This is a genomic window from Lacrimispora brassicae, from assembly GCF_054772055.1.
The window spans coordinates 57,672-115,342 of sequence record NZ_BRYH01000053.1; the positions used below are offsets into that span (position 1 = coordinate 57,672).

Annotated in this window: 44 protein-coding genes and 1 pseudogene (2 of these 45 cut by a window edge); 35 read left to right on the forward strand and 10 right to left on the reverse strand. The window is 46.1% G+C overall.

Translation table 11 applies throughout. The annotated features are described in order from the left end of the window. Positions 1-294, forward strand: partial view of a hypothetical protein gene (locus ACYVD3_RS23915; RefSeq protein ID WP_460645008.1) — the 3' portion only. 87 nt of this gene lie to the left of the window's left edge; the window shows 294 of its 381 coding nt (coding positions 88-381); its start codon lies off the left edge, out of view; it ends in the stop codon at positions 292-294. Positions 295-492: 198 nt separating this feature from the next. Here the strand turns inward: ACYVD3_RS23915 and ACYVD3_RS23920 are convergent, their stop codons facing one another. Next, positions 493-1,653 (reverse strand): M20 family metallopeptidase, encoded by a 1,161-nt coding sequence (locus ACYVD3_RS23920; protein ID WP_460645009.1) that lies wholly within the window; start codon positions 1,651-1,653, stop codon positions 493-495. A gap of 164 nt (positions 1,654-1,817) precedes the next feature. Between ACYVD3_RS23920 and ACYVD3_RS23925 the strand changes: the two genes are divergently transcribed. From ACYVD3_RS23925 to ACYVD3_RS23975, 11 genes and pseudogenes are all read left to right on the forward strand, one after another. Next, positions 1,818-2,708 carry a S8 family peptidase gene (locus ACYVD3_RS23925; RefSeq protein WP_460645010.1) on the forward strand — a complete coding sequence of 297 codons (891 nt, stop codon included), beginning with the start codon at positions 1,818-1,820 and terminating at the stop codon, positions 2,706-2,708. 330 nt (positions 2,709-3,038) lie between these two features. Continuing rightward, complete coding sequence (gene recA / locus ACYVD3_RS23930) at positions 3,039-4,169, forward strand: recombinase RecA (protein ID WP_460645011.1); 1,131 nt, start codon at positions 3,039-3,041, stop codon at positions 4,167-4,169. Positions 4,170-4,234: 65 nt separating this feature from the next. After that, positions 4,235-4,843: a regulatory protein RecX gene (locus tag ACYVD3_RS23935; protein WP_460645012.1), complete on the forward strand. Its 609-nt coding sequence runs from the start codon at positions 4,235-4,237 to the stop codon at positions 4,841-4,843. Between the two features lie 124 nt (positions 4,844-4,967). Continuing rightward, positions 4,968-6,527 (forward strand): ribonuclease Y, encoded by a 1,560-nt coding sequence (rny, locus tag ACYVD3_RS23940; protein WP_460645013.1) that lies wholly within the window; start codon positions 4,968-4,970, stop codon positions 6,525-6,527. A 74-nt stretch (positions 6,528-6,601) separates the two neighbouring features. After that, positions 6,602-8,035, forward strand: coding sequence for a D-alanyl-D-alanine carboxypeptidase family protein (locus tag ACYVD3_RS23945; protein ID WP_460645014.1), 1,434 nt, complete (start codon positions 6,602-6,604; stop codon positions 8,033-8,035). A gap of 417 nt (positions 8,036-8,452) precedes the next feature. Further along, a pseudogene (locus ACYVD3_RS23950) lies at positions 8,453-8,557 on the forward strand (transaldolase family protein); the annotation flags it as partial. Positions 8,558-8,638: 81 nt separating this feature from the next. After that, complete coding sequence (gene arfA, locus ACYVD3_RS23955; protein WP_460645015.1) at positions 8,639-10,156, forward strand: arabinosylfuranosidase ArfA; 1,518 nt, start codon at positions 8,639-8,641, stop codon at positions 10,154-10,156. Positions 10,157-10,176: 20 nt separating this feature from the next. Further along, the gene (gene araA / locus ACYVD3_RS23960; protein ID WP_460645067.1) at positions 10,177-11,670 is read left to right on the forward strand and encodes an L-arabinose isomerase; all 1,494 of its coding nucleotides are present in this window, start codon (positions 10,177-10,179) and stop codon (positions 11,668-11,670) included. Positions 11,671-11,732: 62 nt separating this feature from the next. Next, positions 11,733-13,331, forward strand: coding sequence for a xylulokinase (locus ACYVD3_RS23965; protein ID WP_460645016.1), 1,599 nt, complete (start codon positions 11,733-11,735; stop codon positions 13,329-13,331). A gap of 28 nt (positions 13,332-13,359) precedes the next feature. After that, entirely contained in the window at positions 13,360-14,049 is a 690-nt protein-coding gene (locus tag ACYVD3_RS23970; RefSeq protein WP_460645017.1) for an L-ribulose-5-phosphate 4-epimerase, read from the forward strand. Between the two features lie 19 nt (positions 14,050-14,068). Next, positions 14,069-15,169: a substrate-binding domain-containing protein gene (locus ACYVD3_RS23975; protein WP_460645018.1), complete on the forward strand. Its 1,101-nt coding sequence runs from the start codon at positions 14,069-14,071 to the stop codon at positions 15,167-15,169. Here the strand turns inward: ACYVD3_RS23975 and ACYVD3_RS23980 are convergent. Beyond that, on the reverse strand, positions 15,166-16,479 hold the full coding sequence (locus tag ACYVD3_RS23980) for an MFS transporter (protein ID WP_460645019.1): 1,314 nt from the start codon (positions 16,477-16,479) through the stop codon (positions 15,166-15,168). The two genes, ACYVD3_RS23975 and ACYVD3_RS23980, sit on opposite strands and share 4 nt — an antisense overlap. 170 nt (positions 16,480-16,649) lie before the next feature. Here ACYVD3_RS23980 and ACYVD3_RS23985 point away from each other — a divergent pair, with 170 nt between their 5' ends. From ACYVD3_RS23985 to ACYVD3_RS24040, 12 genes are all read left to right on the forward strand, one after another. Continuing rightward, positions 16,650-17,465, forward strand: a complete 816-nt coding sequence (locus ACYVD3_RS23985) for a helix-turn-helix domain-containing protein (RefSeq protein WP_460645020.1) — start codon at positions 16,650-16,652, stop codon at positions 17,463-17,465. Between the two features lie 158 nt (positions 17,466-17,623). After that, on the forward strand, positions 17,624-19,561 hold the full coding sequence (locus ACYVD3_RS23990) for a fructose-1,6-bisphosphatase (protein WP_460645021.1): 1,938 nt from the start codon (positions 17,624-17,626) through the stop codon (positions 19,559-19,561). Between the two features lie 303 nt (positions 19,562-19,864). Continuing rightward, positions 19,865-20,338: a DUF1700 domain-containing protein gene (locus ACYVD3_RS23995; RefSeq protein WP_460645022.1), complete on the forward strand. Its 474-nt coding sequence runs from the start codon at positions 19,865-19,867 to the stop codon at positions 20,336-20,338. 195 nt (positions 20,339-20,533) lie between these two features. Further along, positions 20,534-21,226 (forward strand): C40 family peptidase, encoded by a 693-nt coding sequence (locus ACYVD3_RS24000; protein WP_460645023.1) that lies wholly within the window; start codon positions 20,534-20,536, stop codon positions 21,224-21,226. Positions 21,227-21,358: 132 nt separating this feature from the next. After that, positions 21,359-22,090, forward strand: a complete 732-nt coding sequence (locus ACYVD3_RS24005; RefSeq protein ID WP_460645024.1) for a C40 family peptidase — start codon at positions 21,359-21,361, stop codon at positions 22,088-22,090. Positions 22,091-22,395: 305 nt separating this feature from the next. Beyond that, the gene (locus ACYVD3_RS24010) at positions 22,396-22,677 is read left to right on the forward strand and encodes a hypothetical protein (protein WP_460645025.1); all 282 of its coding nucleotides are present in this window, start codon (positions 22,396-22,398) and stop codon (positions 22,675-22,677) included. Between the two features lie 153 nt (positions 22,678-22,830). Continuing rightward, complete coding sequence (locus ACYVD3_RS24015) at positions 22,831-23,139, forward strand: rhodanese-like domain-containing protein (RefSeq protein WP_460645026.1); 309 nt, start codon at positions 22,831-22,833, stop codon at positions 23,137-23,139. Between the two features lie 72 nt (positions 23,140-23,211). Continuing rightward, positions 23,212-23,760 (forward strand): phosphodiesterase, encoded by a 549-nt coding sequence (gene yfcE / locus ACYVD3_RS24020; RefSeq protein WP_460645027.1) that lies wholly within the window; start codon positions 23,212-23,214, stop codon positions 23,758-23,760. A gap of 1 nt (position 23,761) precedes the next feature. Beyond that, positions 23,762-24,931 carry a THUMP domain-containing class I SAM-dependent RNA methyltransferase gene (locus tag ACYVD3_RS24025; protein WP_460645028.1) on the forward strand — a complete coding sequence of 390 codons (1,170 nt, stop codon included), beginning with the start codon at positions 23,762-23,764 and terminating at the stop codon, positions 24,929-24,931. Next, positions 24,921-26,303 carry a lectin like domain-containing protein gene (locus ACYVD3_RS24030; RefSeq protein WP_460645029.1) on the forward strand — a complete coding sequence of 461 codons (1,383 nt, stop codon included), beginning with the start codon at positions 24,921-24,923 and terminating at the stop codon, positions 26,301-26,303. Before ACYVD3_RS24025 ends, ACYVD3_RS24030 begins: the two co-directional genes overlap by 11 nt. A gap of 25 nt (positions 26,304-26,328) precedes the next feature. After that, complete coding sequence (rdgB, locus tag ACYVD3_RS24035) at positions 26,329-26,964, forward strand: RdgB/HAM1 family non-canonical purine NTP pyrophosphatase (RefSeq protein WP_460645030.1); 636 nt, start codon at positions 26,329-26,331, stop codon at positions 26,962-26,964. Next, the gene (locus ACYVD3_RS24040) at positions 26,942-27,433 is read left to right on the forward strand and encodes a metallophosphoesterase family protein (protein ID WP_460645031.1); all 492 of its coding nucleotides are present in this window, start codon (positions 26,942-26,944) and stop codon (positions 27,431-27,433) included. Before rdgB ends, ACYVD3_RS24040 begins: the two co-directional genes overlap by 23 nt. A gap of 135 nt (positions 27,434-27,568) precedes the next feature. Here the strand turns inward: ACYVD3_RS24040 and ACYVD3_RS24045 are convergent, their stop codons facing one another. Next, positions 27,569-28,966, reverse strand: coding sequence for a family 4 glycosyl hydrolase (locus ACYVD3_RS24045; RefSeq protein WP_460645032.1), 1,398 nt, complete (start codon positions 28,964-28,966; stop codon positions 27,569-27,571). A gap of 245 nt (positions 28,967-29,211) precedes the next feature. Here ACYVD3_RS24045 and ACYVD3_RS24050 point away from each other — a divergent pair, with 245 nt between their 5' ends. Further along, on the forward strand, positions 29,212-30,072 hold the full coding sequence (locus tag ACYVD3_RS24050) for an AraC family transcriptional regulator (protein WP_460645033.1): 861 nt from the start codon (positions 29,212-29,214) through the stop codon (positions 30,070-30,072). 102 nt (positions 30,073-30,174) lie between these two features. Here ACYVD3_RS24050 and ACYVD3_RS24055 read toward each other — a convergent pair whose 3' ends face one another. From ACYVD3_RS24055 to ACYVD3_RS24065, 3 genes are all read right to left on the reverse strand, one after another. Beyond that, entirely contained in the window at positions 30,175-31,296 is a 1,122-nt protein-coding gene (locus ACYVD3_RS24055; protein WP_460645068.1) for a glycoside hydrolase family 88/105 protein, read from the reverse strand. A 28-nt stretch (positions 31,297-31,324) separates the two neighbouring features. Beyond that, entirely contained in the window at positions 31,325-32,839 is a 1,515-nt protein-coding gene (locus tag ACYVD3_RS24060; RefSeq protein ID WP_460645034.1) for a response regulator, read from the reverse strand. A 72-nt stretch (positions 32,840-32,911) separates the two neighbouring features. Continuing rightward, positions 32,912-34,729: a sensor histidine kinase gene (locus tag ACYVD3_RS24065; RefSeq protein ID WP_460645035.1), complete on the reverse strand. Its 1,818-nt coding sequence runs from the start codon at positions 34,727-34,729 to the stop codon at positions 32,912-32,914. Positions 34,730-34,915: 186 nt separating this feature from the next. Here ACYVD3_RS24065 and ACYVD3_RS24070 point away from each other — a divergent pair, with 186 nt between their 5' ends. The 4 genes from ACYVD3_RS24070 (at position 34,916) to ACYVD3_RS24085 (ending at position 42,456) form a co-directional block, all read left to right on the forward strand. Then, positions 34,916-36,265 carry an ABC transporter substrate-binding protein gene (locus ACYVD3_RS24070; protein ID WP_460645036.1) on the forward strand — a complete coding sequence of 450 codons (1,350 nt, stop codon included), beginning with the start codon at positions 34,916-34,918 and terminating at the stop codon, positions 36,263-36,265. A gap of 27 nt (positions 36,266-36,292) precedes the next feature. Further along, positions 36,293-37,222, forward strand: coding sequence for a carbohydrate ABC transporter permease (locus ACYVD3_RS24075; protein WP_460645037.1), 930 nt, complete (start codon positions 36,293-36,295; stop codon positions 37,220-37,222). Between the two features lie 6 nt (positions 37,223-37,228). Beyond that, positions 37,229-38,083 (forward strand): carbohydrate ABC transporter permease, encoded by an 855-nt coding sequence (locus tag ACYVD3_RS24080; protein ID WP_460645038.1) that lies wholly within the window; start codon positions 37,229-37,231, stop codon positions 38,081-38,083. Between the two features lie 179 nt (positions 38,084-38,262). Next, complete coding sequence (locus ACYVD3_RS24085; RefSeq protein WP_460645039.1) at positions 38,263-42,456, forward strand: hemoblobin-interacting domain-containing protein; 4,194 nt, start codon at positions 38,263-38,265, stop codon at positions 42,454-42,456. A 258-nt stretch (positions 42,457-42,714) separates the two neighbouring features. On the opposite strand, the gene ACYVD3_RS24090 is transcribed toward ACYVD3_RS24085, so the two are convergent. From ACYVD3_RS24090 to ACYVD3_RS24105, 4 genes are all read right to left on the reverse strand, one after another. Beyond that, positions 42,715-42,987, reverse strand: coding sequence for a PTS sugar transporter subunit IIB (locus ACYVD3_RS24090; protein WP_460645040.1), 273 nt, complete (start codon positions 42,985-42,987; stop codon positions 42,715-42,717). 24 nt (positions 42,988-43,011) lie between these two features. Then, complete coding sequence (locus ACYVD3_RS24095) at positions 43,012-43,728, reverse strand: GntR family transcriptional regulator (RefSeq protein ID WP_460645041.1); 717 nt, start codon at positions 43,726-43,728, stop codon at positions 43,012-43,014. Between the two features lie 117 nt (positions 43,729-43,845). Then, positions 43,846-45,156, reverse strand: a complete 1,311-nt coding sequence (locus ACYVD3_RS24100; protein WP_460645042.1) for a PTS sugar transporter subunit IIC — start codon at positions 45,154-45,156, stop codon at positions 43,846-43,848. A 49-nt stretch (positions 45,157-45,205) separates the two neighbouring features. Further along, positions 45,206-46,576, reverse strand: coding sequence for a glycoside hydrolase family 1 protein (locus ACYVD3_RS24105; protein ID WP_460645043.1), 1,371 nt, complete (start codon positions 46,574-46,576; stop codon positions 45,206-45,208). A 1,124-nt stretch (positions 46,577-47,700) separates the two neighbouring features. On the opposite strand from ACYVD3_RS24105, the gene lepB (ACYVD3_RS24110) reads away from it, so the two are divergent. From lepB (ACYVD3_RS24110) to ACYVD3_RS24135, 6 genes are all read left to right on the forward strand, one after another. Then, positions 47,701-48,243, forward strand: a complete 543-nt coding sequence (lepB, locus tag ACYVD3_RS24110; protein WP_460645044.1) for a signal peptidase I — start codon at positions 47,701-47,703, stop codon at positions 48,241-48,243. Positions 48,244-48,275: 32 nt separating this feature from the next. Next, complete coding sequence (locus ACYVD3_RS24115) at positions 48,276-53,666, forward strand: SdrD B-like domain-containing protein (protein ID WP_460645045.1); 5,391 nt, start codon at positions 48,276-48,278, stop codon at positions 53,664-53,666. Between the two features lies 1 nt (position 53,667). Continuing rightward, positions 53,668-54,225 carry a signal peptidase I gene (gene lepB / locus ACYVD3_RS24120; protein WP_460645046.1) on the forward strand — a complete coding sequence of 186 codons (558 nt, stop codon included), beginning with the start codon at positions 53,668-53,670 and terminating at the stop codon, positions 54,223-54,225. 123 nt (positions 54,226-54,348) lie between these two features. Then, complete coding sequence (locus tag ACYVD3_RS24125) at positions 54,349-55,644, forward strand: DUF7601 domain-containing protein (RefSeq protein WP_460645047.1); 1,296 nt, start codon at positions 54,349-54,351, stop codon at positions 55,642-55,644. A 67-nt stretch (positions 55,645-55,711) separates the two neighbouring features. Continuing rightward, positions 55,712-56,641: a class B sortase gene (gene srtB, locus ACYVD3_RS24130; protein ID WP_460645048.1), complete on the forward strand. Its 930-nt coding sequence runs from the start codon at positions 55,712-55,714 to the stop codon at positions 56,639-56,641. A 7-nt stretch (positions 56,642-56,648) separates the two neighbouring features. Then, positions 56,649-57,671, forward strand: partial view of a Spy0128 family protein gene (locus tag ACYVD3_RS24135; protein ID WP_460645049.1) — the 5' portion only. Its footprint extends 237 nt past the window's final position; only the first 1,023 of its 1,260 coding nucleotides appear in the window; its start codon is at positions 56,649-56,651; the stop codon falls past the right edge of the window.

A 57,671-nucleotide genomic window follows, 5' to 3' on the forward strand; every position in this document is an offset into this window, starting at 1 on the left:
CTTATCCATGACTTTAGCTCCAAGAACAGCGAATTTGTCAGCGCAACGTTAACATGCAGTATCACATATACGGTCAAGGGTTTCTGTATGTTTGTGAGGATTTTCCGTCATGCATTTTATGAACACTATTCACAGAAGAAGCGAATTGAAAGTCCTGAATCCAATGAAGCCTCGGCCATTCCGACAGCCGCAGCCGATCCGAACCAGACAACTGGCAACAGAGCCCTTCTCGTGATTACTATGGTGACTGGTGAAGGGAAAGAATATGAAATGACCCTGGAACTGGGGGTCTAATAGGAGCGGGTATCCGGTATTCCGGGCCCGCCCTTGATATTGTCAATAACTACATTTTAATAGCCTTACACAGGTCAAATCAAGTATTACATAATACTAAGAAATAATGAAAAATTAGTGCCACACCCGACCTTTAACACTATATGTCCGTTATTTGCCTATAAAGATTTTCGTAATATCATTTCAGCCAGGAACTTTCTAAAAGAGAATGGAGCGTGCCAGCCCGGTGAGTACCGTTTCACACCGTAAAATATCTTCACAGGGAACAAATTCATCTGGCTTATGGGCCAGCTCCAGATCACCGGGGCCGTAGGACATGCAGTTGGGATTGCGAAGCTTTCCTGCGATGACGGCGGTGTCCGTATAGCCTGGGAAAAAGGTGACAGGGGCGGTTTTTCCCGTGGCTTCCTCTGTGGCGGCCTTCAGGGCTTTCAGCAAAGAGGAGGTTTCATCCTTTTCGATATAGGGCCTGTCTCCTGTGATGGTATAGGAGGCAGTGATCCCAGGGACTGCCTGGGTGGCTTCCCTGATGGCCTGTTCCACTATGGAGACGGCAGCAGCCGTGTCTGTGGGCGGAACCAGGCGCATGTCGATCCAGACCTTGCAGCGGTCAGGAACCACATAAGGGCGGTATCCTCCCTCGATCTGGCCGAAGGTAACGGTAGATACGCCCAGGTCTTCGTGGGAGGGGCATTGTCCGATCCTGCGGCGTATGGAAGAAATGATCTCAGCCATGGCTGCAATGGCATCGGCCCCTTTCCAGGGAGTGCTTGCATGAGCGGTCACTCCGGTGACTGTGACCTCAAACCAGGTACGCCCTTTATGAGCCACCTGGATCTGCCCGTTGGTGGGCTCCGTATCCAGGACAAAGCTTTTTTCCGTTACCCATCCCTCGGTTATCACATCCTCCACACCCCGCATGAAATCCTCTTCATCCACGGTTCCGATGAAAACAAAGGAATGTTTGGGGATCTTCCCTGATGCCGCTTCTTCCGCCATGGCGGAAAAGGCGGAAAGGGCGCAGGCCAGTCCTGATTTCATGTCACAGGCTCCCCGTCCGTAGATTCTACCTTCCATGACCTCCGCCCCAAAAGGGTTTTTTGTCCAGCCTTCCCCAATGGTCACTGTATCCATGTGGCAGATGTAAACAAGGGCAGGGTCGTCGATTTCTCCCTGTATTTTTGCCATAATATTATAACGGCCGGGAAGGACCTCTTTTTTGATGACAGGGACGGACAGGGAAGAGAGCCGGTCCCAAATATAATCACCGATATTTTTTTCATATGCACCGGGATCCGTGCTGTCGATGCGGATCAGGGCCTGTGTCAGAAAAGTGGCATCGGATTGATGATTCTCCATGATGATGATCTCCTTACTTAATTATGTTACTTCCATTATAGAAACAGACTCACAGAAAGTAAATGGTATCCGGTTAAAAATCTTCTTCTGCATTTTAAGGGGGAAAAGAAACCACAGGAGCCAAACCGGAATATCCTAATAAAAAAGGAATCAGGTAATGGACTGTGAATCATGTAAGAGAAGAAGTACACTGTGAGGCGGCCCATGGCGTGGGCTATACAGGACGTGGAATTGGAGTAGCGGTTCTTGATACGGGGATTTATCTTCACGAGGACTTTGAACATAGAGTGGCAGCTTTTGTAGACATTGTGCAGCGTAGGAAGGACACCTATGACGATAACGGTCATGGGACCCATATTTCAGGAATCATCGGAGGGAGCGGCAGTGCTTCCGGGGGAATGTATATGGGCATTGCACCGGAATGTCATATTATTATGCTGAAAGTTCTGGATAAAAAGGGGAACGGCTATGCTTCCGATGTGCTGGCCGGGCTTAAGTGGATCCGTGACAACAGAGAACGGTATGGGATCAGGATCGTAAACATCTCCGTGGGTTCCTTTTCGAAAAAAGGAATGACAGAGAACTCTGTTCTGGTGCGGGGGGTAAATGCAGCCTGGGATGACGGGCTGGTGGTCTGCGTGGCGGCCGGAAACATGGGGCCGGGCATGAACACCATCACCACTCCTGGAATCAGCCGGAAGGTGATCACTGTGGGGTGTTCCGATGATTATAAAGAGGTCAATGTTATGGGAAACCGGATGATCGATTATTCCGGAAGAGGCCCCACCGGTGCATGTATCTGCAAGCCGGAAATCATTGCTCCGGGTGCAGGGATTATGAGCTGTGCCAACGAAACGGGGCAGTATCAAGCTAAAAGCGGGACTTCCATGTCAACGCCCCTGGTGTCAGGGGCCATTGCCCTTCTTCTTCAGAAATATCCCTTTATGAGCAACCGGGATGTAAAGCTGATGCTGAGGGAACGGGCGGTGGATCTGGGGCTTCCCATGAACCAGCAGGGCTGGGGAATGCTTGATGTGGAAAAACTGCTTTTATGAAAACGAAATAGGATCCTGTTTTGGGCCGCTGCCAGGCAGAAGCTGGGGCGGCCCGATCCGTGGGAAATAAGATCAGGCGGTTTTTAATGGAAGGGTTGCAGATGCCTCCTTTTTATGTTATAGTAAATCTGTACAGAAGGCAGTCCGCCTTCCTTTCCATTCAGGCGTTTCGCCGCTATTTCCCTATAGATAAGAAATTACTTTCAGCCGGACAGGCCAGGAGTGTGATGCATATTGGGCTTAAAAGTATAAAATTCCGGTTGACATTTGCCTGGAAATATACTATGATTATAAACAGAAAAAGAACATTTGTTCGCGTCGGAGGATAATATGAATAAAGATGATAAGCTAAAGGCGCTTGATGCCGCCATTATTCAGATAGAAAAGGCATATGGAAAAGGCTCTGTTATGAAACTGGGAGATTCAGGTACGAATATGAACGTGGAGACCGTACCTACAGGGGCATTGAGCCTTGATATCGCTCTTGGCCTGGGAGGAATCCCTAAGGGAAGGGTTGTAGAGATCTACGGACCGGAATCCAGTGGTAAGACCACCGTTGCCCTGCATATGATCGCAGAGGTCCAGAAGAGAGGCGGCATCGCAGGCTTTATTGATGCGGAGCATGCCCTTGATCCTGTTTATGCCAAGAACATTGGAGTGGATATTGATAACCTTTACATTTCCCAGCCGGATAATGGGGAGCAGGCATTGGAGATCACGGAAACCATGGTGCGTTCCGGGGCAGTGGACATTGTGATCGTGGACTCGGTTGCAGCCCTTGTGCCAAAGGCCGAGATCGAAGGAGATATGGGCGATTCCCATGTGGGTCTTCAGGCCCGCCTCATGTCCCAGGCCCTTAGAAAGCTGACAGCCATCATCAGCAAGTCCAATTGTACTGTTCTTTTCATCAACCAGCTTCGTGAGAAGGTGGGAGTGATGTTTGGAAGCCCTGAGACCACCACAGGAGGACGTGCCCTTAAATTCTACGCATCTGTCCGTCTGGATATCCGTAAGATTGAGACGTTAAAGCAGGGCGGAGAAATGGTAGGAAACCGGGCCCGGGTGAAGGTCGTGAAGAATAAGATCGCGCCGCCGTTTAAGGAGGCAGAATTTGACATCATGTTCGGCAGAGGAATTTCCAAGGAAGGAGATATCCTGGATCTGGCTGTAAAAGAGAATATCGTGGAAAAGAGCGGAGCCTGGTTTGCTTATAATAATGTCAAGATCGGCCAGGGACGGGAGAATGCCAAGATCTATTTTCAGGACAATCCAGCCGTCTGCCTGGAGGTTGAGAATAAGGTCCGGGTAAAGTACGGACTCCATGAGGAAGGCAGCATAGTACCGGAGAGCACCGGTGGAACAGCGGCAAAGGAAAGCAAGAGGATCAAGGCCGAGGAAAGCCGGGCTGAGGCACCGAAGGAGTCACCGAAGGAGTCGCCGAAGGAGTCGCCGAAGGAGTAATTCATAAGAGGATTTGGCCGGCAGGATTAAGAAGGCCGGGAAAATAGATAAGATAAGGGGCATATATGACAGTTGCAGAGATTGTGCCCTTCGATAAACGCAGGAGTAAAGTCATTCTGGAGAATGACTTTACTCTTGTCCTTTATCGTGGGGAAATGAAACGATTTGGAATTGAGGAAGGAAAAACGCTTTCAGAAGAAACCTACCAGGAGATCCTCCGGGAGGTTTTGTTTAAAAGGGCCAGAGAGAGAGTTCTCTTCCTTCTTAGATCCTCGGACAAGACGGAACAGGAGCTGCGGCGGAAGCTAAAGGACGGGGGATATCCCAAGGAGGCTGTTGATTACGCCATAGATTTTTTAAAGGAGCATAACTTTATCAATGACCAGAACTATGGCCGCAGATATGTGGAATTCAATTTGGAGCGGAAAAGCGAAAGGCAGATTCAGTATGAATTGCAGAAAAAGGGACTGGATAAAGAGGTGATCAAGGAGATCCTGAAAGAACAGCCTGTGGACGAGGAAACCCAGATACGGGCCTATGTGAAAAAGAAACGATTAAAGCCGGAAGACATGGATTTTAAGGAAAGCCGCAGGCTTATGGCTGCCTTGGGAAGAAGAGGGTTTTCATACGAGGCAGTAAGCCGTGTTTTAGGCAGCCTTTCTGATGAAGACTGACAACGGGAAAATGTGTATAAGTACACTGGAAACAGGGGCGAAATACTTGACATAATGTATAAAACAGTTTAAAATTGTAGTGTTGTATTGTTGTACAATGAAAATCTAATAAGGAGGTGCTCCTGTGTCAGTATCAGTATTCACGGCTGCATTGATTGCAATCGTCGCATCAGTAGTAGTTGCTTTTATTGCCTGGTCTGCTGCCATCACGTATCGTAAGAATGCTTACGAAAGCAAAATTGGCACTGCAGAAGAAAAATCCCGGGAAATAATAGATGAAGCATTAAAGACCGCTGAGACAAAGAAGCGTGAAGCTCTCCTTGAGGCAAAAGAAGAGTCTTTAAAGACTAAGAACGAACTGGAGAAGGAAACCAGGGAAAGAAGAGCTGAGCTTCAACGTTATGAAAGAAGAGTATTAAACAAGGAAGAAAACTTGGACAAGAAGTCCGAGGCTATGGAAAAACGAGAAGCAGGTCTGGCTGCTCGAGAGGACGCCCTGAATAAGAGAAATGCCGAAGTAGAATCTCTTTATGAGAAAGGCATTCAGGAACTGGAGAAAATTTCCGGACTTACCTCCGAACAAGCAAAAGAATATCTTTTAAAATCTGTTGAAGATGACGTAAAACATGACACTGCGAAATTAATTAAGGAACTTGACAACAAAGCAAAAGAAGAAGCCGAGAAAAAGGCAAGGGAATATGTGGTGACAGCCATCCAAAGATGTGCTGCGGACCATGTTGCAGAAACCACGGTTTCTGTCGTACAGCTTCCTAACGATGAGATGAAAGGCAGAATCATCGGAAGGGAAGGCCGTAACATCCGTACGTTAGAGACTCTTACGGGCGTGGAACTTATTATTGATGACACCCCGGAGGCAGTTGTTTTATCCGGATTTGATCCGGTTCGTAGAGAAGTAGCCAGAATCGCGTTGGAACGCCTTATTGTGGACGGCCGCATTCATCCGGCAAGAATTGAAGAGATGGTGGAAAAGGCACAAAAAGAGGTAGAAACCAATATGCGTGAAGAAGGAGAAGCCGCCGCCCTTGAAGTGGGCATACACGGGCTTCATCCGGAACTCATCAGATTGCTTGGCAAACTGAGATACAGGACAAGCTACGGACAGAATGCCTTAAAGCATTCCATTGAGGTGGCCCAATTGTCAGGGCTGTTAGCTGGAGAGATCGGCCTTGATATTCGTATGGCCAAACGCGCCGGTTTACTACATGACATCGGAAAAGCCGTTGACCATGAGATGGAAGGTTCTCACATTCAGTTGGGTGTGGAGTTGTGTAAAAAGTATAAGGAATCCGCAATCGTGCTGAACACTGTGGAATCTCATCATGGCGATGTTGAACCACAGAGTCTCATCGCTTGTATTGTCCAGGCAGCAGACACTATTTCTGCGGCAAGACCTGGAGCAAGAAGAGAAACTCTGGAGACATATACAAACAGATTAAAACAGTTAGAAGATATTACCAATTCCTTTAAGGGAGTGGACAAGTCCTTTGCCATTCAGGCAGGACGCGAAGTTCGGATTATGGTGGTTCCGGATCAGATTAACGATGACGACATGGTGCTTTTAGCCCGTGATATTTCCAAGAAGATTGAAGAATCTCTTGAGTACCCGGGACAGATCAAGGTTAACGTGATCCGGGAGTCCAGAGTTACAGATTACGCGAAGTAAAATAGTGCCCTAAAACCGTATAAATATTCTCATGCGGCTTTAGGGCATATTTCATGTCAGGAGGAGGATGATAAGTGAATCGGAGGATAAAAGTACTCATAAGCTGCATATTGGTCAGCCAGTTATTTCTTATGACCGTATATGCAAAGCCGGACTGGCCGTCTGATACGGGCATCCAGGCGGAAGCTGGGATTGTAATTGACGGGGATTCAGGAGCTGTCATATTCGGACAGAACATCCATGCCCCTTATCCGCCGGCCAGCATCACGAAGATTTTGACTGCCCTTATTGTTTTGGAGAATGCAGACCTTAATGATATGGTGACTTTTTCAAAGGATTCCGTTTACAATGTGGAAGAGGGCAGCGGAAATAAATTAAATGTGGATACCGGAGACAAGCTCTCTGTAGAAGATTGTCTCTATTCCTTAATCCTCCATTCCTGTAACCAGGCAGCGAATGCCCTTGCAGAGCATGTGGCCGGAAGCAGGGAGGAATTTGTCCACATGATGAATGAAAAAATCAAGGAGCTTGGGTGTACTGAGAGTCATTTTGACAATCCATCAGGCCTTAACGGGGAGAGCCAGTATGTCACTGCCTATGATATGGCCCTCATAGCAAAGGCGGCTTACAGCAACAAAAAGCTTGTAGAGATCGGTTCTGCCATCAGCCACAACATCCCGCCCACCTCCAATAACCCGGAGGGGCTTACCATTTATAACGAGCATCGTCTGGTAAAGACAAAGGATACAAAGAGTGAGTTTTACTGCCCGTCGGCAGTGGCCGGAAAGACCGGATATCTCATTAAGGCAGGAAATACTCTTGTTACCTATGGGGAGCAGGATGGAAAGAGGCTTATTTCCGTTATTTTAAAGGGAAGCCCCAGGCAGTATTTTATTGATGGAAAGGCGCTTCTGGAATTCGGCTTCAGCCGTTTTGAGAATTTCCCTGTGACAGGGAATGAAACCGGATATACGTCAGGGGAAGCTTCTGTTGAAATCAATGGGACGGCTTATAAACCCTCTGATCTGGAACTGGAGCCTGACCAGGTCATAACACTCCCCAAAGGAGCAGAGTTTTCCCAGGCGGAGAAAACCCTGGTGACAAACCTTCCGGAAGGAAGCCCAAAGGGAGCAGTTGCCCTGATCCAGTATACCTACAATGACAGAAAGGTAGGCCAGGCTTACTTAATGGAAAAGAAGGGCACAGAGCCGGCCAGCCAGGAACCGGAAACCACAGAGACAAAACCTGAGGAGCCGGAAACCAGTTCAGGCATTGGCAAAGCGTCAGCCGGGAAAAAGGGGAGCAAAGTTCTTGCAGCGGCAGTAATTGCGGCGATTCTTGGACTGGCAGGGGGAGGAACCGGATTATTTATTTATATAAAAAAGAAAGAGGCCAGGGAAGTTGCTCTCCGGAGAGAAGAGAGAAGGCGGCGCCTGAAAGCGGAGGGTGCAGAAGAAGCTTTTGAGCAGATCTTAAACCAGCGCCGGAAATATAAAAGGAAAAAATAAGGATAGAAGAAAATGAAAAAGGACCGGCTGGGGTAGCTGGTCCTTTTTCGGAGAAGGTATTTCGTTTCTTATGGGGTGTAGCAAAAACTATATAATGTATTGGGGGGGGGGTTACATTTATTAATATACCTCATTTCTCTGGAAAAGTGTCAACAAACATTCATTAATTTTAAAATTAAAATTGTGCATATTCTCTTCTTTTCTCCGGCTGATTGTGGAAAAAAGATAGAAATGAAGAAGGAACACGGGTCTTCCTTGTGCGTTCTCCCCCCAGGGTATTTGGGGGGATTTTTTGTATCATCCGATTTTTTTGTGGTAAAATACATAAAAACAACTTGTGCAATGGTGCGTACAAGTTATAAATTGATAGTAAGAGGATATTTTAATCACTCTCATGAAGAAAAGGAGGCAGAACTTATGAGATTTTTTTTAGACACGGCAAACCTTGAGAAGATCGAAATGGCCAATGATATGGGAATTATCTGCGGCGTGACTACCAACCCTTCCCTGATCGCAAAAGAATTGTGAAGTTCCAGGATGATTACAAAAAGGTGTTTGGAGAATAACGTGTTTGGTTCATGAAAGAAGGGCGGGATTATACAAATGGCGTTTCAAAAAGTAAAAATGGTGATTGACAGAGAATACCCTATTGGACAGGTGGATGAGAGGATCTATGGCTCCTTTATCGAGCATCTGGGGCGGGCCGTTTACGACGGCATTTATTGTCCGGAGCATGTCTCTGCTGATGAGAATGGCTTCCGGGGAGATGTAAAGGAATTGATCCGGGAATTAAATGTTCCGATTATCCGGTATCCTGGGGGAAACTTTGTATCAAGCTTTAACTGGGAGGACAGCGTAGGGCCTGTAAAGGAACGTCCCAGGCGTCTGGAACTGGCATGGCGCAGTATGGAAGAGAACAAAGTGGGATTAAATGAATTTACCAAATGGGCCAGAAGTGCAGGCTCTGATGTAATGATGGCAGTGAACTTAGGAACCAGAGGGATTGCCGATGCATGCAATCTGCTGGAATACTGCAATCATCCCGGCAGCAGCAAATACAGTGATTTAAGGATCAGCCACGGTTATAAGGAGCCTCATAAGATCAGGACCTGGTGCCTGGGAAATGAGATGGACGGTCCCTGGCAGATCGGGCATAAGACCATGGAAGAGTATGGGCGTCTGGCAGAAGAGACCGCAAAGGCCATGAAGCTCATTGACCCTGATATTGAGCTGGTTTCCTGCGGAAGCTCATCCTTAACCATGCCCACCTTCCCTGACTGGGAGGCGGTGACCCTTTATCACACCTATGATTACGTGGATTACATATCCATGCATCAGTATTATGGAAACCGCAACGGGGACAGCCAGGATTTCCTTGCCTGCTCCGACGATATGGATGAATTTATCCGTACCGTCATTGCTACCTGTGATTTTGTAAAGGCCAAAAAGCGGGGGAAAAAGAATATTAACATCAGCTTTGATGAGTGGAATGTATGGTACCACTCCAATGCAGCCGATGAGGATATTACGAAAAACCATCCATGGCAGGTGGCACCTTCCATGCTGGAGGACATTTATAATTTTGAGGATGCCCTTTTGGTAGGCCTTATGCTCATTACCCTGTTAAAGCATGCGGACCGGGTGAAGATGGCGTGCCTGGCCCAGCTTGTGAATGTGATCGCGCCCATTATGACGGAGGCAGGAGGCAAAAAGGCGTGGAGGCAGACGATTTTTTACCCGTTCATGCACGCCTCTAAATATGGACGTGGTACGGCACTTCTTCCGGTCATCACCACGCCCAAGTTTGATACCTCCTCCCATGAAGCTGTGACAGCGGTGGAGGCTGTTTCCGTATACAATGAGGCCCTTGATGAGGTGACCGTTTTTGCGGTAAACAGAGACCTTAAAAACCATGCGGAAATGACCGTGGATGTGAGAAGCTTTGAAGGATACCGGGTTTTGGAGCATGTGGTTTTGGAAAGCGGGGATTTAAAGGCAGAGAACGGGCCTTTTGGTGAGAAGGTAACCCCCAGGCAGACCAGCCAGTCCTTATTGGATGGCGGTGTCATGACCAGTATTTTGCACAAGGCGTCATGGAATGTGATCAGGCTGGGGAAATAATGAAAAAAAGGGTAAATAAAATGGTAAAAAAGGAATATAAGTTTTGGTTTGCAACAGGCTCCCAGGATCTTTACGGTGAGGAATGCTTAAGAAATGTGGCGGAGCACTCCGGGATCATCGCAGAAAGGCTGAATTCTTCCGGCCTCCTTCCCTATGAGGTGGTTTTAAAGCCGGTGCTGATCGACAACACCTCCATACGCAGGCTGTTCCATGAGGCAAACGCTGATGAGTCCTGTGCCGGAGTGATCACCTGGATGCACACCTTTTCTCCTGCAAAGTCCTGGATTTTAGGACTTCAGGAATACCGGAAACCGCTGCTCCACTTACACACTCAGTTTAACAGGGAGATTCCCTATGATACCATTGACATGGATTTTATGAATGAGAACCAGTCCGCCCACGGGGACAGGGAATTCGGCCATATGGTCACCAGAATGGGGATCTCAAGAAAGGTCATCGCAGGCCATTGGGATGACCAGAGCGTCCAGAGCCGGATAGGCTCCTGGATGAGGACCGCAGTGGGGATCATGGAAAGCAGCCATATCCGCGTGGTCCGGGTTGCGGACAACATGAGAAACGTGGCAGTCACCGAAGGAGACAAGGTGGAGGCACAGATGAAATTCGGCTGGGAGATCGATGCTTATCCGGTCAACGAGATCACGGATTATGTAAAGGACGTGGCAGCAGGTGATATTTCTTCCCTTGTAGAGGAGTATTACAGCAGATACGAGATTTTGGCGGAAGGCATGGACCAGGAGGAGTTTAAGGCCCATGTGGCGGTTCAGGCACAGATCGAGCTGGGGTTTGAGGGGTTTTTAAAGGATAAGGATTACCAGGCCATTGTGACTCATTTCGGGGATTTAGGCGCCTTAAAGCAGCTTCCCGGCCTTGCCATCCAGCGCCTCATGGAAAAGGGCTACGGTTTTGGGGCGGAAGGAGACTGGAAGACAGCCGCCATGGTACGCCTGATGAAGCTTATGACCCAGGGGACAAGGGATGCAAAGGGCACTTCCTTTATGGAGGATTACACCTACAACCTGGTTCCGGGAAAGGAAGGGATTCTTCAGGCCCATATGCTGGAGGTTTGCCCCACCATTGCCGACGGGAAAATAGGAATCAAGGTGAACCCGCTGTCCATGGGAGAGAGGGAAGCTCCTGCCCGTCTTGTATTTACGGCAAAGGAAGGAAAGGGGATCGCCACTTCCCTGATCGATCTGGGCAGCCGTTTCCGCCTGATCATCAATACCGTAAACTGCAAAAAAACGGAAAAGCCCATGCCAAAGCTTCCAGTCGCCACTGCGTTCTGGACGCCGGAGCCCAACCTTACCACAGGAGCGGAAAGCTGGATATTAGCAGGGGGAGCCCACCACACGGCTTTTACCTATGATCTGACGGCAGAGCAGATGGGAGACTGGGCGGAGGCTATGGGGATCGAAGCTGTTTTCATTGATGAAGAAACTACCATCAGAAATTTGAAGAATGAACTGAGATGGAATTCAACAGCGTTTCGTTAAACAAATAACATAGTCCGTCTCTTGAGAAAAAAGAGGCGGACGTGATTCAGGAGGGGTTTCAAATGAAGGAAGAACAAATAGGAGCCGCCATCCGGGAAGGGAAAACCGCCCTGGGAATCGAGCTTGGCTCCACAAGAATCAAGGCAATATTGGTAGATGAAGACCACAATCCCATTGCCTCCGGAAGTCATGACTGGGAAAACCAGTATGTAGACGGCGTCTGGACCTACTCCATCCCGGATATCTGGGAGGGTGTGCAGGAGAGCTACAGAAAAATGGCAGAGGATGTGAAGGAGAGGTATGGGGAAACGCTCACTACCCTGGGGGCCATCTGCTTCTCCGCCATGATGCATGGGTATATGGCATTTGATAAGGAGGGAGAGCTTTTGGTTCCCTTCCGTACCTGGAGAAATACCATGACAAAGGAGGCTTCGGAAACGCTGACAAAGCTGTTTTCCTATCACATTCCCCAGAGATGGAGCATTGCCCACTTATATCAGGCAATCCTTAACAGGGAAGATCATGTGCCAGGAATCGATTACCTGGTCACTTTGGAAGGCTATGTCCACTGGAAGCTGACCGGAGAGCGGGTCCTGGGCATTGGGGACTGCGCAGGAATGTTTCCTGTGGACAGCGCTGCAAAGGACTTCCATGAACCCATGATCCGGCAGTTTGATGAGCTGGTGGTTCCCCATCAGTTTCCCTGGAAGCTTCGGGATATCATGCCAAAGGTGATGACGGCAGGGGAGAGGGCTGGGATCCTGACAGAGGAAGGGGCAAGGCTTCTTGATCCCAGGGGGAATTTAAAGCCTGGAATCCCCCTTTGCCCGCCGGAAGGCGATGCAGGGACAGGGATGACTGCCACCAACAGCGTGGCAAGAAGGACCGGCAATGTATCAGCAGGAACCAGCGTGTTTGCAATGGTAGTGCTGGAAAAGGAGCTTTCCAGTGTCTATCCGGAAATTGATATGGTCACCACTCCGGCAGGAGATATGGTGGCAATGGTCCACTGCAACAACTGCACCTCGGATTTAAACGCCTGGGTTTCCCTGTTTGAGGAATTTGCCGGGGCAATGGGAATGAAAACCGACAGGAATACTCTGTTTTCCACCCTTTACCAGAAAGCCCTGGAAGGAGATAAGGATGGGGGAGGTATGCTTTCCTACGGATATTTATCCGGAGAGCATATCACCCATTTTGAAGAGGGAAGGCCGGTGTTTGTCAGGACACCGGAAAGCAGGTTTACTCTTGCCAACTTTATGAGAGTCCATCTTTATACGGCCTTGGGAGCTTTGAACATGGGAATGGATATCCTGTTTGAGGAAGGGGTCCGGCTGAACGTGCTTTTAGGCCACGGAGGACTTTTTAAGACCAGGGAAGTGGGACAGCGGATCATGGCGGCAGCCGTGGGCGTTCCGGTTGCCGTTATGGAGACAGCCGGTGAAGGCGGGGCCTGGGGAGCCGCTCTTTTGGCCTCTTACATGCTTTGGAAGGAAGAGGGGGAAGCCCTGGATCATTATCTGGCGGAAAAGGTATTTAAGGCCGAAGGAGGAACCATAATGGAGCCTGACCCTGAGGATGTGGCAGGCTTTCAAGCGTTTATGGAGCGGTACAGAAACGGGCTTTCCATTGAACGGGCTGCGGTGGACAGCTTAAAATAATTCCGGAAGGAAAAAGGAGGAAGCTGATATGCTGGAAGAACTGAAAAAACGTGTATACGAGGCAAACATGGAGCTGCCCAGAAGGGGGCTCATCACTTATACCTGGGGAAATGTCAGCGGCATTGACCGGGATAAAGGACTTTTCGTGATCAAGCCCAGCGGGGTGGATTATGACGTGCTTGCCCCTGAGGATATGGTGGTCATGGATCTTGAGGGAAATCAGGTGGAAGGAAAATTAAGACCGTCTTCTGATACGGCCACCCATTTAGAGCTTTATAAGGCTTTTAAGGAAATCGGCGGGATCGTCCATACCCATTCTCCCATGGCCACATCCTGGGCCCAGGCAGGAAGGGCAATTCCCTGCTACGGGACCACTCATGGAGATTATTTCTACGGGGAGATCCCCTGTGCCAGAAATCTCACGGAAAAAGAGATTGAGGACGGATACGAAAGGAATACGGGAGCCGTGATCATTGAGACCTTTCAGGGAATAAACCCCATGCACGTGCCGGCGGTTTTGTGCAAAAACCATGGACCCTTTACCTGGGGTAAGGATGCGGCCGATGCGGTCCACAACGCCGTTGTGCTGGAGGAGATCGCCAGGATGAATTTAATGACCGAGCTGTTAAACCCGGCGGTTTTGCCGGCACCTCAGAGTATGCAGGATAAGCATTTCCTGCGCAAGCATGGGCCTGATGCCTATTACGGCCAGAAATAAGAATTATAAGGAGCCCCATATGGCGGAAGACAGCGGAAAAGCAAAGTATTATGTGTTAATGGAAGAACTGAAAAGGGAGATTGTTTCAGGAAGGCGAAAGCCGGGAGACCGGCTGCCATCGGAACATGAGCTGTCGGCCTCCTGCCATGTAAGCCGCCATACGGTGAGAAAAGCCCTGTCCATTCTGGAGCAGGAAGGGTTTATTGAGGCGGAGCATGGCCGGGGAACCTTTGTTTCCAGGAAAGCAGGAAGGAAAAAGGGTTCAGGAAACATTGCAGTCATTACCACCTATCTGTCGGATTACATTTTCCCCAGGCTGATTCAGGGAATTGACGGCGTACTGACGGCAAACAGCTACAGCATCATATTGAAAAATACGGGAAACAGCAGGCTGAAGGAAAGTAAGTGCTTAGAAGAGATCCTTGAAAAAGACGTTGACGGGCTCATTATAGAGCCCAGCAAAAGCGAGATCATGTGCGGCCATAAAGGGCTTTATGAGAAGCTGGATTTTTACCAGATCCCTTATGTGTTCATCCAGGGCTGTTATGCCCATATGAAAAACAAACCCCATATCCTGATGGACGACTGTATGGGCGGGTATCTGGTGACAAAGCATCTGCTGGAATTGGGACATAAACACATTCTGGGAATATTCAAGGCCGATGACAGCCAGGGAAGAGACCGCCACAAAGGCTATGTAAAAGCCCTTCAGGAGGCGGGATTTTCCTATGATCCGGACATGGTGGTCTGGTTCCATACAGAGGACCGTATGACAAAGCCTTCCGGCACCTTAAGGCTTATGCTGGAAGAAGGGGTCCCCATGGACGGAATCGTCTGCTACAACGACCAGATCGCCTTTGAGGTGATGAAAACCATTGAAAAAATCGGATTTTCCGTGCCTGAGGATATTTCCGTGACAGGCTATGACAATTCCTTTATTGCAGAAAACGGACTGGTGAAGCTGACAACCATCGCCCACCCCCAGGAACGCCTGGGGGCCATGGCGGCGGAGCTGCTTTTGGAAAAGATGAACCATGTTCCGGATGAAGAAAGCAAAGTGGAGCGGATCTTAAAGCCGGAGCTGATCATCAGGGAGTCCTCCAGGGACCGGCGGCTTTAACGGGAAACAGACCGGAGCCTTCCCATGTAAAAAACACATCCCAGAATCAGTATCCCGGAAAGAAGGAAGAGTAACTGCATCCCGGTTATGGAAAGCCCGCCTATTTCCAGGGAGGGAAACACCTTTAGAAGAGAGGCTCCAAGGAGGGTGGAAAGAAAGCCGCAAAGCCCTGCATAGGAGGAATTGGAGCTGACATAAAGCACCCGTTTTTCCGTTGGGGCATAGTGGTACTGAAGGTTAAAGACGGATATGGCAATGCCTCCCCAGGCGGCACCTGATAATGCCTGTAAAATCGGCTGAAGGGTATAGCAGGTTTCAGGGGTCATGAAAAGCCAGCTTGCGTGGACAAGTCCCAGCATGCCCATGGAACAGCGGGCTGCCAAAAGCCAGGAGGTAGCGTCTGCTAAGCGTCCCCAGAGCCAGGCAGCCAAAACCCGGACGGTTGAGGAGATGAGGCCTAAAAAGGTGATGTATGTATAATCCAGCTTAAGGCCTGTGACCATGTATACGCTGAAAAAGGGACCTGCGATCTGGAGAGCCAGGTTCCAGAACATGTAGGTGAGCATGACCTTCCGGTACTCTTTATCGGCCAAAGGCTTTATAACCGCATCCTGAAGCTTTTGGCGGTGGGGAATGCTTTCCGGCTCACTGATGGAGGAAAGACACCAGAAATTCGTACAGGCGATGAAAAAGACCACGGTTCCCACCACCAGAAAGCCGGTCTGTTCCATGGAAGAGCTGCGGAACCGGTCCATGACCCAGCCCATGATCAGGCTCAGGATGGTGGAAAAGGCAAAGGCAAAGGAATCCTTTTTTCCCAGATAATTCCCTCTTATATGCTGGGGAACAAGCTGCAGGAGCCAGTTTCCTGTCCCGGTTCCGACAAAGGCTCCGAAAAAGTGGGCGGTTCCATAGATGGCGATCACGGCCGCCAGGCGGAGCCCGGGATTTTTAATAAACAGGGGCACAAAAAACACCGACGCCAGAAGAAGTCTGTGGATAAAGGAAAAGCTGGAGATCAGGCATTTTTTCCGGCAGAGGCTTTCCAGAATGATGGAGGAAAACATCTGAAGGGTGCAGAGAAGGACCGGGATAGAGCCGATGATCCCGTTCATGGAATCCGTGGCGCCCAGTGAATTGGCATAGCCGGAGAGGAATGCTCCGGTGGTCAGGGTGACAATTCCGTTGGCACAGCAGCCTTCTGCAATAAAAAGCCGTCTGCCCCTGGAATAATCCGTTTCTGTCATGGTGGTTCCGCTAAAATAGGTGTGTGACACCTTTTCTTTTAAAAGTAATACTGCTTCTATCATCGATCTTCCGTGGCAGAACTGCCACAATCCCCTTTTCTTTTTGTTAGATATCTGATATTCTTTGATTAATGGTTTTCTCTCTCTTTATATTGCCAGTATAATGGGAGGGATACAAGAGGAAAAAGAAGCGAAAAACTGGAGGATTCCGACCGGGCTGACAGGAGGAAACAATGGAACATTACTTAAATTTAAAGGCTGTGCTTCCGGTGAGGGCGCTGAATGCAGGGTATCTGGTAACCAGCGGGCAGGGACGCCATGCGGACCGGGTCATAGATTCCTTTGAAATTATCTATGTAAATTCCGGGATCCTGGGAATTGCCGAAGAGGACGTGACATATAACGTGGAGGAAGGGGAAGCACTGATCCTGTTTCCCGGCAGGCATCACTGGGGAACAAGGGAATTTGAAGATGATTTAAATTTTTACTGGCTGCATTTTCATCTGGAAGAGGAGGCGGTGAGGATCGGACGGGATATTATGTCCCTGCCCCAGCTCATCCGCATCAGAAAGCCGGAGCAGTTTGAGGAGCTTTTCCGCCGTTTCATCAAGCGGCAGAATGTCTGCAGGGAGGACCGGACCATTCTGAACCTGGTGCTTTTAGAACTGCTGTGCGAGTTAAGCGACTCCCTTTCTCCAATGGAGGTAAACGGACAGAAGGTACTTTTGGCAAACCAGGCGGGACAATATATCCGGAATCATTTGGAAGAGCCCCTATCCTCTTCCATACTGGCGGATAAGCTGGATTGCAGCCCGGATTACCTTGGGCGGGTTTACAACGCGGTCTATGGAAAGACTCTTACAGAGGGAATCCATGAGGCACGGCTTAATAAGGCCTGCAGAATGCTCATAGAGACAAACCAGACAGGAAATGAGATCGCCTACCAGTGCGGATATCAGGATGTGGATTATTTCAGAAGGATTTTTAAACGGTATATGGGAATAACACCAAAGGAATACCGCCAGACTTACCGTCTGGTGGGAAGATAGAACAGGCGGCAGGGGAGGAAGAATTACCTTGCCGCTTGTTTTGCACCGTGCCACCCCATAGGGAACGCCTCGCTAAAAAAGGTTTTAAATTAGTATCTTTTATGATACTATACCTCTATAGAAGTGCAGCATGGCTTCATGGAGAATGGGAGGGTATTATGAGAAGTCTGGCGTATTTGAAACTGATGGCAAGGGAGTATCCGACGATTAAGGCTGCTTCCAGCGAAATCATCAACCTTACGGCCATTCAGGGACTACCAAAGGGAACGGAATATTTTTTCAGTGACCTGCATGGCGAGTACGAGGCATTTGTCCATTTGTTAAAAAGTGCCTCAGGAGTTATCCGTGAAAAGATTACGGAGACTTTCAGCCACATCATACCAGAGAAAGAAGAAGTGGAGTTAGCCAACTTAATTTACTATCCGGAAAGGGTCATGAACCAATTGGAGTTTAAGGGCCTGGCAGATGGTGACTGGCAGAGAGTGACCATTTACCGGTTGGTACAGATCTGCAAAATGGTTTCATCAAAGTACACCAGATCCAAGGTAAGAAAGAAAATGCCGCCGGAGTTTGCCTACATTATTGATGAGCTGATCCATGTGGATTATAATGATGACAATAAACGTGTATACTATAATGAGATCATACGGTCCATCATTGACATCCGGGTTGGAGATAAGTTTATCATAGCCTTATGCGAGCTGATCCAGAACTTAACCATTGACAGCCTGCATATTATAGGGGATATTTTTGACCGTGGGCCAAGGGCGGATATTATTATGGATGAACTGCTGCGGTTTCACGATGTTGATATCCAATGGGGCAATCATGACATTTCCTGGATGGGAGCAGCTACCGGGAATCTGGCATGTATCTGCAATGTACTGAGGATCGCCATCAGCTATAACAGCTTTGATGTGCTGGAGGACGGATACGGCATCAACCTCCGCCCCTTATCCATGTTTGCGGCAAAAGTTTACCGGGACGATCCCTGTGACCGGTTTGTTCCCCAGATCCTTGATCAAAACATATACGATGCGGTGGATCCGGGACTGGCGGCCAAGATGCACAAGGCCATTGCGGTCATCCAGTTTAAGGTGGAGGGACAGATCATAAAGCGCCATCCGGAATATGAGATGAGCGACCGGGTCCTGATTGAGGCCATTGATTTTGACCGGAGTGTTGTGACCGTGGAGGGTAAGGAATACCCAATGCTTGATATGTTCTTTCCAACGGTGGATTCCAAGCAGCCGTTAAAGTTCAGCAAGGAGGAAGAAGAGCTTCTCCACACCCTGCAGCTTTCCTTTATGCATAATGAGCTTCTTCATAAGCATATCCGGTTTTTGTATTCTCATGGAAGCATGTATAAATGCTATAATTCAAACCTTCTGTATCATGGCTGCATTCCCATGAAGGAGGACGGCTCCTTTGATGAGATCGTGGTGGACCATCACGCTTATTCAGGAAAAGCCCTGATGGATTATGTGGACCGGAAGGTTCAAAATGCATATTTTATGCCTGAGGGCTCCCCGGAAAGTGAGGATGCCAGGGACTTTATATGGTATTTATGGTGCGGGGCCAAATCCCCGGTTTACGGCAAGGGTAAAATGACCACCTTTGAGCATTATTTTATCGGAGACCATGCTGCCCATAAAGAGCCCATGAATCCTTATTACAGGCTCAGTGTGAAGGAAGAATATTGTGATAAGATACTGGAAGAATTCGGCCTTTCCCCAAAAGGCTCCCACATCATCAACGGCCACGTTCCGGTGAAAATAAAAGAGGGAGAGTCACCGGTGAAGGCAGGCGGCAAGCTGTTCCTCATTGATGGAGGCCTGTCAAAGGCTTACCAGTCCAAGACAGGGATCGCAGGCTACACCTTGATTTATAATTCCAATCATCTGGCTCTTGCGGAGCACAAGCCCTTTGATCCCAATAAGGAGAGCACGCCAAAGGTTTCGGTGGTTGAGAACATGAAGGACCGGGTCATGGTGGCGGATACGGATAAGGGTGTGGAGCTGGCCGAACGGATCGCGGATCTAAAGGAACTGGTGGCAGCATACCGGGATGGCGTAATTAAGGAGAAGGTAGAGTAGTCCATCCGATTATGAAAACAAAAAGATGTTTTCATAATCGGATGGACGGCAGTAAAAAGCACTGCCTTTTATCAGAAATCAGAAAAAACGATTTCTGATAGCTATATTATGAAAACAAAAAGATGTTTTCATAATCGGATGGACGGCAGTGAAAAGCACTGCCTTTTATCAGAAATCAGAAAAATGATTTCTGATAAGTTATATTATGAAATTTTAAGAATTTATTCAGAGAAGGTTTCTTTACGAAATCCCTGTCGGATGATACAATAATCAAAGCTATTTACTTAATTGAAGGAGGCTCAGATGAGCAGACAGGAGTTTTTACAGCGCTTGAGGGAGGCTTTAACAGGTGAAGTGACCGGGAGCGTGATCGAGGAAAATATCAGGTATTATGAAGAATATATCACCACGGAAGTGAGAAATGGCTCGACGGAAGAGGCGGTAATCGCTTCCATCGGCGATCCAAGACTGATTGCCAGGACGATTTTTGAAGCCAGCGAGAATGCAAAGGACAGCGGATCAGGAAGAACCTATTATGAATCCTATTCCGGTGCAGACCGGGATGTGTATGAGGATCCAGGTAATTTCGGACGCCATATGCATTTCATTGACTTAAGCAAATGGTACTGGAAGCTTTTGGGAGTCGCGGTGCTTATTTTGTTTTTCTTTTTGATCGCTGGCATTGTTACAGGGATTTTCAGTCTTCTGATGCCTATTATGGGCCCCTTGCTTTTGGTATTTCTCATTGTCTGGTTTGTAAGAGGAACGAAACGGTAAAGTCAAAGATATTTAATAATTTCAAACAAATATTACAAAAGTGTGACGGCATTTATGACGCGAGAAGCGTTGTGAATGCCGTTTTTGCTTGACAAATGCAAGCTATAAGTATATAATTCGAAATGTAACAATTATGTAACATTTTAACCGGGTTTTGCGGGACTGACAGAAAAACGTAAGAACAGGAGATATGGTATGAAGAATAAAATGTGGAAGGCGATGGGGCTTTTAGGGCTTTTAGCAAGCTTAAGCTGGGTTTCTCCTACAGAGACGAAAGCGGCAGAAATTGCTGTAGAAACCAGCACGACACTTTATGCGAAGATGGATATGCCTGTATCTGTGAGGGAGGCTGCAAATACGGCAGGAACAGTGCTTTCCCAGACCGGAGAGGGACAAACCTATGAAGTGGTGGAGTCCCCCAAAGATGGATGGATTAAAATAAAGACTCCAGAAGGAGAAGGGTACATACAAAGCGGTTCTGCTACGCTCATTGAGAAAACCCAGGAAAAGGTGGACAAGTCTGTTCTTCAGCGCCAGCAGATTGTGGATTATGCGCTTCAGTTTGTAGGCGGACGCTATGTCTACGGTGGGGTCAATCCCAAGACCGGAGTGGACTGTTCCGGGTTTACCAGATATGTGTTAAAAAATGCGGCAGGTGTCAATTTAAGTCACAGCTCTAAGTCCCAGTCAAAGGAAGGCCGCAGTGTCAGCTACGAGGAAGCCCGTGGGGGAGATTTGGTATTTTATGGAAAAAATGGTTCCATTAACCATGTGGCTCTTTACATGGGAGACGGCCGCGTGGTCCACGCTTCCACAGAAAAGACCGGAATTATCGTAACAAACGTCATGTATCGCAAACCTGTGAAATTTGTCAGGGTTTTAAACTAAAATATTTAGAAATTCGTGCAGTTTTAAATAATACTTGACGAAAAGATAAAGTAAATGTATAATAACCGTAATGAATTTAATACTTACGTAACATTTGAAAATCAAAAAGTAAAAATAGGAGCAGATTTCCCGATGATAAATAATACATGGAAAACGTTAGGCCTTATGGCTTTTTGCAGCGCAATGATAATTGCAGGTCCTTCAGATGTAAGAGCAGAAGAAATTTCCGGTCCAGGACTCAGTTATGGGAACTATATGGTGACCGTTGAATCAGATAATGTAACGATCAGCAAGGATGAAGCTGGTCAGGAAGCGCTGATGACCGCTTCCAAAGGATCTTCCTTTGAAGTTGTTCAGGATATGGGTGATGGATATGTTAAGGTAAAGATCAATGATACATATGGTTTTTTGCCAGCAGAGGGGAATGCCACCATATCGTCAACCGACGAGGAAACACTGGCTGCATTGGAGGTAAAGACCCAGACCCAGGCGGCTGTTGATCTCAGGCAAGGCATTGTTAATTACGCACTTCAGTTTGTCGGCGGGCGTTATGCCTATGGCGGCAGTGATCCGCGCACCGGAGTAGACTGTTCCGGATTTACCAGATATGTGATGCAGCACGCAGCAGGTCTTACCATCAACCGTTCCTCAGGTGGACAGGCTTCCCAGGGGAGAGCAGTCAGCGCTGACCAGATGCGCCCCGGCGATTTGATTTTTTATGGCAGTGGATCATCCATAAACCATGTTGCCATGTATATCGGCAATGGACAAGTAGTCCATTCATCAACTTACAGCACAGGTATTAAAACTTCTCCGTGGAATTATCGGACACCTGTGAAAATCGTCAATGTTCTTGGCGACTAATGAAATAGCGGATTACCGGATTTTGGAAAGGGATATAGGCCTTCGGCATGGGATTGCCGAAGGTCTTTTGTTGCCGGAAAAATACAAAAAGAAACAGACGGACAGGGGAGCCATCCGGCTGTTTCTGAGGGGAGTATAAATAATTAATAAGGATGAGGAAAATAAATTCCTCATTTAAATTATAATATAGTCTTGATAAAAATGCAAAGTTATTTTTAAATTTTAAAATAAAAATGGCGGTATAATCTGTCGAAAACCCGACATACTAAACCATGTAACGTAAAACGCCGACAGGAGGTATTAATATGTCTAAGAATAATTACAATAATATGGACAATTCTTCCAGGAATTCCCATACCAGCAGCCAGAACAACAACCAGAACAACAACCAGAACAACAGCCAGAACAACAACCAGAACAACAGCCAGAACAACAACCAGAACAACAGCCAGAACAACAACCAGAACAACAACCAGAACAACAACCAGAACAACAGCCAGAACAACAACCAGAATAACAGCCAGAACAATAATCAGAACAACAGCCGCAATTCCAGCAAGGACAGCAGCCGCAACAATTTCAATTAATAAGGTCAGCTAAAACAATTATTAAAAAGGCGTGGGAAAGAGACAAAGAGGTCCTTTCCCGCGTTTTTTTGTCTGGACAGCCTTGTTTTTGGAACGACTTTCGCATTCCGGAAAATATGGAATATATTATTACTAGAAAGGACAGGTGATAATATGTTCAGGACCATACCGATTTGGGAAGTGGATCACTATATCAATTATAATGAAAACATTATGATTATTGATCTCCGCAGTCAGTCGTCCTACAGGCAGTCCCATATTAGGGGAGCAGTGAATTTGCCGTATGAAGATATGGATCAATGGGTGAGCAGCTTGCCAAAGGATAAACTTTTGATATTTTACTGTTCCAGGGGCGGGCAAAGCATGATAGTTTGCAGGAAATTGGAGCAGGCTGGATACAATGTGGTCAATATTGCCAATGGAATTGCGTATTACAAAGGAAAATATATGGTTCACGGATAGGTAAATTCATTGACAGAAATACCCCGCTAGCCTTAAAATATACCTATTAAATACAAAAGGAGAAAACGATCTATGAAATATATGATTGCTTCCGACATTCATGGTTCTGCCTATTTTTGCAGGAAGCTGTTAGATGCATATAAAACTTCCGGAGCAGGCAGGCTGATCCTGTTAGGAGATATTCTTTACCATGGTCCAAGAAATGACCTTCCAAGGGAATATGCTCCTAAAGAGGTGATTTCCATGTTAAATGGCTATAAGGACCAGATCTATTGTGTACGGGGAAACTGTGACACAGAAGTGGATCAGATGGTGCTGGAATTTCCTATCCTTGGAGATTATGCCCTGCTTGCTGTCTCCGGGCTGACAATTTACGCAACTCACGGGCACGTTTATAATAAAGAGAACCTGCCTCCGGTACAAAAGGGAGATATCCTGCTTCACGGACATACTCATATCCTGACTGCAGAGCTTTTTGGTGATATTACCATATTAAATCCAGGCTCTGTGTCCATTCCAAAGGGCGGAAATCCTTCTACCTACGGACTATTGGAGGATAAGGTGTTCTATGTTATGGATTTTGACGGAAATGTAATAAAAGAAATGAACTTAGGAGAATAAGGTGAAAAAAACATTTGAATTGATTGCCCCCTGTCATTTTGGCATGGAAGCGGTTTTAAAAAGAGAAATTATTGATCTGGGTTATGATATTGCATCAGTAGAGGATGGAAGAGTCACCTTTATCGGAGATGATGAGGCGATTTGCCGTGCCAATGTATTTCTTCGCACGGCGGAACGGGTTTTATTAAAGGCAGCAAGCTTTCATGGGGAATCCTTTGAAGAGCTTTTTCAGGGAACCAAAGCGATCTGCTGGGAGGATTACATCCCACAGGATGGAAAGTTCTGGGTGGCAAAGGCTTCTTCCATTAAAAGCAAATTGTTCAGCCCCTCTGATATCCAGTCCATTATGAAGAAAGCCATGGTGGAGCGGTTAAAAGGGGCTTATGGTGTGGAATGGTTTCCGGAGAGCGGAAGCAGCTACCCTGTCAGGGTATTTCTCCATAAGGATCAGGTGACCGTTGGCATCGATACAACGGGAGATTCCCTCCATAAAAGAGGGTATCGTACCTTGACCAGCAAGGCGCCTATTACGGAGACCCTGGCTGCTGCCCTTATTTTGCTGACCCCGTGGAACAAGGACCGGATCCTGGTAGATCCTTTCTGCGGAAGCGGTACTTTTGTGATCGAGGCGGCCATGATGGCGGCCAACATGGCTCCCGGCATGAACCGTTCCTTCCTTGCGGAGGACTGGAAAAACCTGATTCCAAGAAAGTGCTGGTATGAAACCATGGATGAGGCAGGCGACCTTCTGGATGCCAATGCTAAGGTGGATATTCAGGGCTATGACATAGACGGTGAGATCGTAAAGGCGGCCAGATCCAATGCGGAGTCAGCCGGAGTGGATCATATGATCCATTTCCAGCAAAGACCCTTAGAAGCGCTGAGCCATCCCAAAAAATACGGCTTCATCATTACAAATCCGCCATACGGGGAGCGAATTGAAGAAAAGAAGGATTTACCGGAACTGTACCGGCAGATCGGGGAGCGGTATAACTCCCTTGACGCCTGGTCCCTGTACATGATCACAGCCTTAGAGGATGCGGAGAAGTATATAGGAAGAAAGGCAGATAAAAACCGGAAGATATATAATGGTATGATGAAAACTTATTTCTATCAGTTTATGGGGCCAAAGCCCCCAAGAAGAAAAGTAGGAGATTCGGTTGAAGAATAAAAGGTGGATTTCCCTGCTTCTGATAATCGTTTGTTTTGCGGCAGGATTCCGGATTTCCAGCCTGGAAACGGATCCTGTAATGAGGACAGACCGGAATTATGTAAAAGAGTCAGAAAGCGGGGAGGCACATAGCAGGACAGAGTCCCGGAAAACGGAAATTTTAAACGGACAACTGCCGGCTTTCTATGACGGGAGAACAAAAGGCCGGGTTCCTCCTGTGAAAAACCAGGGCTCCATTGGCACCTGTTGGGCATTTGCTTCTCTGCAGGCCTTGGAAGCAGGGCTTCTTCCAGAGGAAAGCTATGATTTTTCTGAAGATCATATGTCTTTAAACAATGGTTTTTGTATCCCTCAGGAGGAGGGCGGAGAATACACCATGTCCATGGCCTATCTGCTGTCATGGAGAGGCCCGGTATCGGAAGCAGAGGACCCATACGGTGACGGCATTTCACCGGATGGCTTAAAAGCACAAAAGCACGTCCAGGAGATCCAGCTTCTTCCTGACAAGGATTATGAGAGGATCAAAGGGGCTGTACTTACCTATGGAGGGGTGCAAAGCTCTCTATATACCTCTCTCACCGGCGGGGACAGCCAGTCTGTTTCCTACAATGAGGAGGATTTCGCCTACTGCTACATAGGCCCCGAGCCTCCCAACCATGATTCCGTGATCATTGGCTGGGATGATGCTTATCCCAAGGAGAACTTTCATGAGGAAGTTCAGGGAGACGGAGCATTTATTTGTATGAACAGTTGGGGGGACGGATTCGGGGATCAGGGATATTTTTATGTGTCCTATTATGATTCCAATATTGGAAGGAACAATATTATTTATACGGTTGTGGAAGATGGGGATAATTATGACCATATTTATCAGTCAGATCTAAGGGGCTGGGTGGGCCAGATGGGGTATGGGGAAGATACTATGTGGTTTTCCAATGTATACGAAGCCGGGACCCCCCAGCGCATTGAGGCAGCAGGTTTCTATGCCACAGGTCCAGGCACCTCTTATGAGGTTTATGCAGTGCGTCATGCAGGAGAAGAATCCGCTATTGTGGAAGGCCGGGATTTTGACCGGAAAATTCTCCTTTCCAAGGGAAGCTTTGATTATGGAGGATACTATACGGTGCCGCTTACGGGAAACCGGCAGGAGGGCTTAGAGCTTTCCTCTGGGGAACGGTTTGCGGTGATCATAAAGATCACCACCCCGAATGCAGTCCATCCTGCGGCCATTGAATATGATGCAGGCGATGGGCGTACTTTTGTCAATATTTCAGACGGGGAAGGATATATCAGCGCCGATGGCAGGGCATGGGAACGGGTCGAGAACCAGAACTGTAACCTGTGCTTAAAGGCGTACACAATAGACCGGTGAAAAAGGTTTATGGAGGAAGGAAGAAATGAACGATAACAGGATCGTATTTGCCACAGGGAATGAAGGGAAAATGCGGGAGATCAGGGAGATCCTTAAGGACCTGGGAATGGAAGTCCTCTCCATGAAAGAAGCCGGTGCAGACCTGGATATTGTGGAAGATGGAAGTACATTTGGGGAAAATGCCGAGATAAAGGCCATGGCAGTGTGGAAAAAAACCGGAGGGACCGTGCTTGCAGATGATTCCGGCCTGGTGGTGGACTGCTTAAACGGAGAGCCTGGGATATTATCCGCCAGATATATGGGGGAGGATACTCCCTATGAGATCAAAAACCAGAATATTCTTGACAGGGCCGCCCATGCAAAGGGCGGAAAAAGAAGTGCCCGTTTTGTCTGCAATATCGCTGCAGTTCTCCCCAATGGGCAGGTACTTCATACGGAAGAATCCATGGAAGGGCTTTTGGCCCACCGGCCTGCCGGAGAGGGCGGCTTTGGCTATGACCCGATCCTTTATTTACCGGAATTCGGAGCCACCAGCGCCCAGATCACCCTGGAACAGAAGAATAAAATCAGCCACCGGGGAAAGGCCCTGGAGGCCATGAAGGGTCAGCTTATAGAAATTTTTACAGGAGGGGAGAATCATGAAAGTACTGATTGTCAGTGATACACACCGCAAAGATGAGAGTTTACAGAAAATCATTGCAGAAACCAAGGCACTTGACATGCTGATCCATCTGGGAGATTCGGAAGGCAGTGAAGATAAAATCGCTGGCTGGGTCCCTGCCGGCTGTGAGCTTCAGATGGTCCTTGGCAACAATGATTTTTTCTCAGACCTGGACCGGGAACGGGAAGTGAAAATAGGGAAATACCGGGCTTTACTGACTCATGGGCATTATTATAATGTATCTCTTGGAATCGAGCGCCTGGAACAGGAGGCAGCGGACAGAGGTCTTGACATTGCTATGTATGGCCATACCCACAAGCCTTTTTATGAGGTACATAACGGGATCATCATCTTAAACCCGGGCAGCCTTTCCTATCCACGGCAGGAGGGAAGAAAGCCATCCTACATGATTATGGAGACCGATGGCCAGGGAGAGGCGCATTTTACCCTGAAATTTCTGGGAAAATAAACGTTTCATTAAAATAACCGGGCTGTTTCCGGGAAAATAGCCGAAAGGTTCCAAAGGTAAATACGGAGTGGCTGCAAAAAAGAGTATCTGGGATCTGATCCTCTTTTTGCAGCCGCTCCTTATGTTATTCCCTTATTATTTCCAGCCTTCCGGCAGATAGGCCATGGTATTTTCAATCATATCGTCTGCCAGCTTTTTGATTTCTTCTCCTCCTGCCCGGCCCTTTACCAGAGGATCCATTAAGAAGGCCTCGTACACCAGGGAACGGTTACAGGTAAGGGCTGCTTCCAGAATGCGCTGGTGGTTGGCAACGTGGGGCATGATCAGTTCAAGGACATTTGACTGTATGGAGCCTGCTGCCACCGGCTTAATGCTGTCCCTGTCAAAGAGGGCGTTGGTTTCAACAATGGCATCAGCAGGCAAATTCGGGATCTGTAAAAAGGAATTCGGGATATTGACATTGCTGACAGTTCTTTCAAGGCCGCACAGGGCTTTAATAAGCAGAATCCCTTCTTCTCCCGATGGCTTTAAGTCAATTTCCTCTTCCCCGTTTACAAGACGGTGACTCTTGGCCAAACGTTTTTTCAAATCCTCTTTTCTCCAGGCAACGGTGGTAAGGCCGAATTTCCAGCTCTTCACGGTTTCCGGGTCTTTTAAATATTCGCTTCCCGGCATGAATTCCACAAGGTGGCGGTCACCGGCAGCAGCCATCAGGCCATAGCGGCGGAAGAGATCAAATTTTACCCTGTGGGCGCATTCAAAGCTGTTGTTTGCCCAGTTCTTGTCAGGTTCATTGTAGCCCTCCTCATAATGGGCATCAATGTAATTCCGGTAAACAGGGAATAAGTCGATTCCCTTGTAGGAGGCCTGGTCAAACCAGGTAAAATGGTTGATGCCCAGAACGTTTACATGGATATCACGGCGGTCAACGTTTTCAAAGCCAAAGGTTTCCTCGCAGATTCCCTTTAAGACCTTCTGGGTGCCGAAGACCTCATGGCAGCATCCAAAAGCCTTGATCTGGGGGAATACATGGTAAAGAGTCTTTACGCACAAGGACATGGGATTTGTGTAGTTGATGACCCATGCATCGGGGGAATATTCCTTTACAGCTTCTGCAATGGTCACGAACATAGGGATGGTCCGGAGGGCGCGGATCATTCCTCCCGGGCCTGCGGTATCGCCTACGGACTGGTAGATTCCTAGCCTCTCCGGAAGATGTACATCGGAATCCATCTCATCAAAAGTCCCGGGGAGAATGGAGATGACTGCGAAGTCACAGCCTGTCAGGGCCTCCTTTAAGGAAGAGGCGGTGACGTAATTCCATTTTCCGGTGGTTTCCTCTCTGCCTGTCAGCTTGCTGCCTATGATCTCATTGTTTTTTGCAGCCCCCTGGTCGATGTCATATAAACGGATGGTACCGCTTAAGGAATCGTCCATGGAAAGATCTGTCATAAAGGTCCAGGCCCAGCCTCTGGAGCCGCCTCCGATGTAGGCGATATTAATATCGCTGACTTTATTGTTCCCGTATTTCATAAGGGTTTCCTCCTGTTAAAAGAATTCGTTTCATAAAAGGTTTCCTGACTCTGTATTGCATATTACCGAAAGTAAAGAGCACTTTCGATGATCGGATGGACGGGGCAAAAAACGCCCCTTTTATCTTCACTTGCATTGCAAGTTCAGATAAGTTATATTATAATGGATTATAGTATTATAAATCTTATATAATTGGGACTTTTTTTGATAAAATCATACTTTTGGCTACTATTATGGAGGGTAGAATGGAGAAAACCATATTTTCGGAAAGCATGGAAGGAATCACCATTGACCGGGTGGTCCGGGATCAGGAATATTCTATGACAATGAAGCATTTTCACGATACCTATGAGCTGTATTTTCTTCTGGAAGGGGAACGGTATTATTTCATAGAGAAAGAAACCTATCATGTGAAAACAGGGGATGTGGTTCTGATAAACAGGGAGCAGGTACACAAGACAAGCCAGGCGGGAAGCAAACGCCACGACAGGATACTTCTCCAGCTAAAGGGGAGAGTTTTGGAGCCATGGCTTAAAAATACAGGGCTGCAATCCCTTGATAAAATATTTGGGGATTATTATGGAGTTGCCAGGCTTTCTGAAAGAGAGTGGGAGGAAATGAAGGAACTTTTGCTGGGGATTTCTGAGGAAATGATCCACAGGAGGGAGCGGTATGAGGTGATGGTAAGGCTGAAGCTATCCCAGATATTATTGATGGTACTCCGGTGCAGGAAGAAAAACCTGCTTAAGGAGATGCCTCTCAGGGTGCAGACCGCAAAGCACGGAAAGGTCCATGAAGTGGCGGAATATTTAACCCTTCACTGTGAGACAGGAAAGAGCTTAGAGGAGCTTTCAGAGGCTTTTTATATCAGCAAATCCTATTTAAGCAGGATCTTCCGGGAGGTGACCGGATTTTCCGTAAATGAATACCGGAACCTGGCCAGAGTGAGAAAGGCAAAGGAGCTTCTGGCAAGCAGCGGGTATTCCATAACGGAAATATCAGAGATTCTTGGATTTGAGAGCGTTACCTACTTTGAACGGGTATTTAAAAAACACACGGATATGAGGCCGTTAAAATACAGAAAGAGCGCAGGAGGAGCCAGGTGACACATGGTGACGGAAGGGACGGATTAAGGGAAAATCATGAAACCAGGGAACATAGCGGGCAGGGCTATGTTCCTTCGTTTTTCCCCCATCATTGCCGGAGGGTTAATCCTTTTGCAAAGCCTCACACAGAGCGGTCAGGGCAAGGGCCTGTCCGTAGGCCATGGGCATAAGGGCGATGTTTTTATAATGATCGGAATCCATGCCGATTCCGGTACCCGCCGACACGTTTAACACGGTTCCATCCTGGGAAATATTGACGCAGATGGCTTCAATGGCCCGGTCGGCCGCAGCCTTATAAGAGCCGTCAAGGATCCCTGACTTTACTCCCCTTAACAGCCCGGCAGCAATGGCTGCGGAGCCGGAGACTTCATCATAGCTGGAATCGTCGGTGAGAACCGTATGCCACAGTCCGGATTGAGACTGGAGGCGTAAAAGGGCGGCTGCCTGGGATTTAAAGGTGTCGGTCAGGAAAGCCCTTACCCCATCGTTTAATCCGTCTCCGCAGGTATCTAAGTATTCCATGATGCCGTAGGTAAACCAGGAGTTTCCTCTGCACCAGAAGATACCTCCGAAATTGTCCATGGGTTCAAAACTGAACCCGTGGTGGAAGAGGCCGGTCTGCTTATCAAAGAGATATTTGATATGAACCAGGAACTGGTGAAGGGCTTCATCCTTCCAAAGAGGATTTTCGGATATGTATCCCAGGTTGTTTAGGAAAAGCACGGACATGAACAGAGTGTCCACCCAGATCTGCCCGTTGTTTAAGCTTATGCCATCCCGGTTCCCAATGGCGCTGGTTACGTGCTGGAACCCGTTGTCAGGAGTCTTGGGAAGGTCATTGATGAGCCATTGAGCCCTCTGGACACACAGATCGTAAAACGTCTCCGGATTGCTAAGGCTTCCGTATAAACAGGACAGGGGAAGAAACGGAGCGGTGGTGTTGATATTTTTGGATGGAAGGCCTTTCTTCTGGTGGCCGCTGTACCATTTCTCAAAAAACGGAAGATACCTGCCGTCACCGTAAAATTCCTGGAGCTTGTATAAACCGTACAGTCCCACACCCTGGGGCCAGTCCCATTCCTCTATGCCGAAATCCCTTTGGATGAGTCCCCTTTTTGTGTCATTGCTGCTGACGGCCTTGTCCTTATCATAGTCATATCCTCCAAGATTCATCAGTTTTTCCACAACCAGATGGATTTTTTCAAGTAGCTGCTCATTTGTCATCATTATTTTTCTCCTTTTCCATGTTTGATTAAAGTTTGTTTTTCAGCTTTTCTATATATTCGGTGGGCGGAAGGCCGGTATACCGCTTAAATACCTGACTGAAGTACTGGGGATTGCTGCCGAATCCCACCTGGCGGGCAATATGCTTTATGTTATCGTTGTGATAATAGGTCATCAGCCGTAGAGCTTCCTCCATTCGCTCCTTGTTTAAGTAGTCGGAAAAACGCATCCCCTCTTCCTTTACGAACTGCTTGCTTAAGTATCCTACACTTACGAAAAGGTAATTTTCAGCCAGCCACTTTAGGGAAAGATTCTCAGAGTATAAATGTTCCCTGATGTAGGCTTTTAAAAGGGCGATGTTGGAGCTTGCCTTATGAGCTCCGCACACTGCGTCTTTCTGGACCAGCACCACACGAAGAAGCTCCCGGATGCCGGACACCGTTTCACAGGAGTAAAGACGCCGGAAAAAATCACAGGCAGCATCAACGGGAAGTTTTTCCCGTTCCAATCCCGTCTGAAGGAATAAGCCCAATGCAAGGTTTCTTGCAGTGGATAAGGGGATGGAGTCCATAAAAACAGAGTCAAGAAGCTCTGCAGCCTGTATGGTATCCACAGCAGAGGTTATGGAGTCCTCAAGCCGGCTGATCATCCAGGGAGAAGCGATGTGGTTTCTGATTTCATGGACTTCTCCTCCTTCGCCCATGAGAAGAATCCGTTCAAAACGGGAAATCTTCTGAATGATCTCCTGAAAAAGCTTTTCGGCTGAATCCCTGTGAAGAAATTCTGCTTCAAAGGTGACGGACTGGCCAGGATACCGGAGCCTGGTTATGGCGCTTTCCATCCGTTCCTGGATTGCCAGGGTAAAGGCCGGGAATATGAGGACCGCAGTATTTTTTACATAAAGTATGGAAAACTGCAGGGGAACCTTGGAAGCTTCTAAAAGCTTTCTAACGTCACAGATAAAGTTTTTTAAATAGCTTTCTTCCACAAAGGAACAGATGCAGGCATAAATGCAGTTCTTCGGAAGGGATAAAAGGCTATGGTATTTGCGGAATACGGCCGGAAAGGAATCCTGGTGTTCCAGTGCCTCCATAATAAAGCTCTGTTCCAGGGGAAAATGCAGGCTTCTTAAGAAATCCTCCTGCTGCATTTTCCTGCTTTCTTCTTCCTGAAGCCGTTCTTTTCTTATGGAGACCAGAGATTCGATCAGCTCATTTTTATCGGTTGGTTTTAAAAGATAATACCGGACCCCGTATTTCATAGCCTGCTTGGCATATTCAAAATCATTGTAGCCGGAAAGAAGGATAAAGGTGATATTGGAATCCGATTTTATGGAACGTTCAATTAAATCCAGGCCGTTTAGGATGGGCATTCGGATATCGGTAATCACCACATCCGGATAATCATCACAGATGATATCGTAGGCCTCCATCCCGTTTTTCGCAGTGGCGATAAGCTCATAGCCGATGGACTCATAGTCGATCATTTGGGAAAGGGCCTCTCTTATAATCTGTTCATCATCTACAATCATCAGTCTCAGCATATCAAATCTCCTTTTCCTTATTACTGTCCACGCTTTTTGGACATAGAGGTATCCCCGCAGGGGGTTTCCTTATTACTGTCCACGCTTTTTGGACACAGCGCACCCCGCTTCATCGGGTGTAGAGGTATCCCCGCAGGGGGTTTCCTTAGGAATGGACAGCATGACCACTGCCATATCTCTTTCGTTATAAAATTTCAGGCCATAATGATCCCCATAGAGCAGCTTTAACCGGGAATGAATGTTGGTCAGGCCCACACCGGAGCCTTGTGGTTTGATCTCTTTGTGCCTGATCTTTTCTAAAAGGTCCGATTCAAACCGGGAACCGGTGTTGGACACCCGGATCTCATAATCTTTCTCCATTTCCTCTATGACCACCTGGATCCTGCACATCTCATCAGTATCCTCCATGGCGTGCTTTAGGGCGTTCTCAACCAGGGGCTGAATGCAGAGCTTTGGAACGGAAATATGGGTAATGTTCCCCGGGATCTTAAGCTCAAAGTGAAGCCTGTCCTTAAAACGTATTTCCTGAATGCGGATGTAATTATCCAGTACCTCCAGCTCATCTTTCAGGGGGATGATATCTTTTTGTCCGGCGATGGAGGCCCGAAATAAGTTCCCAAGGGAACGGACCATAACAGAGATGTCATCGGCTCCGTATTTCTGCGCCATCCAGTTGATGGTATCCAGGGTATTATATAAAAAGTGAGGATTGATCTGCTGCTGAAGCATCTTAATGGTGGAATCCCTTAACAGAAGCTGCTTGTCATAATTTTCATCCCGCAGGACCTTGACGCTGTGGGTCATTTCATCAAAGCTCCGGTGAAGCTGGCCGATTTCGTCCTGGCGGTTTTCATAGTCATAACATTTCACATCACAGCCCAGGGACTCCCCGCTGCCAAACTTCTGGATCTTTTCAATCAAATAGTCCAGGTGGCGGAAGATATGGCGGAAAATCAGGTTGACATAGGTTGCGGTGATAAATATGATAAAGAAGGTAAATATAATGATCTGAAGGCTCACAAGCTGAATTCTGTAAAAAAGCGGATCATAATCCCTGAAATAAATATAATCCCAGCCCACAAAGGGGAGATGGCCGGAAATGATAAATTCCTTTTTATTATCCAGTGTGGAAATAAGGTAGGCGTTCTCCTGCTGTTTGCTGCCGGCAATGATTTCCGCGCAGTACTCGTCGTGAAAGGCAGTTGCAGGGTAAAGCCTCTTATCCCCCGACATCAGGATGAAGTTGGAGTTTTCCACGAGGCTCCCGGCACTTTTTAAGCCGTCCTCAATCATTCGCTCCATGTTCACCGTAATGTAGAGCCCGGCCAGCTTTTTTAAGCTTAAATACTTCATCTTTAATATCTGCCTGGCGCATACCGTATCGTCTCCCGGTTTTATGCCCGGAGCCCAGGTGGCTTTTCCCTTTAGGCTGCTGGTTGTTTCGTCAAGCTCCTTTAGGTTAAATTTAAGGATCTCATCAGAGCTTCCCATACATATATTCGTTCCGTCAGTCAGGATAATGTTAATGGATTTTATATATTTGCTGCGGTAAGCATAGGAATAAAGCTGCTGGTAAATATCCTGACGCGCCTGGGCCCTGCGGTTGCTGTAAGGCTTCTCATCTAAAAATACCAGATTATTCTGAAGGATGGGATCACCGATCATGTTGTATGATATGCTTTGGATCAGTTGTATTTCCGATTCCAGATAAGAGGTTACATGATTTAAGGAATTGGCATTGGTGCGGTACAGCTCCTCATTATAGCGGGAAGTGAGAATCCTGATGCTGATCAGGAAGGTAATACAAACCGCCAGGAGAGCCAGAAGGAAAATGGTCAATATTTTTTTGTATAGTGACAAGTTGTTAAACCAGAACGTACATCGCTTCATAATCACATATCCTTTCCCAAGTAATCGTATTATATAGTAAAAATGTAAAAAAGGAAATTGTAAAACAGCCTAATATTACAGAAAGCCGTTTTTTTAATCATAAAAAGCCATATTTTAACTTTACCGTTGTGCATATTTGCCATAAAATGTGGATATCACAAATAAATTTAAAGGGAGGTTTTACAAGTGGGAAAGAGATTATTAGCAACATCACTTGCTGCATTGCTTGCAGCAACATCTTTAACCGCCTGCGGTTCCAAAACAGAAAAAGTGGATACCGCAACGACTGCGGCTGCCGCAACAGAGGCATCAACCGCAAAGGCAGATGACGGCGCAAAGACAGCATCAGGAGACAAGGTGGCATTAAACATTTGCTGGTGGGGCAATCAGACCAGAAATGACGTAACAAAAAAAGCTGCGGATTTATACATGAGTAAAAATCCAAATGTGGAGATCAAGGTTGAGTTTACTGACTGGGGCGGTTACTGGGACAAGCTTTCTGCTATGGCAGCAGGCGGCAACTTACCGGATATTATCCAGATGGACTATTCCTACTTAAACCAGTACCAGAAGAGCGGACAGTTGGCTGATTTATCCGAATTCATGTCCTCCGGCGTCATTGATACTTCAAAGATTCCGGTAAGCATCATTGAGAGCGGTTCTATCGATGGAAAATGCTATGCTCTCAGTCTTGGAAGCAATGCGCCTCTGATGGTTTATGATAAGGCCATTGTAGAAAAGGCGGGAGTGACCATTCCTGAGCAGATGACCTTTGATGAATTATATGATATTTCCAAGACCATTTACGAGAAAACAGGAGTAAAGACCGCTTATGATGGCTGGATCAATATGCTGCAGATGACGGCAAGAACCAATGGTTCCCATATATTCGATGAGTTGACTGCCGGCAAAGAAGATTCTACGAAGATACATTTCGCCAATGTGGAGAAATTCCAAAAAGCAGAATTTTCCATTGCACCAGATATTCTGGTTGAAAAGAATCCGGATAACATTGAAACAAAGCCGATTGTAGATGAAACCACATGGAATGACTTTCCATATTCCAATCAGTTTATCAGCCTTTCAAACGCAGCCGGAAGAGAGTTAGAAGTAACTATGAACCCGATTCTGACAAACGGTACGCAGAATATGTATTTAAAGCCAAGCCAGTTCTTCTCCATTGCTGAAACTTCCAAGAACAAAGAGGAAGCTGCAAAGTTCCTTGACTGGTTCACCAACAGCGTGGAATGCAATGAAATCCTTATGGCAGAAAGAGGAATCCCAGTTAATACTGAGGTAGCGGAAGCGATTAAACCAAAGGTAGATGCTGTTGCCCAGAAGGTATTTGACTATGTTGCAAAGGTTTCAGAAATCGCGGTTCCCATTGATGAACCAGATCCAGCCGGTAAGGGCGAAGTGGAGGCTTTGACCAAGAGTGTGGTAGAAGCAATCCGCTATGGTGATACAACCGCTGAGGAAGCGGCAGCCAGCTTTGTGCCTGAAGCGAAAAAGATTTTGGAAGAAGCAGCGAAATAGTGACATAAAAGTCTGGAGGGAATTAAGATGAAGAACAATCAAATGATCCCCAAAAGAAAAAAATCATTTTCCCAGATAATGAACACACCGAAGGTTGCAGGATATGTATTTATCCTGCCCTTCATCATAGGCTTTCTTGCCTTTTTGGCTGTTCCCATGATTTTTTCTTTAGGGTTTTCGTTTACCAGATATAATATTTTAAAATCACCGGTTTTTATAGGTCTGGAAAATTACAAGGCCATGTTTACAGCGGATCCAAAGTTTTGGAAGGTATTTGGCGTGACCATGTACTATGTTCTGTTTTCGGTTCCTCTCCGGCTTTTAATGGCTCTGCTTGTAGCGATGCTGCTTGTAAGAACCACCAGATTGTCCGGTTTTTACAGAGCTGTTTATTATCTTCCTTCCATCATTGGCTCCAGTGTGGCTGTTGCCATTCTTTGGAAGAGGATGTTTGCCAGTGATGGCGTAATAAATGCAATGTTAAATATTGTTGGACTGCCGTCCGGCATTGCATGGCTGGGAAGAGCGGATACGGCTATCTGGACCCTGATTATCCTTGCTGTCTGGCAATTCGGTTCTTCCATGCTCATATTTTTATCCGGGTTAAAGCAGATTCCCATAAGTCTTTATGAGGCGGCTACCGTGGATGGGGCAAATGGCATTCAGCGTTTCTTTAAGATCACGATTCCAATGCTGACACCAACGATTTTCTTTAACCTTATTAACCAGTTGATCAACGGCTTTATGGCATTTACCCAAAGCTATATTATCACCCAGGGAAAACCAAAGGATACCACACTGTTTTATACAGTATACATGTACCAGAATTCCTTTACCTATAATAAGCTGGGCTACGGCTGTGCAATGGCATGGTTCATGGTGTTCGTAGTTGGGCTTTTGACCTTTATACTTTTCAAGACACAGAAGAAATGGGTATATTATGAATCAGAAGGGTGACAAAATATGAAAACAGGATATAGAGAAAGAAGAATAGCCACCACAGTGGTTTATCATGTATTCACCTTTTTGCTGGCATGTGTCATGATATATCCCCTTGTGTGGATGGTGATGAGTTCCTTTAAGAACTCCAATGAAATATTCCGGACTGCGGCCAAACTGCTGCCAGATAAATTTTCCCTTGAAAACTACCGCATAGGCTGGCAGGGTTTTGCCGGTTATGGTTTTGGCATATTTTTTAAGAATTCTTTTATCATTGCAGGCCTTTCCACGGTTGGGGCGGTGGTTTCTTCCGCCGTTGTAGGCTATGGATTTGCCCGTATTGATTTTAAGTTTAAAGATTTCTGGTTCGCATGTATGCTGCTAGCCATGATGCTTCCGTTCCAGATCATCATGATTCCCCAGTATATTATTTTTAACAAAATGGGATGGGTGGGAAGCTATCTTCCAATCATTGTACCTCAGTTTTTTGGTCAGGGCTTCTTCATTTTCTTAAATGTGCAGTTTATAAAGGGAATTCCCATTGATTTAGATGAGGCTGCCAGAATGGATGGATGCACCATATACTCCATATTCATAAGGATTATCCTCCCTCTCGTTAAGCCATCTCTGGTGACCAGTGCCATTTTCTCCTTTATGTGGAGATGGGATGATTTCATGACGGCTCTGCTTTTCTTAAGCGACCCCATGAAATATCCGGTCAGCTATGCATTAAAGATGTTTTCTGACCCAACAGCCGGTTCAGACTGGGGCGCAATGTTTGCAATGGCAACCTTTTCTCTGGTTCCTATTTTTCTGATTTTCTTAACCATGCAGAAATATCTGGTGGAGGGAATTGCTTCTACAGGAATTAAGGGTTAAAACTGACTTTTAAGCAGGTAAACCGCTTTACGGTTTTCCTGCTTTTTTTAATGGTGATTAATTATCACTAGATATCAGTTGAATATTTTTCTCGTTTATCAGCTTGCCCAATAATTGAGGGTATTATATAATGCATTAGTTAGTTGAAGCTAACTTCGATTATGTGCAAGGAGGAATGTATGAGAAGTAGAAATATGGTTAAATTACTGGCGGCTCTGACTGCCATGAACCTGGTGTTTACCATCCAGCCATTTGCTGGGGAGTGGAGGCAGGATGGAGATAAGTGGCACTATATTCTGGAAAATGGCCAGAAACAGAGGAATTCATGGCTGAAAACAGATGACGGCAAATGGTATCATCTTGATGAGAACGGAATCATGAGAACGGGTTGGTACCAGGATGGGACGCAGAAGTGGTATTATCTGGGGGCGGATGGTACCATGGCTTCCGGCTGGAAAGAGATTGAGGGGAAGTGGTATTATCTGGAATCAGACGGTACCATGTCTTCCGGCTGGAAGGAAATCAGCGGGAAGTGGTATTACTTAGAACCGGATGGTTCTATGGCTTCCGGGTGGAAAGAAATCAATGGAAAGTGGTATTATCTGGATAAGCAGTCGGGAAAAGCTATAGTAAATGGTTACACTCCTGACGGATACTATGTGGATGGCAGCGGAGCCTGGAACGGCGGCTCATCCCGGAATTCCTACGATGACAGCAGTTCGGATGACAAAACCGGCTGGAATAACAATACAGGAGAGAACGGAAACAATCAGCCAGGAGAAGGAAACAATCAACCGGGGGAAGGAAACAATCAACCAGGGGAAGGAAACAGCGGAAATGGGAATTCCGGAAATAATGGAACGGGGGAAGGAGAGAATCCCTGGGAAAACAAAAATCCTGTTATCCTGGAACAAAGCGGTATTGTATCTGTCCTGGGGCTGCCCTATGCCGTAATATCTTTTTCTGATCAGACAGAGGGCATGGATAAATTCCATTACTCCATAGCAGGAAAAGACGCTACACAATCCGTTACCCCTGTGACAACCTCGGGCAGGACGGTAAAAATACCTTTGCCGGATGAAAATACCCATACTCTTGCCATAACTTCCGGAAATTGGACGGTGTCTGTGATTTCGCTGAAAGAGGCAGGTAAGAGCACTGTAGCAGAGAAGGAGGAAATCGAGGCAAACCTTTCCCTTCCATCTGATCTTCCCTATGTGGTGCTTACAAAAGCAACCATTCCCCTGACCCAGTATGTGAAATTTATCCGCCAGGGGGATGCCATCTTCATAAAATCCTCCACAACAACGGTAGATGACCTACAGGACCAGGATCCGGCAAAGGTGCAGAGCCAAAGCCTGGAAGAGGAAGAAAGCCATATCCTGGTGACGGAAGATAACCGGGGCGCCGCCTCTCTTAAGAGCTTTGCCGCGGATGCGGTGGCAAGTGCTACTGCCGCACCTCCTGCCAGTCTGGAGGGAAAAGAAGAGACGACCGCAATTGCTGTATTGTTTGATTTGGCGGCAAATAATATAATTGCAGATAACCTGGGGATCAAAACCTCGTCTGTAGAGGCTTTTCTGTCTAAATGGGAACCCCTGGAGAAATTGACTGTGTTAAATGAGGACTTAACTCTTAGTACAGAGGCGAAAGACCTTAAAACAAGAAGCTGGAAAAAAGCCGGGGAATTGCCCAGGTATGTGAAGTATTTGACAGACAAAGGCGGTTACGGAACAAAAGTTGAGCTTTTAACAGGAAAAACCGACAATACCAACCCGCCGGAGCTGTCCATTTCCCCTTCTTTAAAAGGAAAAAGTGCGGTCATACAGCTTAGTGAGGAAAATGAATCCTGGTACCGCTCCATAACTGAGATTGAGATTCCATACAGCGAAACCAAAACCCACTATTATCAGGAAAACAATACCTTGTCCGCAGATGGGAAAACCATGACTCTGGGAGTGGAGGCGATCAGCGGCCCCATGAATTACACCGGGACTTATGAGGTTACGATCCATTCCTTTGGATTCGGGGATGTGAAAGCCACTCTTTCTGTAGTGGAAAAGGCTCCGGCCTTTACACCCACATGGGATGACAGCAATAGCCGGTTAAAGTTGAAAGCGGATTTTGCTTACTATGCTGACAGGGTAAAAGCAGTTACCGTAAATGGAAACCGGCTGGAATCCGGCAGTTTTACAAATGATATCAATAGTCTTTATATTTCCTACCGTTATCTGGTAAACGGGAAAAATACGTTTGAAATTCAGGCAGACGGGTACGAGAATACCAGCTTTGAGGTGGAGTCTCCTGCAGGGTTTGTCACACCTAAGAAGGCACCGTCCGTTACGGTGAACCAGGTCATAGACGGCTCTTACTCCATGGTATTTAACACCGGCGCCTTCCAGGATGGAAGCGATGAAATGCAATGGTTCCAGGCATTAGAAGCAAGCCATTTGAAGCTGTCATACTCATCCTATGGAAGCGTATCGGATCTTTCTCTTACAAAAGAGGAAAACAGCTTTACGGTCACTGGGAAAAAGACTGCAATGTCTTCTTACAACAATTACACCATGCAGATCGCCGTACCGGGATATGACATAGTAACCATAACCTTTACTCCCGTAAAAGCGCCGCCTGCCGTAACGCAGCAATGGAATTTGGAAAATTACAGCCTGAATCTTACCAGCTCTTCCAATGCTCTTTATTTAAGTTCCAATGTGACAAAGGTGATTTTAAACGGGACGGAGCTGAAAAAGGGAGAAAGCGCCGATTATACGGTTTCCTACGACCAGGGGATTGAAATTTTTGCCCATAACTTTATTGCTGGAAAACCATATAACATTGAGCTTTATGCATCTTCCTATGCTATAAATGCATTAGAAGGGACAGCTCCTGCAGAACTGGCAGTTCCATTGGAAGCTCCCGTACTTAAGGCAGTATCCGTTCCAAAAGGAAGCGATGTGGCTGTGGAGGTATCAGGAGAGGCAGGCATATGGCTGGATAAGATCCGTTCAGTAACTGTGGCAAGCTCGTCCGGCTCTTCCGCAAGCGCAGCCAGTTATACAAAAACAGCGGATGGATTGATTTTAAATGCCAGTAACTTTTCCTATTCCGGAGCTTATACGATCACAGTAAAAGCCGATGGTTACCGGACGGCCCAGACAGAAGTGAAAATTCTGAATACAGTTGCGGTTACAGGCACGGTTAATTATGACGAAGGACGCCTGGAACTGTCAGCCGGCGATTCTTATTTTTATGACAAGGTAACCGTGTCCTTAAATGGGACCGTGCTGGGGAAAGGTACAGGATACACGGCAAGCGGAAATAAGCTGATTTATATCCCTGCTGCGCTGCTTACGGAAGAGGAGAACCATCTTGTTTTATATAATGAAGCCTACCAAAAGGTAGAAATGAACTTTGGCCGGTATATTGCTGCTAAATCGGCACCAAAGCTGGAAATAGAAATGGGAAGTTCCCTGGATAAGGAAAAAGCAATTGTCCTGCATGTGGATAATGGGGACCAGGAATGGTGGGATTCTCTGAACCAGTCCAACATCTCCGTAAAACGCTCTTCCTCCAGTCAGACGGTTACCGGATTTACCAGAAGCTCTGATGATCAGCTAACCATTGATTTAAAGGATTCCTTATCCTATTACTATGGCTATACCGTAACAATTTCAGTGCCGGGATACCGTTCCTGCACCCTCACCTTTACTCCCTGCCAGAACGTGCCGGAAATAGAAGAGGAGTGGCTGGAAAATGGGGATCTGCAGCTTTCTACTGAGACATCGGGCTATTTCAGCGGTTCCTACATTGCTGTTTACCTGGATGGGGAAAAGCTGGTCCGTGATACGGATTACAGTTTGAGTACATATCCTTCACCCTACAGCCTGACTATTTTTGCAAAGAAATTTACTTCAGGGGAGCATTCCATAAAGATACTGTATACAGGGTATTCCAATTATGCTCCATATGAAATAACGGTGACAGCTCCGGAAATTCAAAATCGCCTGGCTATGGAAACAGTGGAATTAATCCTGGAAAAACCAGATGCAGAAGCGGAAGAGGATCTTAAGGAAGAAGAAGGGGAGAAGTCTTTAGAAGAAAAACCGGAGGGGATTCCGGAAGAAGAAAATCCGATGAATGAAGTTCCGGTTGAGGAAAGGGATACGGATGATATTCTGAAAGAAAATGAAAAGGAAGCATTAGAGGAAAGCGGCTCTTTTGAGGAAACCGGTGTGGAGGATTCCACCCAGAGGCAGAATGGTGCGGTCAAAGAGGAAAATGACTGGCATCAGATGCCGGAAGATGAGTCAGGAGAACCGGCCGTTGAAGAGAAAACTGTTGATCTCATGGAGGAATCCTGGATTAAATAAAAAACAATGAAATGAAAAAACAATAGAAAAGGAGCTGAGCACAAGTGATTGAACAATTCCTTGTGCTCAGCTCCTTCTCGCTTGTTTTTATGGAAATTCACGGGGTATTTATGAAAACACTCTGGTCAACATCTCAAAAAGCACATACTGAAATAATCTAACGGACGATTGACGACCTCCCGTTTACTTGAATAATAAAAACAGGGTGTCAAGATTTTTGTTCTCAACACCCTCTGCCTGACTTGATGCATTATATATTTATCTGATCTTATCTAACGCATTTTCCAATACTTTCTTTCCATTCATGGTCCCATAATCACGCATATCAATCACTTCTACCGGGATATGATTATCAGCCATCTTTACAATATCATCTTTTTGATATCGGACTTGTGGGCCTAATAAGACTATATCAACATTGTTGATTTCTCTGGAAGCCTCCGAAATAGACACAGCAAATATTTCTATTGTTTCACCCTTTGCGTCTACTTCTTTTTGAATTAAATTGGTCTGTACCTTATGGGCTTCCAAAAGACTATTATCCCTTTCCAATTATTAATTATGGATGCTGGTTACTATAATATCTCCTTTATCATAACGGTGCCTGGTGCGTGAATACTCAAATGGGATACCGCTGTCCAGGCAAACTACCTGTTCTACCTCTAAAACCGGATCTGTTTCCTCACACTCTAAATATATTTTATCGTATTCATTCGGTTTGCTTGCCTTAATCCTTCTGTTTATGCCGCCAAAAACCAGCTTCAAATCTTCTTTTATATAACTGTAGATAGAATGATACAGGATCTCCTCCGTTATGTTTGGAATCACTTCAATTGGCATATAGGTATATTCCAAAGCGAAGGGTTCATTATCGATCAGACGGAATCTTATGATATCATATATCGGACTGGTTTTTTCAATTAACAACTTTTCACACTCATCATTCGTTGGAAAACGCACATCAAACTTAATTATTTGGCTCTTAACTGTGGAGATCGATTCAAATTTCTTTGTATAGCCCGAATATTCATCAAATCTGGTATCATATCCTGTCAACTGAAGGGCATTTTTTCTTACATATGTGCCAGACCCCTGCTTGCTATATACCAATCCCCCTACCGACAAGATCTGCAGGGCTTTTTGAATGGTAACTCTGCTTGTGTTAAATTCTTTTGCCATATTGACCTGATCCGGCAGTGGGTCTCCCAGTTTATATTTTCCTGATAAAATTCTTTGTTTCAATTCATCTGCAATCTCTTTATACTTTGACATATCCACTTATCCACCCTGTTCTGTTTTTACTGAAGCAGCGATTCCTTTCCGCATTCCTGTATGAAAAGAATTGAGTCTCTGAATGGATATTATTATACCATATAGCAAGTCAAAAACCTATTGCTCTTCGGCAATATTACTCATAACTCTTTCATTTATTTTCATAAAGGGAAGATATAAAAATGCCCCTCCTGCTATAATTGCCATCTGAACAACTACTGCACGGATATCACCTCCTGTAGCCAGATATGCGCTTAATATAGGTGGTGTCGTCCATGGTATCATTACCACGCAATGGTTCATAAATCCGATTGCGGTGGCAAAATATCCTACAATGATACCAATTGCCGGAAGAAGAACAAACGGAATCATCATTGTCACATTAAACACAATCGGATACCCAAAGATAACTGGTTCATTTATATTAAACAATCCTGGCGCAACCGATAATTTTGCAACATCTTTTGTGACCTTTGATTTTCCCAACAGAAAAGTAGCTAAAAGAAGAGAAATGGTACTTCCGGTCCCGCCAATCATGCCAAAAGTCGGAATAAAGGTAGAATTAATAATATGGGGAATCACCTCCCCGTTAGCAAAAGCCAGCATATTTTCATTCATATTTGCCAGAAGCAAAGGCTCCAGAATCACGCCATTTACTACCGTCTGGTGAATTCCCAATGTAAATAAAAAGTTACCAAAACTGTAAATAAATACGCTTCCCAACAAACTTGTGTTTACTTTCCTCAACGGCTCCTGAATCAATGTGGCAATCAATGTAACCAAATTTGTATGAAATGACACATAAAGAATAGCTGATAATATACCAAAAATAGAAAGAACGATGATTCCAGGCAGCATCACACTGAATGACCGGCCTACTGCAGGCGGAATATTTTCACCTAAATTAATCTGAAGTTTTTTAATATTAGAAAAAAATATGAAAAGCTCTGTAGCCACAAGACCAATAATAATCCCTGCGAACATTCCCGTCGTTCCTAAATTTCCAAAAGTAAGAACACCGGATACTGCGACTGCTTCTCCTCCGGATGAAGGCGTTATCATCACTGTAGAGGGCATCATAATAATTAATGCCGCCATAGAAATTACTGCTGCAGCAAGAGGATCTCTGTAATTCTTATTACCTGATAAACAATAGGCAATCACAGGACAAATCAACAAGCCTGATATGTTTAGTGTTCCGTTTACAAGCACAGTGCCCCAGTACTGAGCGCTGGTCAGAGCTTCTCCGCTTAAAAAAATGGGAAAAATCACATGGTTGATAAGAACGGCAATACCCGCCAAAATAAATAACGTCATAACAGCAGCGAACGCATCTCTTAAAGATTTCAGATGAATCTGACTTCCCAGCATTACTGCAAATCTCGTAAAGCGGTCCATAAATGAAACTTTTTTTGTTTTCTCAGACATAAGCAATAACCTCCCCAACATATCATAATAGTTATATTGACAAATATTTTTACAAACCGTCTCCATTGCTTTTAATCACCTTCTGCAGCCACCAAAAACTTTTTTTGGGAACTCTTTTCAAATCTTTTAATTCATGATTTTCCCGATTTACATAAACAGCCCCGTATCTTTTACGCATATCGCCCTGGGAACTTAAAATATCAATCAGCCCCCATCCTAAATAGCCAATTACATCAACTCCATCTATCTGTATGGCATCTTTCATTGCCTGCAAATGTTTTTTATGGTACTCAATTCGATAATCATCCTGAATTTCATGTTCTCCATCCCAGGTTTCAATTACACCTATCCCATTTTCAACCGGAAAAACAGGAAGCCTGTAGCGATTATAGAGTTTATTTAAAATATTTCGGAATCCTAAAGGATCAATCTGCCAATTCCACTCAGTTGCCTCTAAAAACGGATTTGACTGCTTTGCCTCATCCATATAAAAATTTACAGGCGTTGTGGAAGACACAAGTTCACTGCTTACTGTTGTGCTGGCATAATAACTAAAGGAAAGAAAATCACTTTTCACTTTTCTTAATTCTTCCAAATCACCATTTTGGATGACTCCCATCAGTTGATTGGCTTTCATAAAAGAAATTACTTCCTCCGAATATCTGCCATTTGTGAATACTTCCATCAGATTATGATTCAAAAACTCATCCAGTTTCCTCGCCATAAAAATATCTTCCGGTTTACAAGTAGCCGGATAAATCTCCTGATATGCCACCATTCCTCCGATTTTACAATCCGGGTAGTTTTGATGCATATAATTGGAGAGATATGCATGGCTCATCATTACATGGTGCTGTATGTAATACAAATCTTCTAAACTACGGTCTCCTTTCATATAACCGCTGATTTTAAATGCTTCCGAAATATGGTATAAATTTTGTTCATTGAAGGTAATCCAATATTTCACCTTATGAGCAAAGCATTTCATCATCTCTTTCCCATATTTCACAAATGCCTCTGCGACGCGCCTGTCCTGAAATCCATTATACTTACGGGCAAGATTCAGAGGCATATCAAAATGATACAGGCATATCATCGGTTCAATTCCACGTTCAATCAGTTCATCAATGAATTGGCTGTAAAACTGAATTCCCTCGTCATTAAACGGGCCGTCTCCTTCAGGATTCACTCTGCTCCATGAAATCTGAAACCGATAACAATTCATGCCCATCTGCTGCATATAATCGAAATCTTCCCTATACCGATGATAACTGTCTGTAGCTACCTTCCAGTCAGAAGCAAACTCAGATGCTTCTTTGATATCATATACAGACATCCCCTTTCCCCCCTCATTCCAGGCCCCTTCCGTCTGCATACTTGAAACTGAATTTCCCCACAAAAAGTCTTGTTTTAATCCCATTCCACTTCCATCCTTTCTTTACCTGATACATCTAAGCAGAAATAATTCCCTGTATCCTCCGTTATTTGTATATACTAATTAATTAATTTGTATAGTCTTATATTAGTCCTCTTTGTTTTATGTGTCAATAATCAAATAAAAAAATGATATTTTTTGTTTCTTTTCCACAATCCTCAAATATATCTTTTGTATCTTTTTTCTAAAGGCAAATAATAATTTAAGGTTTTATTTACTCGTATTTCATTTGTCTGTGAAATGGAGATTCATCTGCATCAGAACTATGGATTCCACATGCCTTGAAACGAAAAAATCCAGAGAATGTCATTTCAAAGGTACCATTTATTCACGTTCGTGGCTTCTGATTCCCGCAATGATCTGCCCGTTTTTCCTATGTTAGAACGGGCCTCCCGGCATGACATGGTCTGTTTTTTCATTCCTTTTTACCATGAAAGTGTATCTGCCTGAATTTTACTTCGAAAAGCTTTTATGCTATTTCTTTATTTCCTGCAATATAAAATTAAAATTTATGAAGGTAATCTTATAAGTTTGCATGATTCACTGTTTTCTTTCATCAAAAGTCAGATATAAATATCCTGGCTTTTGATGAAAGAAGTTTTGGTATATTTTTTCAGCAAGAAGTGAGCCTGACAATTGGAAAAAATCTTAAAAAAATCTTAAAAATATCAAATTCAGTTCTTTAAAAGCCCGTTTGAGAACTTGAAAGTGCTCTTTTTCCTTGTTTTTTGATAGGATACACATAAAAAAATTCCTTAAGATTTTTACATAAATAGGAAAAGAATGAATAATTCAAAAGAAAAAATTTTAAAAGTTGGAACAGGGAGAATTCTCTGAGTCGGCTTTTTACAGAACAATTTATATTAATTTGCAGTTTGTTTTTGAAAAATGGTAAAAAGGTGAATTAGAGAAAAGCGCAAATCTGAATAAGGTAATTATGATAGAGATAATCTGCGTCAGAAGCAGAAGTGTTCTTTAAAATAATACTTACAAGGTTAAGTATATTATGATGATTTGTATATGGACATAACCGGAAACAGCAAATGAAATTGCTGTTGATATCAATGCTCCTCAATAGTTCCCTAAAAAGGAAGTGGGGTCAAGCAATTATGGAAAGGTCAGTAAAAACGTATCAGCCAAAACATGCTGCAGCACCGGATTATAACAGCCAGCCATTTTGGTTCTCACTTATAAAAGGAGCGGTGACTGCAGTAGGAGTAGCGGTGATTTTTAATGTGATGTTAGGCATTGCTGTGGTATCTGGAACCTCCATGGAACCGACTCTTAATGAGGGAGATGTCATCATATTCTGGAAACTTTCAAACTCTTATGAAAGAGGAGATATAATTTTTATTAAGACAAATGGCCGGAAAGATTACGTAAAGCGTATCTGCGGCATCTCAGGTGATGTGTTGGAGTTTGATAATGATAACGGTTTTCTTCTCGTGAATGGAGAAGCACAAAAAGAGCCGTATATCTATGAAAAGACTTATGGAAAGACGAAAGCCGGTTACCCGCTTACGCTTTCCGAAAATCAGTATTTCGTTATGGGAGATCACCGAAGGGATTCTCATGATTCCCGTAACTATGGTGCAGTAAGTAAAAAACAGATCCATGGAAAAGCACTTATGATATTTCGTGTTGGTTTATAAATGTATGAAATCATTGGAAACAGAGGTACAGTATGAGAAAAAAACGCAGTTGGCACATTGGCCTTACATTGCTGCTGGTAGGATTGGTGCTTGCAGGATTGCTGCCTGTCAGGGGTATTGCACAGAACGAGAGAGAAAAGGAATTAATTATAGCATTTGATGTGCCTGTGACAGAAATTATTGTTCCATTAGGTACAGAAGGTACCGATATTCCACTGCCGGAAACACTGGCGGCAACCCTGGAGGGAGGTGCTGCTGCAGACATACCCGTAACATGGGATGTCAGCGGGGTGTATTCCAAGGATGAGGCAGGAACGTATCTTTTTACGGCTGATATAGGGGCCTATCTTTATGCCCAGGCCCGTCCTGTCTCCGTCGTAACCGTGGCATCGGAATCCGAACTTTCCCCTGGCAGCCGGATCAGTGGCTGTCTGTGGCTGGATGAAAATGCAGACGGTGTGATGGAAGATGGGGAAAACGGTGTGGCCGGTTATCTTATCAGCCTTTACCCAGCAGACGATAAGAGCGTGGCAATACAGGAGACCAGGACTCAGGAAGATGGCACGTACCTGTTTGACAGCATAGAACCCGGCAGTTATGTGGTGGGAATAACATCTGAAACCATTGGAGAAACAGAGTATCTTCTGCCGTTGGCCGGAATTACCGGCGACAACAAATTTAATACGGTACTGGTGGATGAGGAAAATGCGGCAGCTTACAGCGAGACAGTTGTGATCCCGGAAGGAGTGGATACGGCGGCAGAGAATATAAATGCCGGTCTGCGCCTGGGCATCACCATGTCTCCGTTGGCAGCAGGGATATTTGTTAACCTGCCTTTAGGAGGGAATGTACTTGCCGGCGGAGACATGGGCAAATTGGTAGTAATGGAAGCGGACGGTGATCCTTTAAGTGGCTATTATCAGGCTTATACGGCAGATGAAAGCGGCCTCCGCTCGGCTTTGCTTGGCCTTTATCAGAGAAACCAGGAAAATTCAGATTACATCATGTATGTTGGCTCTAATATTACGAATTTGCCGGGAAATATCTTTCATAATACTGTTTCGGCAACCGGTACAGGAGATGTCACATTTGCATCCCTTCGGGGGAGGCTGAATACACTGGTGCTGACAGGAAGCCAGGAGGATTCGGTTACAGACACAGCCGCCATGTCTGCTCCTTCCGATGTAAGTCTCTTCACCGTATCAGGCACCGGAGAAAGGAATTTCGGCTGCAACATCATTCTCCGAAACATCCGGCATACGTTTAATGCGGGGGATACCGGCACTCAGGGAGTTTATATGAACGGGTATGCTCTTACTCTGGGAGGTAATTCCTGGCAGATGGCAGCTACCCGCTATTTTGGAGGAGGAAGCACCGGGTCTGTTACACCATCAGAGGAAGCGGCCTCTATAACGGTTTACTCTACGGGCACTGGCTTTTCTGCCTTTATCGGCGGTATGAGGACAGGAACCTTAAATGGCAATGCTTCTGTTACAATTTATGACACCAGCGGCAACACGTTCAGTATCAGGGGCGGTGGACTGGGGGCATCTGCCAGTGCTCCTGCCAACATTACCGGCAGTGTTACCAATAGGATTACCAATATGGCCACCGGCAGCGGTGGGCTGGAACGTTTCCTGGGCGGAGTGGAATATGGAACCGTAGAGGGGTCGATTACCAATGAGATCAGCGGAAATGGCCGCTTTTCCTCCGTCGATGCAGGGTATGTCTGGACGGCGGGAACAAGCCGTATAGTCGGCGGTTCCCTGTACGGCAATGTAGGAAGTGATGCTACGCTGGGGGGAGCAGTGGATACCTCCGACCTTTCGGGCCTTGTATATACAAGTGATTATGTCATTAAAAACAATATTGACACCAGTAATTTTACTTATGGCAGGGTATGTTATTTGGGCACGAATTACCAGTCCGGCGTTGTGAAAGGGAATGTTGTCAATCTTGTGAGGGCAGGTGCAGACAATCGGGGATCTCTCAGTGTTTTTTCCGGTGGCGCAGGTCATTATGCTGCCATCGGCAGCAGTTGGCAGAGTTCCTTTACGGTTAATTCTTCTAACGCAAAGGTCACAAACGTGGAAGCTGGTCTTGATGCGGCAAAAGCCGCAGCCAGATACCAGCTCTATGGAAATATTACCAATGTAATATATGAAGGAAGCATTTGTTATAGCGGAGATAACGAGCATTGGTTCCGCGGTGCAGGCTGGGGATATATGGAAGGGAATGCTTATTCTGAGGTGGGAACAGAGGGAATTGCTTATCTGGGCAGCTATAACAGCTACAGCTATTCCACCACCAATACCTCCCAGGGATTCGTTACAGGGTTTGATTTAGTCGGAGGCGGAGGAACGATCTCTTCCAATAACAGTTTTTGCATTAAAGGAGATACCACACTGGTCACAAAGAATGTTCTGGCCCGGTGGACTTACGGCGGCAGCTTCGGCGGAGTGCAGGTTGGAAACTCCGTAAGGATTCATCACGGAGGTGTGGTTGATACCTGCGAAGGAACCGGTTACAACAGTTATATTCATGTAGGAGATGGCCGGGCAGAGGTTCACGGAGGTCAGGTAGACTGGTTTCTCAGCGGCGGCGGATGGAACGATACTTATCAGGATGGTAATGTAAGCGTAGAAGTTTTTGATAAGCCCGATGTCTATATCAATGCTTCAATGGGAGGTACTTATGGATCTACCACTGCCCATTATATCAGCGGTGATGCTGCAATTGTGGTTCATGGAGGCAATTTTTCAGGGACAGCGCGTACTGCCGTGCTTCGTGGGTTTTCTGCGGGACCGTCATATGCCGGGTATATTTACGGCAATGCAAGTGTCACAGTCGATCTGCGGGGGAACCAGTATGGTTTTTCCATTGAACCCGGCGACAGCATCAGCGGAGGACGAAGGCTTAATGCCGAGTCAATTTCTTACCTTGGTACAAACGCGGATAACACCATAACATTAAATGTTCTGACTGACGATTCTCAGACAGATTTGCTGAACGGGCTCAATATATACGGGGATTGTTCTGTTGCGGCAGGTAGTGCGGATAATACCAGGGCCGGGCATATTATTATCAATGTCAATGCGCCCAAAGCTGTCATAGGCAATTTGTATGCTACAAGTTATGCAAATGTTTCCGGGGGAATCCTGAAAAGGGATGTACAGGTCAACCTGGTTTCAGCGGGAACCATCACAGGACTTTGTGCCGGCAATGGTACAGAAAATATTACAAACTCCGTGGCCTCGGCAAGTGGGGGAGCGGGGAAGAAAGCAGTAATAAACGTGGGACCCCAGTCAGAAGATCCCAGTAACATCCTGGGAGACCGGGAACCTGCCCAGACCTCTGACGGACTGCCTCATCGGATTCAAATCTCCACAAAGGGAATCACTGGTTTCACTTCTATGGATATACGGAAGCGTTTGCTGGTGGCACAGAACGGTAATATCAAGAACGGATTAAATGCCACGGTATCCAATCACGGAACATCCTACCATAGCTTTGGAGATGTGACCTTGCATGCCGGAGAAGGAATGGAGGGGGCAGGCCTGGGTATTGCTTCCGCCAGTGCAAGTTTCATTGCAGGTACCGCATATGTGGAAGGCAAAGGGCAGGTATATGTCCAGTCTTCCGGTCAGGCGGACCAGATCGTTTTTACCGATATCATAACCAATGAAAACAATGCGCTGACATGGATGAAGGTGGGCAATGCAGGTGCAGACACCAATCTGCAGACGAATTGGTTTGGAGTGAACAGCGGTTGGCGGGTCATCACCCTGAACCCGGATAAAACAAAAGCAAAGGACAGAATCACTCCTGTGAATTTCAGAGGGTTTGAGGAGGCAACCGGAAGAACGTTCATCGGGGACAGCGATACACATTTTTCAGGAAATAACGGATATGCAGTTGCAATTCTGGGATCGGTCTATAACTGGGAGGTAACGGAAGGACATGGAAAGATCTATCATAATGTTCCGGTAGCTACAACAGCACCTTCCTCCGGACAAGGGGTCAGTGCTTATGGTACGGTTCCGGCCAATACGCCGTCTGTATCGGGTGCCATTGCCATACCAAGCGCTTTGATTCCAGGAACGGTTCCCTATCCGGTATTTTCCTTTGTTCCGGATTCCTATCGTGGGGAGTGGGTGGAAGCTGTGGATATATATGGCTCTGACCAATATATTTCTTCGTCCCCTCATAATTACCACATTGATCCAGGGGAGGCAGGCCAGACAAAAAACTGGACGGCAAGCGGTGACGACAAGGACTATAGCTTCCATATCAGGGCGCAGTTTGCCCAGGGCAATACTCAGGTATCTGCCGTGGATGTCATCATCACAGAATCGGAAGCTGCTGCCATTAACAGCGCCGCTGATATTATCTCCTATACCCAGGCCAGCGGGTCACCTTTATTCCAGAACAATATAACGGCCCAGATGCTGGAAGAGATCCGTATGCCTTTGGGTCAGGATCAGATATGGCGGACTCATACGGTCAGCTATACGGCCGGAGATGAGGCATTGACTGGAAGCCAGGTGCACAAAGATGCATATGTAACCGTTGTAAAAGACGGGACGGCTGTTTCGGCAGGCCGGCAGTATGCGCTCTATGCCAACGATGGAGTGATGACATTGGAACAGGCACAGGGAATCAGCAGCCAGATAGCCCTGGATAGTGGATATACCAACGCGGTTGCCATACTGGCTGATGGTACCTCAGTGGTACCGGCCATTGACAATGGAGCACTTCCGGCGATTATAAGTTCCACGGCCGCAACAGTTCCAAAAGACGTTCCTGTCACTTATACCTATGCTCCGGACGGGCAATCCCAGGCAGTTACCAAACAGGTGACCGTACATATTGGCGGGCCCAATGAAATAAAAGTCACCATTTCCAAAATAGCAGCAGGCGACTACGCCGACAGGACAAGGGAGTTTTCTTTTACAATATATTTGTCGGACAACAGCGGAGCAGCGCTCCCGGGAGGAACTCAGCTCTTGTATACGGGCGGTTCTGTATCAGGTCTGGACGCAGAGGCGCCGCCTGGAGGAACAATGACACTGGATGAGGAAGGAAAAGCCATATTTAAGCTGAAGCATGGACAGTTGATTACCGTTGGGGTTCCTGTGCCTCAGGGTTATGTCCGCATTGTGGAATCTGATGATCCCAATTACAGTGTGTCCTTTACGGATAACGGCACCTTAAGTCCCCCAAACAGTCCGGATACAGGGCTGGTCAGCCTGGCAGGAGCAGACAGAACCTTTGATTTTACCAACACAAGATATGGTGCCGTACCCACCGGTGTACTCATGGGGAGTGTTCAGGGGCCGGTACTGCTGGGAGCGTCCATGCTTCTTCTGCTGGGACTGGTGGGCGCAGGTATGATTCGTTATCCCTGGAAAAGGAGGCAGTGACATGGTTGAAATACAAAAACAAGAAGAAATCAAAGCAACAGAAAACAATCATGAATTTCTGCCAGAACCCTCCCTTGGAAAGGAAATCCTGTTTCTTCTGGCTAAAATTACTGCTATCATCCTTGCCTTTCTTTTGGTATTCACATTTTTGTTCGGACTTTGCCGTAATCCGGATGCATCCATGGTTCCAGCCGTCAAAGATGGAGATTTGGTGATGTTCTACCGTTTGGACAAAAACTATGTGGCTCAGGACACACTGGTGCTGGAATTTAAGGGGCAGAAGCAGGTACGCCGGGTGATCGCCACAGCAGGCGACACCGTGGATATTACAGAAGACGGGCTGCTGGTCAATGGTGCTCTTCAGCAGGAGATGGGAATCTATACGGCCACCCAACGGTATGAAGATGGCATGGAGTTTCCCCTTACTGTCGGGGAAGGAGAAGTATTTGTTCTTGGTGACAGCCGGGGAAACGCTGCGGACAGCCGTATTTATGGAGCCGTAAGGGTAAAAGATACACTGGGGAAAGTTATGACGGTCTTCAGATGGAGAAATATATAGCATATGTGGCAGGCTGAGGGTAAGCCCTGATCGGTTCTGTATGCCGGAAGAAAGCCGGAACAGAGCCGTCTCCCCTTATGTTAATATAAAATACAATAATATAAATTAAGGAGTGTAAAAAAGATGAAAAAGAAAAATAACGAGCTGGGAAGAAGGCTGACTGCCATGGCACTTGCTGCGGTCATGTGCATAGGGACAGCCCAATCCGCATTTGCGGTCGGTAATGCCATCTTTGGTACGGAAAGCCAACCTGCAGAGGCCGCAATCACGAAAAAGCTGGATATGCCGGAAGGAACCACAACCCCCGGCGCGACCTTTTCCTTTCAATTATCACCGGTAAGCGTTGATGACAGAACAGCGGCTGCAGATCTGGCTTCCATGCCCGCCATCAGTCCTGTGAACATTGCATTTACGTCAGGAGATACAGGTACCGTTTCAAACGGCACCAAGACCATATTAAAGCAATCGGGAAATGTGTTTTCCGGCGTTACTTTCCCCCATGCGGGCGTGTACGTATACAGGGTTGAAGAAAGCCAGAGCGTGACAGGCTATACACCCGGCGGCAATGAAACCTATACATATTCTCCTGCCAATTATACAATTGCTGTTTACATTAAAAATGGCACCGGCGGACTGTACATAGCTGCCATTGCTTCAAGTATTTCTGTAAATGACAGCAGCAACCAAACTTCAAATCCGGGCGAGAAGGTGGATCCCACGCCGGAACCAGGTGATCCTAACATCACTGGCAATTACAGCAAAATAATTTTTACCAATACATATTCAAAAACTGCAGGCGGCGTTGATCCTACGGACCCCAATAACCATGTTCTTACTGTAAGTAAAGCAGTTTCCGGGGATTATGCCGACAGGACCAAATATTTTGCTTTCCAGGTAACAGCAACACAGCCAGGCGTTGTTTCAGGCGCTTCTACATATATGGCATATGTTCTGAACTCCTCCAATCAGGTGGTTACGTCAGCAGATAACTCATCAAACACACAGACCGATGGCAGTGGTTATTCTTATATTAAATTTACATCGGGAACACCAGAGACAGTTTCTCTTAAACATGATCAGAAGCTGGTATTTACCGATCTGCATATTGGTGCAGATTATGTTGCAATAGAAAGTGCAGTGGAACATTATACGGCATCTGCGGCGGTCGTGGTAAATGGGGGAACTGCAATCGGCCTTTCCAATGCTTTCGACAATACGGCTCTTTCCACAGACACCAGGCTCATCGGTGAATTTAAAAACAGTGCGGCATTTACCAATAATTACAGGACCATTACTCCTACAGGCGTGATCATCAATAACCTGCCGTTTATTATGATTTTGATTCTGGCAGCAGGGGCATTCGCTGCATTTGTAGTGGTAAAATCCCGTAAAAAGCGGGGCGGCGCTTCCTTCCGTTAGGAATAGGCTTGATAAGCAGCCGGAATATTTTTCAATAAACATATAACATACCGGAAAGGGGTCTCATATGGGAACAGTAAAAAAAATTGGCAGAAAAGCAGTAAAAGCTGCAAATAGTGCGGTGGACTTCATAGTTCTGACTGTCATCCTTTTACTGGTCGCTATAGCTGTTTACGCCATATGGGACTCGGATCAGGTATATCAGGCAGCGGATGCTGCCCAGTACTCCGTTTACAAACCGGGCACAGAAGAAGGCAGTATATCATTTGATGAACTTAAGGCAATTAATCCGGAGGTATTTAGCTGGCTCACGGTTTATGGCACGAATATCGACTATCCGGTAACACAGGGAAATGACAATGCAAAATATGTAAATACCAATGCATTAGGAGAATATTCCCTTTCAGGAGCAATTTTTTTAGATTATTCCAACAGTAAGGACTTTCAGGATTTTAACAGTATTTTATACGGTCATCACATGGAGAAACAGGCGATGTTTGGAGAACTTGGCCTGTTTGGTGACAAAGGCTTTTTTGACAATCACGTTTCCGGCAATCTGTATTATAACGGGAAAGATCACGGATTGGAATTTTTTGCTTTTATTAAGACAGATGCATACGACGGGGGAGTATTTGCACCGCGGGTCCAGGGCAAAGAGGCACAGCAGGCATATCTTCAATATCTGTTGGATAAGGCAGCATACACCCGCCAGATCGGGGTGACCGCAGAAGATCATATTCTGCTTCTGACCACCTGCTCTTCAGAAGCCACCAATGGAAGAGATGTCCTTGTGGCAAGGATTTCGGATGAAGGCTTCACCAATCCGTTTAAGAAGGAAATATCAGGCAATGCAAATATTACGGCATCGGTGGACCAACAAGCCGGCCTGTGGGAAAGCATTCCCCGTTGGCTGAGGATCCTATTACCGGTTACTCTAATAATCCTGCTTGCTATTGCAATATATTATAAATTCAGAAAAAAACGGGAAAGGGGGTAATGGAACTATGAGCGCCCCAAATAAAGTACAAGATAAAAAGATAACTGTGCGGCTCCTGCTTTTCCTCTGTCTTTTGGCCACAGCATTTCCCCTGAATGCTTATGCAGGCGGGGAGCCGGTTCTGGTTCCGTTATATGTAGATCAGGTTTTTATTAAAAACAGTTCCGCCTCAGATGTAGGTGATGTATTTTCCTATGATCTCATTTCTATGGATACGGGAAATCCAATGCCGCCGGGGACTTTAAGCAATGTCCATTCCTTTACGGCTGCCGGGACAAGGGTGAAGGAAATTGGTCCCATCACTTTTTCTGATACCGGCATATATCGCTATGAAATCAAAGAAAATTTATCATCCACGGCTAAGGGATATTCCTGTGACACTCAGGTTTATTCCGTGGAGGTTTATGTAAAGCGGATGGCAGGGAATCTTTCCGCTGAAATCGTGGTTAAAAAAAGTGACGGCAATAAAGCGGACAGCATTCAGTTTGTAAATACATATACTCCGCTGGCAAGCGACCGGGAAGTCATGGTAGATCCTCCCGTTAAAAAAACAGTATCAGGCAATCCGCCCAGGACCGACAGTTTCACCTTTTCCCTGACTGCCGGTGACAGGGAAAATCCTATGCCGGAAGGCAGCGTCAATGGTGTCAAGTATATCACCATTGACGGTTCCGGGGAAAAGGATTTCGGGACATGGATATATATACGGGAAGGCACCTATTATTATACGATTTCTGAAGTAGTCATCCCGGGCAGCGGGTACACTTACGATAGCTCTGTTTACACGATCACTGATGTGGTAAAAGATGCAGATGGCCAGCTTGTGGTTATACGGACGGTGACAAATGCCTGGAACAAACAGGTGGAATCCTGCACTTTTATCAACAAGTATAATGGGGGAAGCGGAAGCAATGGGGGCAGTGGAAGCGGGAGCGGCGGAAACAAGGGGAACGGCGGAAATGGAGGCCCTGGAAGCGTAGAAACCGGTTCCGGAGATGGAGCCAGCAACGATATTATGCTTGAAAACGCA

Coding starts and splice junctions, on each gene's coding strand:
- ACYVD3_RS24075 (WP_460645037.1), top strand. CDS start 36,293: ATGAAGAACAATCAAATGATCCCCAAAAGAAAAAAATCATTTTCCCAG.
- srtB (WP_460645048.1), top strand. CDS start 55,712: ATGGGAACAGTAAAAAAAATTGGCAGAAAAGCAGTAAAAGCTGCAAAT.
- ACYVD3_RS24005 (WP_460645024.1), top strand. CDS start 21,359: ATGATAAATAATACATGGAAAACGTTAGGCCTTATGGCTTTTTGCAGC.
- ACYVD3_RS24100 (WP_460645042.1), bottom strand. CDS start 45,156: ATGTCTGAGAAAACAAAAAAAGTTTCATTTATGGACCGCTTTACGAGA.
- ACYVD3_RS24040 (WP_460645031.1), top strand. CDS start 26,942: ATGAAAGTACTGATTGTCAGTGATACACACCGCAAAGATGAGAGTTTA.
- ACYVD3_RS24045 (WP_460645032.1), bottom strand. CDS start 28,966: ATGAAATACGGGAACAATAAAGTCAGCGATATTAATATCGCCTACATC.
- ACYVD3_RS24000 (WP_460645023.1), top strand. CDS start 20,534: ATGAAGAATAAAATGTGGAAGGCGATGGGGCTTTTAGGGCTTTTAGCA.
- ACYVD3_RS24085 (WP_460645039.1), top strand. CDS start 38,263: ATGAGAAGTAGAAATATGGTTAAATTACTGGCGGCTCTGACTGCCATG.
- ACYVD3_RS24060 (WP_460645034.1), bottom strand. CDS start 32,839: ATGCTGAGACTGATGATTGTAGATGATGAACAGATTATAAGAGAGGCC.
- lepB (WP_460645046.1), top strand. CDS start 53,668: ATGGTTGAAATACAAAAACAAGAAGAAATCAAAGCAACAGAAAACAAT.
- ACYVD3_RS24080 (WP_460645038.1), top strand. CDS start 37,229: ATGAAAACAGGATATAGAGAAAGAAGAATAGCCACCACAGTGGTTTAT.
- ACYVD3_RS23965 (WP_460645016.1), top strand. CDS start 11,733: ATGAAGGAAGAACAAATAGGAGCCGCCATCCGGGAAGGGAAAACCGCC.
- recA (WP_460645011.1), top strand. CDS start 3,039: ATGAATAAAGATGATAAGCTAAAGGCGCTTGATGCCGCCATTATTCAG.
- ACYVD3_RS23985 (WP_460645020.1), top strand. CDS start 16,650: ATGGAACATTACTTAAATTTAAAGGCTGTGCTTCCGGTGAGGGCGCTG.
- ACYVD3_RS24010 (WP_460645025.1), top strand. CDS start 22,396: ATGTCTAAGAATAATTACAATAATATGGACAATTCTTCCAGGAATTCC.
- ACYVD3_RS23975 (WP_460645018.1), top strand. CDS start 14,069: ATGGCGGAAGACAGCGGAAAAGCAAAGTATTATGTGTTAATGGAAGAA.
- ACYVD3_RS24095 (WP_460645041.1), bottom strand. CDS start 43,728: ATGTCAAAGTATAAAGAGATTGCAGATGAATTGAAACAAAGAATTTTA.
- ACYVD3_RS24055 (WP_460645068.1), bottom strand. CDS start 31,296: ATGACAAATGAGCAGCTACTTGAAAAAATCCATCTGGTTGTGGAAAAA.
- araA (WP_460645067.1), top strand. CDS start 10,177: ATGGTAAAAAAGGAATATAAGTTTTGGTTTGCAACAGGCTCCCAGGAT.
- ACYVD3_RS23980 (WP_460645019.1), bottom strand. CDS start 16,479: ATGATAGAAGCAGTATTACTTTTAAAAGAAAAGGTGTCACACACCTAT.
- lepB (WP_460645044.1), top strand. CDS start 47,701: ATGGAAAGGTCAGTAAAAACGTATCAGCCAAAACATGCTGCAGCACCG.
- ACYVD3_RS23990 (WP_460645021.1), top strand. CDS start 17,624: ATGAGAAGTCTGGCGTATTTGAAACTGATGGCAAGGGAGTATCCGACG.
- ACYVD3_RS23970 (WP_460645017.1), top strand. CDS start 13,360: ATGCTGGAAGAACTGAAAAAACGTGTATACGAGGCAAACATGGAGCTG.
- ACYVD3_RS23995 (WP_460645022.1), top strand. CDS start 19,865: ATGAGCAGACAGGAGTTTTTACAGCGCTTGAGGGAGGCTTTAACAGGT.
- yfcE (WP_460645027.1), top strand. CDS start 23,212: ATGAAATATATGATTGCTTCCGACATTCATGGTTCTGCCTATTTTTGC.
- ACYVD3_RS23935 (WP_460645012.1), top strand. CDS start 4,235: ATGACAGTTGCAGAGATTGTGCCCTTCGATAAACGCAGGAGTAAAGTC.
- ACYVD3_RS24115 (WP_460645045.1), top strand. CDS start 48,276: ATGAGAAAAAAACGCAGTTGGCACATTGGCCTTACATTGCTGCTGGTA.
- arfA (WP_460645015.1), top strand. CDS start 8,639: ATGGCGTTTCAAAAAGTAAAAATGGTGATTGACAGAGAATACCCTATT.
- ACYVD3_RS24050 (WP_460645033.1), top strand. CDS start 29,212: ATGGAGAAAACCATATTTTCGGAAAGCATGGAAGGAATCACCATTGAC.
- ACYVD3_RS23920 (WP_460645009.1), bottom strand. CDS start 1,653: ATGGAGAATCATCAATCCGATGCCACTTTTCTGACACAGGCCCTGATC.
- ACYVD3_RS24015 (WP_460645026.1), top strand. CDS start 22,831: ATGTTCAGGACCATACCGATTTGGGAAGTGGATCACTATATCAATTAT.
- ACYVD3_RS24065 (WP_460645035.1), bottom strand. CDS start 34,729: ATGAAGCGATGTACGTTCTGGTTTAACAACTTGTCACTATACAAAAAA.
- rdgB (WP_460645030.1), top strand. CDS start 26,329: ATGAACGATAACAGGATCGTATTTGCCACAGGGAATGAAGGGAAAATG.
- ACYVD3_RS24125 (WP_460645047.1), top strand. CDS start 54,349: ATGAAAAAGAAAAATAACGAGCTGGGAAGAAGGCTGACTGCCATGGCA.
- ACYVD3_RS24105 (WP_460645043.1), bottom strand. CDS start 46,576: ATGGGATTAAAACAAGACTTTTTGTGGGGAAATTCAGTTTCAAGTATG.